We start from the raw sequence: 56,826 nt of genomic DNA, 5'->3' as shown, positions 1-56,826 counted from the left end.
GCTGCTCATGCAGATCTACGCCGACGTGACCAACCGACCGCTGAACCTCATCGTCTCCGGGCAGGGGCCGGCGCTCGGGTCGGCAATCCACGCCGCCGTCGCCGCCGGCGAGTACGCGTCGATCCACGAAGCCTCGCAGGCGATGGGCCGGGTGCACGAGGCCGTCTACCGACCGGACCCGGAGCGGGCACGCGCGTACGACGCCCTCTACGCCGAGTACCGGACGCTGCACGACCACTTCGGTCGCGGCGGCAACGACGTCATGCTGCGCCTGCGGGCGATCCGCAACGCGGCGGTCCGGTCCGCCGCGCCCACGCAGGGCACCGCGCTGGAGGTGGTCGCATGAACGCCGAGCTGACCCGACAGGTGAGCGAGCTGCGCGAGACGGTCGCCCGCCTGCACTCCGAGCTGACCCGGTACGGCCTGGTGGCCTGGACGGCCGGCAACATCTCCGCCCGGGTTCCCGGGCAGAAGCTCATGGTGATCAAGCCGAGCGGCGTCGGCTACGACGAGCTCTCGGCGGCCACCATGGTGGTCTGCGACCTCGACGGCGTCCTCGTCGAGGGAGACCTCGCCCCGTCCAGCGACACCGCCGCCCACGCCTACGTCTACCGGGCCATGCCGGAGGTCGGCGGGGTGGTGCACACGCACAGCGCGTACGCCACCGCGTGGGCCGCCCGTGGCGAGGCGATCCCCTGCCACCTCACCGCCCAGGCCGACGAGTTCGGCGGCGAGGTCCCGGTGGGCCCGTTCGCGCTGATCGGCGGCGACGACATCGGCAAGGGCATCGTCACCACCCTCGCCGGGCACCGTTCGCCGGCGGTGCTCATGCGCAACCACGGCGTCTTCACCATCGGCCGCGACGCCCGTGCGGCGGTCAAGGCGGCGGTCATGTGCGAGGACGTCGCCCGCACCGCGCACCTGGCACGCGCACTCGGGCAGCCGCTGCCGATCGCACAGGCCGACATCGACGCGCTCTACCACCGTTACCAGACCGTCTACGGCCAGAAACCGGTCCCGCCCACGGGCTCGTGACAGTCCAATCCGGATCGAGCCGGCACGGGTCATCGATTTTCTGCTATGTATTCACCCGCGTACACCGCTTCTCGCACGACGGCGGTCGGCGCGGTCACCACCACACCGAGCCCAAGGAGATCCGATGAGAAAGATGCGAACGCACTCCGCTCCGTGGCGCGCCGCCGCGGTCCTCGCCAGCGTGCTGCTCGTCGGCAGTGTGGCGGCCTGCGGCAACAGCGACACCGGCGGCGGGTCGAAGGACGACGGCAAGATCACCCTGGGTTTCTCTCAGGTCGGCGCTGAGAGCGGTTGGCGTACCGCGAACACCACCTCGATCAAGGATGCCGCCACCGCCGCGGGTATCGAGCTGAAGTTCGACGACGCGCAGCAGAAGCAGGAAAACCAGATCAAGGCGATCCGCAACTACATCCAGCAGAAGGTCGACGTGATCGCCTTCTCGCCGGTCGTGGAGTCCGGGTGGGACACCGTGCTCAAGGAGGCCAAGGACGCCGACATCCCGGTCATCCTGACCGACCGCTCGGTCGACTCGGCCGACAAGTCGCTGTACAAGACTTTCCTCGGCTCGGACTTCATCAAGGAGGGCCGGCTCGCCGGTGAGTGGCTGGTCGAGCAGAAGAAGACCGCCTCGGGCCCGGTGAACATCGTGGAGTTGCAGGGCACCACCGGCGCGGCGCCGGCGAACGACCGCAAGAAGGGCTTCGCCGAGGCGATCGCCGCCAACCCGAACCTGAAGGTCATCGCCTCCCAGACGGGCGACTTCACCAGGGCCGGCGGCAAGCAGGTCATGGAGCAGTTCCTCAAGGCCAACCCGAAGATCGACGTGTTGTTCGCGCACAACGACGACATGGGCCTGGGCGCGCTCGAGGCGATCACCGCCGCCGGCAAGGTGCCCGGCAAGGACATCACCATCATCACGGTCGACGCCGTCAAGGACGGCATGCAGGCTCTCGCCGACGGGAAGTTCAACTTCATCGCGGAGTGCAGCCCGCTGCTCGGCCCACAGCTGATGGACCTGGCCAAGAAGGTCCACGCGGGCGAGGAGGTGCCTGCTCGCATCGAGACCGAGGAGACCACCTTCACGCAGGAGCAGGCCAAGGAGGCTCTGCCCAACCGCAAGTACTGACCGACACCGGGGGGCCGCCGCGCAAGTACGGCGGCCCCCCGTGTCCACAACCTCCAGAAGAGGCCTGATCGGATGACGGATAACCGTCCGGTCCTGACGATGACCGGGATCAGCAAGTCCTTCCCCGGAGTGCGCGCACTCCACGACGTCAACTTCCGGCTCCTCCCCGGCGAGGTGCACGCCCTGATGGGCGAGAACGGCGCCGGCAAGTCGACCCTCATCAAGGTGCTGACGGGCGTCTACGACACCGACGCGGGCGCGATCACGCTCCACGGCGAGCCGGTGTCCTTCGCCGGCCCGATGCAGGCGACGGCCGCCGGGGTGAGCACCGTCTACCAGGAGGTCAACCTCTGCACCAACCTCTCGGTCGCGGAGAACATCTTCATCGGGCGTGAGCCCCGGCTTCTCGGCGCCGTCCGCTGGGGTGAGGTCCGCCGCCGCGCCCGTACGCTGCTGGCCCGCCTCGAACTCGACCTCGACGTCAGCGCCCCACTCGGGTCGTACTCCCTGGCGATCCAGCAGATGGTCGCCATCGCCCGCGCGATCGACATCCAGGCCCGGGTGCTGATCCTGGACGAGCCGACGTCCAGCCTCGACGCCGGCGAGGTCGCGCAGCTGTTCCGGATCATGCGGCAACTGCGCGACGAGGGCATCGCGATCCTGTTCGTGACCCACTTCCTCGACCAGGTCTACGAGATCGCGGACCGCATCACCGTGCTGCGCAACGGCGGACTCGTCGGCGAGTACACGACCACCGAGCTGCCCCAGCTCGGCCTCGTCGAGAAGATGATCGGCAAGGAACTCGACGTCCTCGAGGGGATCGAGGAGCACTCCCGACGGGACCTGGCCGCGGTGGAGGAGGGCACCCCTCTGGTGGCGGTGTCGAACTTCGGCCGGGCGGGGGCGGTCGAGCCGTTCAGCCTCACCATCCACGCCGGTGAGGTGGTGGGCCTGGCCGGCCTGCTGGGCTCCGGGCGTACCGAAGTGGCGCGGTTGTTGTTCGGGGCCGACCGGCCGGACGGCGGTCAGGTCACGGTCGACGGCAGGCCGAGCAGCTTGCGTACCCCCGCGCAGGCCATCGACCACGGCGTCGGCTTCTGTTCCGAGAACCGCCGCGCGGAGGGCATCGTCGCCGACCTGTCGGTCCGCGAGAACCTGATCCTCGCCATGCAGGCCGCCCGTGGCTGGCTGCGGCCCATTCCGCGTCGCCGGCAGGACGAGTTGGTCGACAAGTACATCAAGGCACTCACCATCCGGCCGTCCGACCCGGAGGTGCCGGTGCGCAACCTCTCCGGCGGCAACCAGCAGAAGGTGCTCCTCGCCCGGTGGCTGATCACCGAGCCACGGCTGCTGATCCTCGACGAGCCCACCCGGGGCATCGACATCGGCGCGAAGACCGAGATCCAGAAGCTGGTGACGCAGCTGTCCGACGGTGGCATGGCCGTGCTCTTCATCTCCGCCGAGCTGGAGGAGGTGCTGCGCCTCAGCCACAAGGTGGCCGTGATGCGGGACCGGCAGATGGTCGCGCAGCTCGCCAACGACGACACCCTCGACGCCGACCGCGTCATGCAGACCATCGCCAGTGGATCCCACGGGGAGGAGGCCGACCGATGAACGACACCATGGGCCGTTACCGGGCGATGACCGGTCACCGGCTGTTCTGGCCCGCCGCCGTGCTCGTCGTCATGTTGGCCGCGAACACGATCTACCGGCCCGGGTTCCTGTCGATCGAGCTCAAGGACGGGCACCTGTACGGCTCACCGATCGACATCCTGCGGCTGAGCGCCCCGCTGATCCTCGTCGCGCTGGGCATGACCCTGGTCATCTCGACCGGCGGCATCGACCTGTCGGTGGGCTCGGTCTGCGCGATCAGCGGTGCGATCGCCTGCATGTACATCAGCAGGCAGCCCGACCAGGACAGCCTGCCCGTGGTGCTGACCGCCCTCGCGATGGCGATGGGGGTCTCGCTCGTGCTCGGCACCTGGAACGGGGTGCTGGTGGCGGTGATCGGGATCCAACCGATCATCGCCACGCTGATCCTGATGGTGGCCGGCCGGGGCCTCGCCCAGCTGATCACCCAGGGTCAGATCATCACCATCAACTCCGACCCGTTCCGGGCGATCGGGCTGGGCCACCTGCTGACCCTGCCGCTGGCCATCTTCATCGCCCTCGCCGCGGCCCTGCTCGTCGCCGCGTTCACCCGCCGCACCGCGCTCGGCATGATCATCGAGTCGGTGGGCGGTAACGCCGAGGCGAGCCGACTCGCCGGCATCCGCTCCGGCCGGGTCATCTTCCTCGCGTACGTACTCAGCGCCACCTGTGCCGCGGTCGCCGGTTTCATGATGACGGCCAACGTCTCCAGCGCCGACGGCAACGCCGTCGGCCTCTGGGTGGAGCTCGACGCCATTCTCGCGGTCGTCATCGGCGGTACGTCCCTCGCCGGCGGCCGGTTCTTCCTCAGCGGCACGATCCTCGGCGCGCTGATCATCCAGACCCTGACCACCACGGTGTACGCCATGAACATCTCACCGCAGACCTCGCTGCTGTTCAAGGCGGTTGTGGTGATCGCCGTCTGCCTCATCCAGGCGCCGGCGTTCCGGGCCCGGTTCACCCGCCGCCGGAGCAGCGCACCGCCGCCCAGCCCGATCGCCGACAAGCCGAAGGAGCAGGTGCCGGCATGACCACTGGAACGCTCACCGCCGGCCGTGCCCGGTTCCGGCTGCCGAGGCGGCAAATACCGGTCCTGGCGACGCTCGCCCTGCTCCTGGTGATGTACGGCATCGGGGTCTCCCAATACCAGGCGTTCTCCAACGTGCAGGTCATCTTCAACATCTTCATCGACAACGGCTTCCTGCTCGTCGTCGCGGTGGGCATGACCTTCGTGATCCTCACCGGAGGCATCGACCTGTCGGTCGGGTCCGTCGTCGCCATGACGGCGATGGTGTCGGCCTCGCTGCTTCAGAAGGGCCTGCCGGCGGCACTCGTGCTCGTCATCGCCCTGCTCATCGGCCCGACGCTGGGCCTGCTGATGGGCTGCGCCATCCACTTCTTCGAGATCCAGCCGTTCATCGTCACGCTCGCCGGGATGTTCTTCGCCCGGGGCATGTGCACGTTCATCTCCGGCTCGTCCATCCCGATCAGTGACGGGTTCTGGACCAGGATGTCCCAGGAGCGGATCGGCGACCCCCGGGGCAACTTCGTGTCGATCAGCGTGCTCATCGCCTTCGCCGTGGTCGCCGTCGCCGCGTACACGCTGGCCTACACCCGTCTCGGGCGCAACGTGTACGCCATCGGCGGCAACCCGCAGTCGGCGCTGCTGATGGGCCTGCCGGTGGGGCGTACCCGGATCGCCGTCTACACGATCAGCGGCCTGTGCTCCGCGATCGGCGGGATCCTGCTGTCCTTCTACACCCTCTCCGGCGCGCCACTGATCGCCGTGGGCATGGAGTTGGACGTCATCGCCGCCGTCGTCATCGGTGGCACCGTCCTCACCGGTGGCTCCGGATACGTCTTCGGCACGGTGCTCGGCGTCCTGGTCCTGGGCGTGATCCAGACCCTCATCACCTTCGACGGAAGCCTGAACTCCTGGTGGACCAGGATCGTGATCGGCGGCCTGCTCTTCGCGTTCATCCTCTTCCAGCGCCTCGTCGGAATCCGTTACAAGTGAACGCTCCTCTCGCGGAAGGCAACTCCATGGCACCACGCAGCGCACCCGAGATCTGGTTCCTCACCGGCAGCCAGGGCATGTACGGCGAGGAGACGCTCCGGCAGGTGGCCGAGCAGTCCCGTGTGATCGCGGCCGCGCTCGACGACTCGCCGCAGATTCCCGCCCGGGTGGTCTGGAAGCCCGTCCTGACCAACAGCGGTGAGATTCTGCGGGTGTGCCGCGACGCCGCCGCGCAGGGGGCGATCGGGGTCGTCGCGTGGATGCACACCTTCTCTCCGGCGAAGATGTGGATCGCCGGGCTGGACGCCCTGCAGACGCCGCTGCTGCACCTGCACACCCAGGCCAACGTCCTGCTGCCGTGGGACGAGATCGACATGGACTTCATGAACCTGAACCAGGCCGCACACGGCGACCGTGAGTTCGGGTACGTCCAGACCCGGCTCGGCGTGGCACGCAAGACCGTGGCCGGGCACGTCAGCGACCCGCGGGTGACCGCCCGGGTCGGGGCGTGGGCCCGCGCGGCGCTCGGCTGGTCGGCGATGCGGTCGCTGCGACTGGCCCGCTTCGGCGACAACATGCGCGACGTCGCCGTGACCGAGGGTGACAAGGTCGAGGCGGAGCTGCGCTTCGGGGTGTCGGTCAACACCTACGGCGTCAACGACCTGGTCAAGGTGGTCGACGACGTCGCGGACGCGCAGATCGACGACCTGGTCAAGGAGTACGACGACAGCTACCGGATCGTCCCGGAGCTGCGTTCCGGGGGTGACCGGCACGACTCGTTGCGGTACGCCGCCCGCCTGGAGCTGGGCATGCGCGCCTTCCTCGACGCCGGCGGGTTCCGGGCGTTCACCACGAACTTCGAGGACCTCGGCGGGCTGCGTCAGCTTCCCGGGATCGCCGTGCAGCGGCTGATGGCCGACGGCTACGGCTTCGGCGGCGAGGGCGACTGGAAGACCTCCGTGCTGGTGCGCACCCTCAAGGCGATGTCCGTGGGCGTCGACGGTGGCACGTCGTTCATGGAGGACTACACCTACGACCTCACGCCGGGCGAGGAGCTGGTGCTGGGCGCGCACATGCTCGAGGTCTGCCCGACCATCGCGGCCGGTGTGCCCGACGTGGAGATCCACCCGCTGAGCATCGGCGGACGGGAGGACCCGGTCCGGCTCGTGTTCGACGCGGCACCCGGTCCGGCGGTGGTGCTCGGGCTGGCCGACATGGGCGAGCGCTTCCGGCTCGTGGCCAACGAGATCGACGTCGTGTCCCCGCCGCAGCCGCTGCGGCGGCTGCCGGTGGCCCGGGCCGTCTGGCGTCCGCGACCGGACCTGCCCGGCTCGGCCGAGGCGTGGATCACCGCCGGCGCCCCGCACCACACCGTGCTGTCGCAGGCGGTCGGTGTGGAGGAGTTGCACGACCTGGCGGAGATGAGCCGCACCGAACTCGTCGTGATCGACGCCGACACCGAGCCCCGCCGCTTCGCCGACGAGATTCGCTGGAACCAGGCGTACTACCGGCTCGCCCGCGGCTTCTAGCATGATCACGAGTGGGTGAGGCGGTGAGCGCGACGGGCGGCGTGGGCGGCACGACGCGCCACCGCGCGTCGCGTCGCCCCCGGCCGGCCGCACGTCGGTTCCGGGTGGCGGCTGACGTAGACTGGCGGCCATCCAGCGCTGGTCAGCGGGGGTCCTGCACCGGCGTGACGGCTGAGCGACGGCATCGGTCGACCGCTCCGGTCGACGTCGGCGGGCCGCGGCTTCGGGTACGCAGACGGGGGGAGTGACATGGCCGTGCACGGTCCGGCGATGACCGACGTCGCCCGTCTGGCCGGCGTCTCCCACCAGACCGTGTCGCGGGTGCTCAACGGGCACCCCAACGTCCGCGAGCAGACCCGGTTGCGGGTGCGCGCGGCCATCGCCGAGCTCGGCTACCGACCGAACGGCGCGGCGCGCGCGCTGGTGACCGGCCGTTCGCAGGTCATTGGCGTGGTCGCGCAGAACACGACGTTGTACGGGCCGGCGTCCTTGCTGGCCGCGTTGGAGCAGACCGCCGCGGAGGAGGGTTTCGCGGTCAGTGTGGGCAGCGTGCGGGACCTCGACCACCGGTCCATCTCGGCCGCCGTCGAGCGGCACCTGTCGCACCGGGTCGCCGGCATCGTCGTCATCGCGCCGGTCGAGTCGGCCGGCGAGGCGCTGGAACGCCTACCCAAGGACGTCCCGCTGGTCACGGTCGACGGTGACCCGCGCCGCCCGGTGCCGTTGGTGACGGTCGACCAGGTGGCGGGCGCCCGGGCGGCGACCCAGCACCTGCTCGACGCCGGGCACCGTACCGTCTGGCACGTGTCGGGGCCGTCCGACTGGTTCGACGGCGCCGGCCGGATCGAGGGCTGGCGTGACGCGCTGCTGGCCGCGGGTGTGGAACCGCCGCCGTTGCTGCAGGGAGACTGGTCCGCGGCCTCGGGATACCGGTGCGGGCAGATGCTGGCACGGATGCCCGAGGTCACCGCCGTCTTCACCGCCAACGACCATCTCGCGCTGGGCGTGCTGCGGGCGTTGCACGAGTTCGGCCGACGCGTGCCGGACGAGATCAGCCTGGTCGGCTTCGACGACGTGCCGGAGGCGGCCTACTTCATTCCGCCGCTGACCACGGTCCGTCCGGACTTCGACGCGGTGGCGCGGGCGAGCATCCACATGTTGCTGAGCCAGATCGAATCGGGCACCGGAGAGGCGCTGCGGCAGACGATCGCCCCGACCCTGGTCGCCCGCGACAGCGTCGCCGCACCACCCCGCCGCTGACGACGCCCAGCTCGGCCGCCCCGGGGCGCGCCGACCGCGCGCATCGGGTCGGTGCCGCCGCTATGCCGTCGTGCATCCGGTGTGGAGGCCGGATTCGGGATGGCCTTGCCAGACGCGCCGCCGTTACGAGACCGTGACACCGGTATTTCCGACCAAGTGTTGACGTGCGATATGTGAGCGCTAACACTACCCGGAAGGTGACAGGTGGCCCCGGCGGTCGGCGGGGGAGTCCAGAGAGGAGAAGCCCGTGGGCAGGAAGTTCCTGGTAGCTCTCGGCGGCGCGGTGCTGGCGCTGAGCCTGGCGGCGTGCAGTGGCGAGGGTGCTGGCAGCGGCGGTGACACCAGCGGAGACAAGCCCGGCGACCTGACCATCGGTGTCTCGATGCCGACGCAGACCTCCGAGCGGTGGATCGCCGACGGCAACGCGGTGAAGCAGAAGCTGGAGGCGAAGGGCTACAAGGTCGACCTCCAGTACGCGGGTGACGACATCCCCACCCAGTCCCAGCAGGTCGACCAGATGATCACCCAGGGCGCGGACGTCCTGGTCATCGCGGCGATCGACGGCACGGCGCTCAGCGGCCAGTTGCAGGCCGCCGCCGACGCGAAGATCCCGGTGATCGCGTACGACCGGTTGATCCGCGGCAGCAAGAACGTCGACTTCTACGTCAGCTTCGACAACTACAAGGTGGGCGTCGCCCAGGCCACCGGCCTGCTCGTCGGTCTCGGCCTGCAGAACAAGGACGGCTCGAAGGGCACGGCGAAGGGCCCGTTCAACGTCGAACTCTTCGCCGGCTCGCTCGACGACAACAACACCCAGTACTTCTTCGGCGGGGCGATGGACACGCTGAAGCCGTTCATCGACGCCGGCACCCTGAAGGTGAAGTCGCGCCAGACCACCATCGAGCAGGTGGCCATCCTGCGGTGGCAGCAGGAGACCGCGCAGAAGCGGATGGAGGACCTGCTCACCTCCAGCTACAACGACGGCGCGCGGGTCGACGGGGTGCTGTCGCCGTACGACGGGATCTCCCGGGGCATCATCACCGCCCTGCAGAACGCGGGCTACGGCGCCGCGGCCAAGAAGTTCCCGGTGGTGACCGGCCAGGACGCGGAGATCGCCTCGATCAAACTGATCAACGACGGCGTGCAGAGCTCCACCGTCTTCAAGGACACCCGGCTGCTCGCCGAGCAGGCCGTGAACGCCGCCGAGGCGTTCCTGCAGGACAAGCAGCCGCAGGCCAACGACACGCAGACGTACAACAACGGCGTCAAGGTCGTGCCGGCGTACCTGCTGCCGATCGCGACCGTCTACAAGGACGACATCAAGGCCACGCTGATCGACTCCGGTTACTGGACGGCGGAAGAGGTCGCCGCCGGTCAGGCCAAGAAGTAGGCCATCCGTCGGGTCCGGCGGTCTCCGCCGGGCCCGACGTCGTGGCGCGTACCACGTCGGACCTGACGAAGGACAGTGACCATGGACGACACCATCCTCGAGATGCGTCGCATCACGAAGACCTTCCCCGGGGTGACCGCCCTGGAGGACGTCACCCTCGCGGTACGCCGAGGCGAGATCCACGCCATCTGCGGCGAGAACGGCGCCGGCAAGTCCACGCTGATGAAGGTGCTGTCCGGCGTCCACCCGTCCGGCTCGTACGACGGCGAGATCCTCTTCGACGGCAGGCCGATGCAGTTTCGCGGCATCCGCGACAGCGAGGCCAACGGCATCGTCATCATCCACCAAGAGCTGGCCCTGGTGCCGCACCTGTCGATCGCCGAGAACCTCTTCCTCGGCAACGAGCGCCGGGGCCGCAGCGGGCTCATCGACTGGAACCGGGCCAACGCCGACGCGGCGGAGCTCCTGGCGTCCGTCGGTCTGCACGAGAACCCGGTCACCCCGGTCATCCAGCTCGGCGTGGGCAAGCAGCAGCTCGTGGAGATCGCCAAGGCGCTGTCGAAGAAGGTGCGCCTCCTCATCCTGGACGAGCCGACCGCCGCCCTCAACGACGTCGACTCGGCGCATCTGCTCGGCCTGTTGCGCCAGCTCAAGGCCCAGGGGATCACCTGCATCATGATCTCCCACAAGCTCAACGAGATCACCGCGATCGCCGACTCGACCACGGTCATCCGGGACGGGCGCGCCGTGGAGACCCTCGACATGAGGGCCGACGACGTGACCCAGCAGCGGATCATCCGGGGAATGGTCGGGCGTGACCTGGACGCGTTCTACCCCGACCGGGTGTCGTCCCCCGGCGAGGAGGTGCTCCGCATCGAGGACTGGACGGTGCGGCACCCGACCCAGGACCGGATGGTCGTCGAGGGCGTCGGCCTGTCCGTGCGGGCCGGTGAGGTGGTCGGCATCGCGGGGCTGATGGGGGCGGGGCGCACCGAGCTGGCGATGAGCGTGTTCGGCCGGTCGTACGGCCGCGACATCAGCGGCCGGCTGTTCGTGCACGGGCGGGAGGTGAAGGCCCGCAGCGTCGCGGAGGCGATCGACAACGGCATCGCGTACGTCACGGAGGACCGCAAGCGGTTCGGCCTGAACCTCATCGACGACGTCCGCCGCAACGTCTCGGCCGCCGCGTTGGCCCGGCTGGCCCGGCTGGGCTGGGTGAACGGCAACGAGGAGATCAAGGTCGCCGAGGCGAGCCGGCGGGAGATGAACATCAAGGCGCCCAGTGTGATGGCGGTCGTCGGCAAGCTCTCCGGCGGCAACCAGCAGAAGGTCGTCCTGTCGAAGTGGCTCTTCACCGACCCGGACGTGCTGATCCTGGACGAACCGACGCGCGGCATCGACGTCGGCGCCAAGTACGAGATCTACACGATCATCAATCGGCTGGTGGCCGAGGGCAAGGCGGTGATCATCATCTCCTCCGAGCTGCCGGAGCTGCTCGGGATGTGTGACCGCATCTACACCCTCGCCGCCGGCCGGATCACCGGTGAGAAGCCGGTCGGCGAGGCGACGCAGGAGAGCCTCATGGAGCTGATGACCAAGGACAAGGAGCTCGTCGGATGACCAGCATCAAGACCCCCTCGACGGAGCGTCCCACGCCGCCGGACAGCACACCGGCCGCCGCCCTGCACACCGGGACGAGCGACCTGCGGGCCCTGGTGCTGAACAACCTGCGGCAGAGCGGGATCTACGTCGCCCTGGTCGTCATCGTCGCGCTCTTCGCGATCCTGACCGACGGGGTGTCGCTGAGCCCCGGAAACATCACCAACATCGTGCTGCAGTACTCGTACATCCTGGTGCTGGCGATCGGGATGGTCATCCTGATCATCGGCGGGCACATCGACCTGTCGGTGGGGTCGGTGGTGGCGCTGACCGGAGCGGTCTCCGCCGTCCTGGTGATCCAGCAGGGCTATCCGTGGTGGGTCGGCATCGTGGCCGCGCTGGTCGTCGGCGTCGCGGTCGGCGCCTGGCACGGGTTCTGGGTGGCGTACGCCGGCATCCCGGCCTTCATCGTGACCCTCGCCGGGATGCTGCTGTTCCGTGGTCTCACCCTGCGGGTGCTCGACAACATCTCGCTGTCGCCGTTCCCGGGCGAGTACCAGCGCGTGGCGGCGGGATTCCTCAACGGACTGCTCGGCGGGCAGGGCTTCGACGCCTTCACGCTGCTGATCGGCGCGGTCGCGGTGGCCGGGTACGCGGTGAGCGGTTTCCGCACCCGCGTCGCGCGCGTCCGCTACCAGCAGCCCGTCGAGTCGTTCCCGCTGTTCGTCGCCAGGGTCGTCGCGGTCGGCGCGGTCATCATGTACTTCGCCTGGCAGTTGGCGCACGCGCGGGGGCTCCCGATCGTGCTGATCGTCCTGGCGGTCCTCGTTCTGGTCTACGGCCTGCTCACCCGGCGTACGGTCTTCGGTCGTCAGGTCTACGCGATCGGGGGCAACCTCTCGGCCGCGGCGCTGTCCGGCGTGAAGGTCCGCACCGTCAACTTCTGGATGTTCGTCAACATGGGCTTCCTGGCGGCGGTGGCCGGCGTCATCTACTCCTCGCGGTCCAACGGCGCCCAGCCCGCCGCCGGCAACATGTTCGAGCTGGACGCCATCGCCGCGGCGTTCATCGGGGGCGCGGCGGTCACCGGCGGGGTGGGCACCGTGGTGGGCGCGATGGTCGGTGGTCTGATCATGGCGGTGATGAGCAACGGCATGCAGCTGATGGGCGTCGACCAGTCGACGCAGTCGGTGGTGAAGGGGCTCGTCCTGCTCGTCGCCGTGGCCTTCGACGTCTACAACAAGCGTCGCGCCGGCAACGCCCGCTGACCCTGGCGGGAAGGCGATCCCGCTGCGCCGCGAACAGCGCAGCGGGATCGACCGCGTCAGTGGCAGTTGGCGCTGCCGCTGTCGTTGTAGGTCTGTCCGGCGACCGGCACGAACTGCCAGTCGTAGCTGCCGGCGTGCAGGGTGAACTTCAGGACCCCGTACGCCGAGCTGTTGCGGGCCTCGCTGTTGGGCTGGATGGTGCCGAAGCCGTAGTGGCTGGCACCGCCCATCCCGGCGACGAAGCTGCGCATGCCCCGGCTGGCGTCGGCGCCACCGGCCGGGTTCATCGGGGCGAACCGCTCGTACACGTGGTTGTGCCCCCAGACGACCACGTCGGCGTTGTAGTCGTAGAGCGCCTGGTACAGCGGACGCGTCGACGTCGACGGCGCGTGGTTGGAGCTCGACGTGAACAGCGGGTGGTGCCAGTAGGCCAGCGTGCACGGCTTGCTGTTGGCCGCCAGGTCGGCGCGCAGCCACTGCTCCTGGGTGGAGCCCGCCGACATGCTGATGTTCGAGTTCAGCGACACGACGTGCCAGTTGCCGAGGTCGTAGGAGTAGTAGCCGCGCCCGCTCGGGCCGGCCTGCGTGCCGAAGTAGGTGTAGTAGGGGGTGGCGCCCGACGTGTTGTAGTCGTGGTTGCCCGGCGTCGGGCGGGTGCGCGCCTTGTGTCGGCCCCAGGTGGGCTCGTAGTAGCTGGTGAACTCGGCCGCGGTGCCGTTGTCGTAGACGTTGTCGCCGGTGGTGAAGACCGTTCCGGGGATGCTGTCGAGCAGCGCCGCGGTGGCGCTGTCGCCGGAGCCGGAGTTGGCGATGTCGCCGGACCCGACCAGGACCGGGTCGCCGGACGGCGGCGGCGTGGTGCCGGTCGTGACGACCAGCTGCGGGGCGTCGGCGCCGCTCTCCCGCGAGTCGTAGTAGACGCCGTCGCCGCTGGCGGAGGTCACCCCGAAGCTGTACGTGCCGTTGCCGGTGACCGCGGCCCGGACGTCGAGCTCGTACCAGGTGTTGCCGCTGACCGCCCCGATCGAGCCGAGCGTGGCTCCGTCGACGGCCGGCTGGTTGCTCCAGGTGGTGCCGGTCTCCGACCAGGTCGTGTTGGACATCCGGCGGAACGTGCCGCCGGCGTCGCTGCCGCTGTTGCCGCTGATCGTGCGCAGCCGCAGCTTGGCGGTGGTCACGGTGCCGCTGACGCCGCTCACGGTGAAGCGCAGGAACGACCGCCGGACGGGCGAGTTGTCGGCCACGATCTGCGTGGACGTGCCGTAGTTGGTGGACGCCGTGTCGCTCTGGACGTAGGTGTCGGCGACTGGCGTGAACGTCACGCTCGCCGCCGACGCCGGTCCCGCGCCGGTGACCACGACGGCGGCGGTGGCGGCGACCAGCACCGCGACCGCGCCGAGCGTCACCGACGGGCGGGGGAATCGAATGTCCATCCAGGACCCCTTCTCTGCGTGTGTGGAGCGCAAGGAACGTAGGAAGGTTGCCGAACACGCGGACTACGGCCACATGAACAGTACGCTCAAGTAACGAAACATTTCGATGTTCGACAGGTGTTCACCCACCGCATGTCTGCTCGCCCCCGACGGCCCCTTGTAACCCCTCCGACCAATCGCCACGATGGCTGACCGGCAGCCACCGATTCGAGGAGATGCTCGTGTACCTGTCGACCGTCTCCCGACCGGACGCTGACCCGCCCTCGTCCGACCCGCCCTCGTCCGACCCGCCCTCGTCCGGACGCTCCCGCCGTCGGTGGGCCCTGGTCAGCGGCAACGTCGTCGCCCTCGGCACGGTCAGCCTGATCACCGACGTCTCCGCCGAGATGGTGACCGCCGTCCTGCCGCTCTACCTGGTGCTGGGGCTGCAACTCAGCCCCCTGGCCTTCGGCGTCCTCGACGGGGTCCACACCGGCGCGAGCGCGCTGCTGCGGGTGGTCGGTGGCTTCGTGGCGGACCGGTTCCGCCGGCGCAAGCTGGTCGCCGGCGTCGGCTACGCGCTCTCGGCGGTCGCCAAGCTCGGTCTGCTGCTCGCCGGCCGGTCGGTGCCGGCGATCGGCGCGGTCATCGCCGTCGACCGGCTCGGCAAGGGCCTCCGCAGTGCCCCGCGCGACGCGCTGATCACGCTCTCGACGCCACCCGAGGCGCTGGGCAGGGCGTTCGGGGTGCACCGGGCGATGGACAGCGTCGGCGCGTTCCTCGGGCCGCTCGTCGCCTTCGCGGTCCTGCTCGCGGTCGGGCAGTCGTACGACGCGGTCTTCGTCACCAGCTTCTGCGTCGCCGCCCTGGCCGTCGTCGTGCTCGTGCTCTTCGTCCGGGAGCGCCCGACCGGCGCGGCGACGGAGGGCCCGGACGACCCGAAGGTCTCCCTGCGTGAGGCGTTCGGCCTGCTGCGCGGCCGGCGCGCCCGTCGCCTGCTGCTGGCGGCGGCGCTGCTGGGGCTGGCCACGATCGGCGACGGTTTCGTCTACCTGCTGCTGCAACGCCGCGAGGACCTCGGCCTGCGGTGGTTCCCGCTGCTCGCGGTGGGGACGAGCCTGGCCTACCTGGTGCTCGCCGCCCCGCTCGGCGTGCTCGCCGACCGGGTCGGCCGGCTACCGGTCGTGGTGGGCGGGTACGCGGCCCTCGGGGCGACGTACCTGCTGCTGGCCGGTCCGGTGCACGGCTGGCCGGTGGTGGCGCTGACGCTGGCGCTGTACGGCGCGTTCTACGCGGCCAGCGACGGCGTGCTCATCGCCCTCGCCGGGCCGGTGCTGCCACCACGGCTGCGCACCACCGGGATCGCCCTCGTGCAGACCGCGCAGGCGTTGGCGTACCTCGTGTCCTCGATCCTGTTCGGTCTCGCCTGGCAGGCGTGGGGACCGGAGAACGCCATCCGCGTGGCGGCCCTGGCCGTCGCCGTCGTCCTCGTCGCCACCGTCGTCCTGCTGGCCTCCCCGTCCCGCCTGTTCACCCGGAAGGTGCCCCGATGACCGCGTTGTCGACCCGAGCGAAGATCGGCGTGGCGGCCGCCTCGGCGGTGCTGCTGGGCGCCGTGGCGGCCGGCTACGCCGCCACCGCGGCGCAACCGGACCGGACCCCACCGCCCGCCGCCGGCGACCAGGCGGTCACGCTGACCCCCGGGCCGCGCCTGCTGACGATCACCGACCGGCACGTCTCGTCCGTCGCCACGGCCGACCCGACCGGGCCGCGCACCGTGTCCGGCGTGGAGTGCCTCCGGGTGTACGCCGCCGCGGGCACCGGCGTCTGCCTGAAGCAGGAGACCCCCTGGAGCTACCAGGTCGTGGTGCTCGACGCCGCGCTGCGCCCGACGCGTTCGCTTCCGGTGCCCGGCCTGCCCAACCGCGCGCGGGTCTCGTCCTCCGGCCGGATGGTCTCCTGGACGACGTTCGTCGGCGGCGACTCCTACACCACCAGCGGCTTCTCCACCCGCACCGGGATCCTCGACACCGGCACCGGCGCCACGGTGACCTCACTGGAAGAGTTCGCGGTCACCCGGGACGGCCGGAGCTACCGCAACCCGGATGTCAACTTCTGGGGCGTCACCTTCACCGCCGACGACAACCGCTTCTACGCGACCATGTCCACCGCCGGGAAGCGGTACCTGGTGCGCGGTGACGTCGCCGCCCGCAGGGTCGAGACGCTGAAGGAGAACGTCGAGTGCCCGTCGCTCTCACCCGACGGCACCCGCGTCGCCTTCAAGGAGGCGGTCGACGCCGACCCGGCGAAGGGCTGGCGGCTGTCCGTCCTCGACCTCGCGACCATGCGGGTGACCGCGACGGCGGAGACGGCCAGCGTCGACGACCAGGCGGCGTGGCTGGACGCCGGGACACTGGCCTACACGCTGCGCCAGGATGACGGCCGGCCCGACGTGTGGGGCGTCCCGGCGGACGGCTCCGGCTCGCCGAAGCTGCTCGTGCCCGGCGCGGAGTCCCCGTCGCCCCTGAACTGACCCCACCGGCGTCCGTCGAGGGCGGCCGGCGCGCGTCGGCGGCCGGCCAGGACACCTGACCGCCTTCGCGCGGACAGCATCCTGTCACGTCGGATTCCGCGCCGCACCCATCGCCGTTCATCGAAGATCACGAGGGTATGGCTCATGACAAAGCTGAGCCGTCGCATTTTCGTCCTCAGTGGACTGGCTGCCGCCGGTGCCGCCGTGACGCCCTGGCAGAGCGCCCGTGCCGCGGTGCCGTATCCCTTCAAACTCGGTGTGGCGTCCGGTGACCCGGCGCCCGACAGCGTGGTCCTCTGGACCCGGCTGGCACCCTCGCCGCTCAACGCCGACGGGCAGGGCGGCATGGCCAACGCCGACGTGACCGTCGAGTGGCAGGTGTCGACCACCGACCGCTTCACCTCCCTGGTCGCCTCGGGGTCGGTGGTCGCCCGCTACGCCGACGCGCACTCCGTGCACGTCATCGCCGGCGGGCTCGCCGCCGACTCCGACTACTACTACCGGTTCCGTGCCCAGGGCCACATCTCCGCGGTCGGGCGGACCCGGACCGCGCCGGCGCCCGGATCCTTCGGCCGCGACCTGGTGATGGCCTTCGCCTCCTGCGCCCACTACGAGGCCGGCTACTACACGGCCTACCGCCGGATGGCCGAGGAGAACCCGGACCTGATCCTGCACCTCGGTGACTACATCTACGAGGGCGGCGTCAACGCCTCGGCCGTGCGGCAGCACGTCGGCGCCGAGATCGTGTCGCTGGCCGACTACCGCCGCCGGTACGCGCTCTACAAGTCCGACCCGGACCTTCAGGCGGCGCACGCCGCGGCGCCCTGGCTGGTCGTGCCCGACGACCACGAGGTGGAAAACAACTACGCGAACATGGTCCGCGCGGACAGCAGCCCCGCCCTGACCGCCGCCCAGTGGACCGCCCGACGGACGGCGGCGTACCGGGCCTACTACGAGAACATGCCGCTGCGGCCGGCCTCCGCGGCGATCGGCAACAGCATCCCGCTGTACCGCCGGATCCGGTGGGGGCAGCTCGCCACCTTCCACATGCTCGACACCCGCCAGTTCCGCGACGACCAGGCGTGCGGCGACGGCTGGAAGGTCTGCGCGGACGCGGATCTGGCCTCCCGGTCGCTGACCGGCGCCACCCAGGAGGCGTGGCTGCTCGACGGGCTCGGGCAGCGCTACGGCACCTGGGACATCCTCGGCCAGCAGGTCTTCTTCGCCCGCCAGTTCGACGCGAGTGGGGCGGCGAGCATGGACGCCTGGGACGGTTACCGCGCCTCCCGCAGCCGCATCCAGACCGGCTGGCAGCAGCGGGGGGTACGCAACCCGCTGGTGCTCACCGGCGACGTGCACAAGTCGTGGGCCAACGAGCTCAAGGCCGACTACGCCAACCCGTCCTCCGCCACCATCGGCACCGAACTGGTCTGCACCTCCATCGCCACCGGCGGCAACGGCAGCGGCACCACCACCATCCCGAACGCGGCCACCAACCCGCACCTGAAGTTCCACTCGGACCGGCGTGGCTACGTCCGTACCACGATCAGCCGCAGCCAGGTGCGCGCGGACTTCCGCGCGGTCAACACGGTGACCGAGCACGGAGCCGCGGCGTCCACGGTGCGCTCGTTCGTCATTCTCGACGGCCAGCCCGGCCTGCAGGCCGGGTAGAGGGAGAACCATCATGACCGCATTCATGTCACTGCTCGCCGCGTCCGTCCTGGTCCCGGGCGTGGTCGGGGTCGCCGCCGCCGCGCCGACCGCCGTCACCGCCGAGGCGGTCACCTGGACGACGGCGAACAGCGCGTCCGCCGGCGACCAGGACCTGCCCGGAATCGCCATGAACCGCAACGGCCAGGTCGCGGTCGTGTGGGAGGACGACCGCGACAGCACCGCCCCCGAGGACGACACCCACAGCGAGATCTTCCTGCGCCTGTTCCGCGACGGCACCCCCGGCTACGAGCTGAAACTCTCCAGCGGCGGCACCAGTGGGGCCTCCTGGCGGCACATCAGCCCGGACGTAGGGCTCGACGACCGGGGCAACGCCGTCGTGGTCTGGGCCGCCGACGGCGACGGCAACGGCGTCTACAACATCCAGTACCGGGTGGTGTCGCCCACCGGCGCGGTACTCGGATCCGGGCAGGCCAACGCCGACGACGCCGGGCAGCAGACCTGGCCAAAGGTCTCGGTCGACCCGGACGGCGCACCCAGCAACGCCACGGCGGTCGGCTTCTCGGTGGTGTGGGAGGACGTGCAGGGCACCGCACCGGCCACCGTCCGGGCCGCCGGCTTCACCGCCGCCACCACCAAGGCGTACGAGGTGACGGCCTCGCAGACGACGGGGTCGCACCACCGCCCCGACGTGGCGGTGTCGGCGTCCGGCGAGGCGTTGGTGGTCTGGGACGAGGACGCCGACGCGAACGGCTCGTACAACATCGGGTTGACCCGTCTGGCCCGGTCCAACGGGGCGGTGGTCCTGCCCCGGCAGACGGCCAACGCGCAGAGCGGAGGGCAGCAGCGGCGCGCCTCGGTCGCCGCGAACGTCGCCGGTGACTTCGCCGTCGGCTGGGAATCCGACCACACCGGCACGCCCGGCGTGTGGGAGCGCTCGTTCACCGCCACCGGCACACCACGGCACGGCGAGGTGCAGGTCTCCACCGGCGCGGGAGCCGTCGCGCCCGGCGTCGGCATCGACGACCAGGACAACGTGGTGGTGGGGTGGACGGTGTCCGGCGCCAACCCGGACGTCTGGGCCCGGGGCCTCAACCCGGACGGTACGGCCACCGGCCGGCTGGCGGCGCAGGCGCTCAGCCAGACCACGACGGGCCGTCAGGACCAGATGGCCGTCGCGGCGTCCCCCTGGGGCGAGGTGAGTGTCTGCTACACCGACGACAACGACGGGAACGCCTTCGACCAGGTGCTCCTCGGCCTCGGGGCGACGAACTCGACCTGGCTGATGTCCGCCGACGAGCTGCGTCGTCTCAAGGCCCGGGCCGCGTCGGCGGCCGGCTGAGCGCACGCCGCTCGACCGGATCGGAGGCCGTCTCCCGACGTCGGGAGGCGGCCCCCACCGGGCGGCGGGTCCTCGCGCTAGTCGACCCGCGCGGTCAGGGTCAGCCTCTCGTACAGGGCCAGGGTGGCGAGAAAGGCGGTGAGCAGCCCCATGGCGGCCAGCGCGGGCACGATCCCGGCGACGGGCACCAGCAGCAGTGTCACGCCGATCGCGGCGAGCTGACCCGGCGAGGTGCGGACGGTCAGCCGCAGGAACAGGAACCGGCCGGCGAGGTAGAGGGCCGCCCCGCCGTACAGCACGATCGTCGCCATCCAGCCCAGCGGTTCGCCGCTGGCGTGCCCCGACTCCGCCTGCTCGGTCACTCTCGCGAGCACCAGATGGATGCCCAGGGCGAGGTAGAGGGCCCCGGCGACCAGCGGCAGGTGCGCCAGCGTGTAGGCGTCCGAGGCCAACCGCTGGCGCTGTCGGGTGTGGCGGGACGCCGCGGTCAGCGCCCTGGCGGCGGCCGGTGCGACGCCCACGAAGTAGAGCCACCACAGGCACACCGTCGCGGCGAAACCGAGCGCCGCCGCGACCAGTACCGGCAGGTTGATCACCGTCATCCCGATGCCGGCCCCGGCCGACAGCAGGGACTCGCCGAGCACGATGATCAGCACCAGACCGTGGCGTTCGGCGAAGTGCGCCCCGCTGCGCACCTCTCCGAAGCTGGCGGCGGTGGCGATCCGACCGCCGCCGTAGTCGACGACGAAGGCCACGGTCCACAGCAGGGTCTGCCCGGTCCCGCCGAGCACGGCGCCCACGAGCAGGGGGGCCCAGGCGAGTGCCGTCGACATGGCGAACCGCAGGGTCTGGCGGCGGTACTGCCTGTTGCCGGCCGAGGCATAGAACATGAGGGCGAGGTGCAGCCCTCGGACGACGGTGTAGGCGACGGCCAGGGTCAGCGGCGGGCTCAGCGCAGCGCCCTCGTGCTGCCATGCCTCGGGAATCACCAGCGCCGCCACGAAGATGGCGCCCATCGCCGCGATCATCCCGGTCCGCACCACGCCGACGTCCGCGCGGACCCCATTGCCCAGCCACGTGTAGCAGCTCCAGGCGTACCAGAACCAGAGCAGCAGCAGGAGCCCCTGGTACAGGGTGAGCGGTCGCAGCGACTCCGCCATGAAGCCGATGAGCCGGGTCAGGGCGAAGACGAGGACCAGGTCGAAGAAGATCTCGAAGGTGGTTGCCCGGTGCGCCTCCTCCACCAGCACCGGCCGGGACCGAAGGACGCGGCTCATGGGCCCATCCTCGCCTGTTCGCCAGGGTGCCGACGCCGGACGCGGCAAACCGTACGTAGAAAACCTTCGATCTCTCCGTTGACTTCGACAGTTTGTGCCACAACAATCATCATCAATATTTACGTCCGTCTCTATTAACCCTCATCCCGGAAAGGAGGCACCCATGGCAGCTCTGCGAGGCGAGGTGTCCTGGTTCTGCTGCGGCAGCGCCTGGGGTCCCTGCGGCACGGCCGGCGGCGGCGCCTGCGGCACCTGCAGCTCCGGCAACTACCAGCACGCCTGGCCGAACACCTCGGACGCGTGCCTGGCCATCACCCGACCGGACCGGTGCGGGGTGACCGGGGTGACCCGGCGCGGCTGCGGCTTCCGGCACTACACCACCAACCTGTGCACCGGCGCCCGGGTCGGCACCACGATCGCCGACTGCGGCCCACAGACCGACCTGTTCTGCGGCGAGCGCACCTGCTGCGGCTCCGCCTGCGGCAGCAACCGGATCATCGATCTCACCCCGGCCGCGTACAGCGCGATCGCCAGTCTCTCCGCCGGGCTGCGGCCCTGCTCGGTCGACACCGTCTGAACGGAGGGCGCCACCATGAACCAGACCATGGACCGCCGGCGGCTGCTCGCCACCGCGGCACTCGGCGGCGTGGTCGGGGCCACCGGCCTCGGCTCGCTCGCTCCCGAGGCCGCCTTCGCCGCCGAGCCCGCGACGATCGAACCGGGCGCGCCGGACCCGAACTTCGCCGAGGGTCGGATCAGCAGGATCTCCGGCAGCATGCTGCTGGTCACCGGCTCCGACACCGTGCTGCACTCGATCCGCATCACCGACGGCACGAGCATCTGGAAGCTGCACCCCACCACGTTCGACAGGGTGGTCGTCGGCGACGGGCTCTACGCCCGCGGCGTCCGCCTGCCCGACGGCACGCTCGCCGCCGACTCCGTCTGGGTCAACATCGTCAACCTGCACGGGCACATCGCCGCGGTCGGCCGCAACGTGCTGCACCTCGACCACCAGGGCCGGCGGATCGTCGCGCACGTCGTACCGGACCGGTCCGCCGCCGTCTACAACGGCACCCCGGCGGTCAGCGACCTGTCGCTGCTGCGCGTCGGCCGGCACGTCCAGGTGCTCGGCGCCTGGCACCCCGACACCAACGAGATCGACATCGCCACCGTCTACGCCGCCGCCTAGCGCGGCTCCCCGGGCGGCGCGCACCCGCGCGGTCGGCAGGCCGCCCGGAGCGTCGCCCGCCGGGAACACCCGAGGGGAGAACCCATGATCGACCTGATCGCGGCGTTGCAGCCGCTGGTCGTGGGCGCGGTGCTGATCTGGTCCGCCCGCGTCAAACTCGTCAGCCGGCACGCGGCCGCCGCCGCCAACCGTTCCGCGCTCGTCCGGCTGGTCGGGCAGCGGCGGGCGCTGCCCGCGTACCGGTTGCTGGGCGGCGTCGAGGTGACCGTCGGGGCACTGCTCCTGCTGCCGCCCGCCCGGCCCGCGGAGGCGCTGGCCGCGACCGGGCTGGCCGTCACCTTCCTCGCCTACCTCGCGTACGCCCGCCGGGCCGCCCCGACGTCCTCCTGTGGCTGCCTGAGCGCCCGCGCGACCCCGGTCTCCGGCCGCAGCCTGGCCCGGGCCGGGCTGCTGGTGGCGGCGGGCGCGCTGGCCCTGCCGGCCGCCGACGGCTGGCCGACCACGTTGGCCGAGCGGCCGGTCGCCGGCGGCGCCGTGCTGCTCGCCGAGCTGGCCGCGGTGGTGGCGCTCTCCCCGGAGCTGGACCACGTCTGGCTGCTGCCGCTGCGCCGGCTGCGGGCCCGGCTGACCCATCCGCTGCGCGGCGGCTCCGGTGTGCCGCTGCTCGCCACCGTGCAACAACTCCAGCTCAGTGAGGCGTACCGGCAGGTGGCGCCGCTGCTCCGCTCCGACGTACGGGAGCACTGGGACGAGGGCGACTGGCGTTTCGTCGGGCACGCCGCGCGCTACCACGGCCGCCCGGTGACCGCGGTGTTCGCCGTACCCCTCGCCGGCTCCGAGCCCGAGACGGTGCGGGTCGCCGTGGTCGACGACGCCACCGGACACACCCTGCTCAGCCTCGCCGGGACGCCACCCGCCAGCGGCCCCCGGCTCTCCGTCGTCCCGGCCTGAGAACCCGATCCCGAAAGCGAGGTCACGATGAGACCCGTTCGACGATGGGCCGGCGCAGCCGCCGCCCTGCTGACGGTCACGACCCTGATCGGGGCGGCGCCCAGCGCCGCCGCCGCGGCCAGCCTGCCCACGCTCACCGCCGCCGTGAACGCCAGACTGCTCGACTCGGCCGAGCTGCCCACCGCCCGCGACGGCGGGCGACGGGACACCCGGGTCACCGTCAGCCGCACCAGCGGCCGGTGGGCGTTCGGCACGGCTGTCGCCCTGGCGCCGGCACAGGAGGACGCCCACCCGACCGGGTCGATCTTCATCGCCCGCGCCGATCCCGCCGGATGGCGGGTCGCCTTCGACGGCGAGGCCGCCTTCGGTGAACTGGCCGCCGAGTCACCCCTGGTGACCGGCCGGGAGAGGAGCGTGCTCACCACGACCCCGACCCCGATGTACGCGGGCGGGGACTACCGGACCGGAATGGCGCTGCCGTTCGCGGTGGGCCAGACGTGGACGCTCACCAGCGGCCCGCACGGCTGGGGCGGGAGCGAGTCACCGTACAGCTCGGTCGACCTGGCCGGCGGCGACCAGGTGGTCCGCGCGGCCCGGGCCGGCGCGGCGTACACGATGTGCCAGGGATGGATCCGGGTCATCCACGACCGGGGCTACAGCACCGACTACTACCACCTGTGGAACAGCATCTCCGTCAACGGCGCCAGCGTCGGTCAGGGCGCCGTCCTGGGCAACACCGGCACCGACGTCACCTGCGGCGGCGCCGCCTACGGCCGGCACGTCCACTTCGGGCTGCGGCAGAACAGCGCCTACGTGCCGATCGCCGGCCACGACATCGGCAAGTGGGTGCTGGCCAACGGCGCCGCCGCCTACCAGGGCGGGGCGCGGCACGGGTCGGCCTGGGCCGGTGCGGGGGCCGGTCTGTACAACCACGGCGCGCTCGGCTTCACCCAGGCGGTGGTTGACGCGAACGGCGCTGGAGCACTGACCCGCCGCGCCGGGCCCGGGACCGGCTACGGGGCGCTCGGCTCGCTGTCCGACGGCGCCACCGTCTCCGTCGCCTGCTCCGCCAACGGGACCTCGCACACCGGTCGGTACGGCACCACGGCGCTCTGGGACCGCCTGAGCGACGGCAGTTGGGTGTCCGACGCGTACCTGTGGACCGGCGTGAACGGTCCGGTCAACGGCTGGTGCTGACGAGTCCGACCGCCGAGGCCGGCGGCTCACCGGCCGCCGACCCCCCGACATCACAAGGAGTGCTGATGCGCGTCCGAACCTTCCACCGGGGCCGGCTCCTGCTCGCCCTGACCACCGCCCTGGCCACCGTCACGGTCGCGTCACCGGCCGGCGCCGCCCCGGCCGGGACGCCGGCGCCGTCCGACCCGCTGGCCGCCGCGTTCGACACCGCCGCCGCGCGGTACGACGTCCCGCGCGACCTGCTCCTGGCGCTGGGGTACGCCGAGTCGCGGCTGGACATGCACGTTGGTACGCCGAGCGCGGCCGGCGGGTACGGGCTCATGCACCTCGCCAGCAATCCCCGCGTCCGCACCCTGGACGAGGCGGCCACACTCACCCGGCTCAGCCCGGTCGCGTTGCGGACCGAACCCGCCGCGAACGTCCTCGGGGCGGCCGCCGTGCTGCGCTCGTACGCCGATCAGGGCGGCGTCACCGCGGCCGCCCGGGACGACGTGAACGCCTGGCACGCGCCGGTCGCCCGGTACGGCGGCGCCAGCGACCCGTCGGTCGCGCGGCTCTACGCGGACACCGTCTACGACCTGCTGCGGACCGGGTTCACCTCGGTGCGTGGCGAGGCGGTGCCCGGCCGAGCGGTCGCGCCGCGCCGGGGCGACCTGGAGCCGGCCCCCGTGCTCGGCGGCATCGGCACCCTCAGCACCGACTACGGGCCGGCCGCGTGGGCGCCGGCCAGCACGAGCAACTACACGGTGGCCAGCCGACCGGGCAGCCACCCGATCAACCGCGTCGTCATCCACATGACGCAGGGCTCCTACGCCGGCTCGATCAGCTGGTTCCAGAACCCGGCGGCCAAGGTCAGCGCGCACTACACCTTCCGGTCCTCCGACGGGGCCGTCACCCAGTCGGTCCGGGAGAAGGACATCGCCCACCACGCCGGCAACTGGACCTACAACACCCAGTCGATCGGCATCGAGCACGAGGGGTACGTCGACAACCCGGCCTGGTTCACCGACGCGATGTACCGCGCCTCCGCGGCCCTCACCCGCACCCTCACCACCAGGTACGGCATCCCCCGGGACCGGGCGCACATCATCGGGCACGTCGAGGTGCCCGGCGCCACCCACACCGATCCGGGCCCGAACTGGAACTGGACCTACTACCTGCAACTGGTCAATGGCATCACCGGCATCGGCTCCGGCACGGTGAACACCGAGTCGGCCAACCTCAACGTGCGGTCCGGTCCGGGTTCCAGCTACCCGGTGGTCGGCTCGGTCGCCGACGGCGCCACAGTCTCCGTCTACTGCCAGGCCGTCGGGAGCACGGTCACCGGCCCGTACGGCACGACCTCCATCTGGAACCGGATCGGCACCAACCGCTACGTCTCCGACGCGTACGTGTCGACCGGCCACGACGGGTACATCCCGAACGTGCCGCGCTGCTGACGGCGCGGCACCCGTCAACCGAAGAGCAGGTCGAGGTGGGCGTCCAGCGCTGCCAAGGCCTGCTCCGCGGTGTACTGCCCGCCGAGCAGGTAGACGCCCAGCCCCTCCATCAGCGCCAGCAGGCCGGCCGCGGCGGCGTCGGCGTTCGGCGGGGGGAGAACGCTGGCGATGAACCCGGTCAGCCGCACGGTGTCCTCGCGCAGGCTGGGCGCGGCCGCCGGTCGCACCGCCGTGTAGGCGAGGAATGCCAGCGCCACCCGCCCGTCGTCCCGGGTCCGCTCGTCGAGCGGCAACAGGGCGGCGATCATCGTGCGCAGGAGCAGCCGGGGCGACGGGTCGGCGCCCAGTCCCGCCATCGCCTCGGTGACCCGGATCTGGCTGCGCTCGCGGACCACGGCCAGCGCGAACGCCATCATCTCGTCCTTGGTGCGGAAGTAGTGCTGGACCATTCCGGCGGACACGCCGGCCTCGGCGGCCACGTGACGGAGGCTCACAGCCTCCAGGCCCTGGTCCGCGGCGACCCGCATCAACGCGTCCGCGATGAGGGTGCGTCGCTCCTGGTGATCGACCTTCTTGGGCATGACCTCGATCATCTCAGAGTGGGTGGCCCGGACACCCCGCCGACAGGCGGCGGCTACCGGCTGACGGTTCCGGTCGCGGGGGTGCCGCGAGCGCTGCGCAGGAGGCCGTCGGGATCGTCGGCGTACAGCCGCAGCTCGTCCATCGGCTCGGACCGGCCCCTGGGCAGGTCGAAGGTCGTCGGCCGGCGCAGCAGGACGTCGATGCTGGTCTGACTGCCGACCGAGATGTACAGGACCCGGCGTTCGCCCTCCTGCTCCACCTGCACGGATTTGCTGGAGGGCAGCGAGCGGTAACGCTTGCGCAGGGCCTCGACGTCCGTCCACGGGATCCAGATGTCGATGCCCGAGCTCAGCCGCACCCGCAGGCCCCGGTCACCAACGATGTGGGGGTGGACCTGCATGCTCGCGTAGAGGCCGGCCATCCAGAGCAGACCCCAGATGCCGAGGGCCAGCACGATCCAGCGGGCCGGCCGCCACGGCACCACGTTGGTGACGATGAGGTCGAAGATCGGAATCTCCACGACGGACAGGGCGATGAAGATGCCGAGGATCGGTTTGACCACGCCGAGGTAGCCGAACGGGTCGTCGCCCGGGCCCAGCGGCAGCGGCCTGCGCCGCGCCCAGACGTACAGGCTGCGCCACATCGCCGCCTCCATCGCGGCGGCCCGGCGGAGCAGTGGACCCACCTTCGCCCGGGTCGGGGCCTTCACGTCGGTCATGTCGTCCTCGCGGTCGTGGTCGGGCGGTCAGTGGACGGTGACGGTTCCGGCGGCGCCGTCCACGGTGACGAGCTGGCCGGTGGAGATGGCGCGGGTGGCGTCCGGCACGCAGATGACGGCGGGAATGCCGTACTCCCGGGCCACGGTGGGGCCGTGGGCCATGATCGCGCCGGTCTCGGTGACCAGGGCCGAGGCGGTGAGGAAGAGCGGCGTCCAACCGGGGTCGGTGGTCGCGGCGACCAGGACCTCGCCGGGCTCGATGTGCGCGGTGGACGGGTCGTCGACGACCCGGGCGGGGCCGGTCACCCGGCCCGCCGACGCGCCCACGCCGGCGAGGGCGCCGTCGGGGGCGGGCGTCGGCGGCAGGACGGTCTCGACGTCGGTGCCGTCGGAGAGCAGCGCCACCGGGACGGACCTGCGGCGCAGCTCCCTGCGGTGCACCGTCCTGCGGGACGCGACGGTGGCCCGGTGGTCGGCGCTCTGGTGCACCGCCGTGTCCGCCTCGTCCAGGGTGAGGAACATGATGTCGTCGGGCTGTTCCAGCAGGCCCGCGGCGGCCAGGTCGGCGCCGATGAGCAGCAGTTGCCGGCGCGTCTCCCGCAGCGGGTACAGGCCGGCGAACTTGCCGGCCTCGCGCAGGCCGGCCAACGACCGGGCCCGGCGCAGCAGGAAAACGGCGAGCCTGCCGCGTACCGGCCGGCGACGGCGGGCCCGCGCGGCCAGTTCCTCGAGTGCGGTCTCGGCCGCCGCGGCGGCCCGTCGGAAGCGCTGGTCGGGCCCCTGGCCCGGATCCGTGACCCGCAGGTAGTTGGCGATCGCCGCGAACACCGGCGTCGGATCCTCCGCCCAACGCGGTACGCCGAGGTCGACCTCGGCGACGCCGCGATGACCGTACGCGTCCAGGAAGGCGGCCAGGCCGATGTCGGGCAGCGTCCCGCTCAGATAGCGCGTCGCCAGCTCCTCGGCAGGCGTGTCGAGCAGGAGCTGGCGGTGCTCGGCCGCGCCCTGGGCGAGTCGCCAGAGCGCCAGGTCCATCTCGATGGTGACGTTGTGCGGCATCCCGCCCAGCACGGTGTGGATCTCGTCCGGGCTGGCGACGCCCCTGAGCAACGAGGCCGGCAACGCGGCGGCGAGCATCCCCGCCACGATGGGCCACATGATGGCGTCGGCGCTGTCCTCGGTGTCCGTGGCCCGCAGGAAGCGCAGGCGGTCGGCGGCGGTCCGCAGGTCGTCGGGTGCGGCCGACCGTACTCTCATCTGCTCGATCGCCTCGAACATCCGGATGCGCGCGGCGTCGGGACGGGCCAGCGCCCGCAGGATCCCCGCCACCGCGCGGCCGGCCGTCCGCAGGGACGAGGCTTTTGCCGCCCCGCGACGCTCGCCGCTGCCGCTGGCCGGGGCGAAGCGCGGGTCGGCGAGGACGTGCTCCATCACCGCCTGCGCCCGCGGGCCGAAGTCGACCGCCATGAGCTTGACCAGCCGCTTGCGGGACGACCTGCTCCGCGCCAGCTCGGTCAGGTCGCCGTAGAGGCGGCCGCCGATGTCGACGATCTCGACCCGGACGCCGAGCGAGGCGAGCATCGCCTCGATCTGCGACCGCAGTGTCGACATGCCCATCGGGGTGACCGGTTGCAGCATGCCCTGAACGTGACCGAACTCCAGGTAGACCCGGGGGAGGGGCTTCCCGGTCGCCGGGGGGAGGGGGAACAGGCTGGTGATGGGCCGCGACTGCAGCAACCACAGCACGCCCTCGCCGTCGAACGCCCACTCCACGTCCTGCGGGCGGCCAAAGTGACCCTGGACCCGCTCACCCGTGGCCCGCAGCTCCGCCAGCTGCGCGGACGTCAGGCTTCCCGAGTCGTCCCGGGTGGCACCGTCGAGGACGTAGTGGTCGACGGCCGCCGCGCCGTCCACCACGGTGGTGCCGAGGCCGGGCGCGGCGTCGACCGCCATCTCGTCGCGTCGGCCGGTCACCGGGTTCGCGGTGAACAGCACCCCCGCCACCGCAGGCGTGATCATGCGTTGCACGACGACGCCCATCCGTACGGCCTGATGGTCGATCGCACGGGCGTTGCGGTACGCGGTCGCCCGGGGGGTGTGCAGCGAGTCCCAGCAGGTGCGGATCGCGGCGCTCAGCTCGGCGGCGCCCGTGACGTTGAGGACGGTGTCCTGCTGCCCGGCGAAACTGGCGTCCGGCAGGTCCTCCGCCGTGGCGCTGGAGCGCACCGCCACCGGGCCCCCGCCGAGCCGCTCGTACGCGGCGACGATCTCCGCCTGGGGGATGACGCCGAGCTTGTGCGCCTCCGTGGTGACGCAGAACCCCGGGGGAACGCGTTCGCCCCGCCGGATCAGCTCGCCGAGCCCGGCCGCCTTGCCGCCCACCAGCTCGACCATGGCGGCGGTTGTCTCGGACAACGCGATCACGTGCATCTGGGGCCTCTCTCTACGCAATGCAACTGCATTGGATCCACCGTACCCCGTTTGGCGATGCAACTGCAATGTGACGTCGCCGGGGCGGGATGGGGCGGTTCCGACCGGGCGCCCAGGGTGTTGTCGGGGTCTGCCATGCTCGGTCCGGTGACGACCGGCCACCCCACCAGAGTCCGCACCCACCGCCGCGTCCGAAGCCGCACCGTCCGCGTCCTCGTCGCGCTCGTCGCGGTCGCGGCCCTCCTCGGCATCGCCTTCGTCGTCGTGCCGCTGCTGCGACCGCCGGGCCCCCGCCCGCTCTTCCAGCTGCCGGTCGCCTGCGGCGAGACCTGGCAGCTGAGCACCTATCCCGGCCACGACGACTACGACGTCGACCTGTTCCCGACCGAGGGCGAGGCGTGGGGGCGGCCGGTGCTGGCGTCCTACGGCGGCACGGTCACCACGGCGGGCATCAACGGGTCACTGGGCGGGCGCAACCCGGAGAACCCGGACGGGCCGCGCGGTCGCGGCGGCGGTTAACTGGGTGAAGATCGATCACGGCGGCACGTGGGAGACGCAGTACCTGCACCTGCTCGAACCGCCGCTCGTCCGGGTCGGGCAGCGGGTGGCCCAGGGCGACCAGATCGGCCTGCTCGGCAGCACCGGCAACTCCGGGGCGCCGCACCTGCACTACGAGCAGCGCCGGGGCTGGGACAAGGTCGAGACCCACTTCGACGGCGAGGCGTCGGGCATCACCACCGACGATCGCGAACACATCATCAGGCGGACGAGCAACAACTGCCCCGGGTGACGGCTGGCGGCACCGTCTGGTGGGGACGGTGCCGCCCACGTTTGCCCGGTTATGGCTCCGGGCAACTGATCTGGTGAGACAGATTCGGACGCGGGAAGGAGCCGGTGATGGTCAAGGGTGACGTCGACACGTACCACGAGGACGGGCAGTGGAAGAACAAGCCCGAGGGCAACGAGCGAGCCAGCAGCACGCATGACGTGAAGTCCGACGCCCAGGCCGAGGGTCGCGAGATGGCGGCCGACCGTGGCGTCGAGCACGTGATCAAGAAGCAGGACGGCACGATCGGTGAGAAGAACACGTACCCGCGCAGCCGCGACCCGCGAGACATCGAAGGCTGACAGCCGCCAGACACCACCGGACTGACCTCGTCGGCGTGGCCGGCGAGGTCAGTCCGCTGTCCCGCGGGGGGCTACCGGAGCCTGGTCCGCCGCGTCGGGTGGGCGGTCAGGCCGGCACCACGTACGGGAACGCGCTGCCGCGGGCCGCCTTGGTCACGTCGGGGGTGAGGCCGGAGGTCATGCCGGTGTTCAGCACCAGGGAGAACATCACCTCGGGCGCGTTGTCGGCCATCGTGCGGCCGTTGCGGACCGCGAAGCCGTAGGTGGCCGGCGTCCCCACCTGGTACGACAGCAGGTCGGGATAGACCTGCCGCGCCACGCTCCAGCCGTACGCCTGCGGGTCCGGCGCGGTCCCGTTCGCCGCGACCACGCCCGCGACCGCCGACGCGATCTCCTCGCCGTCCTCCTTGAGGTCGTTGCTCGGGTGCCGGACGTTGGCCGGGTTGGAGAAGTCGGTGTCGGTCGGCCAGAAGATCGGCCACATCATGGGGTGACCGGCGCGGTTGATCTGCCGCCATCCGCCCGCGTCGGTGGCCAGCATCGTGCGACACCACACGCCGATCTGGGTGCCGTCGCGCAGCATCGGCTCGTCATGGGAGACCTCGAGGACGATCGACTCGACGGTCGTGCCGGCGAAGCTGTTCTTGGCGTTGTCGGCCCGCCACGCCGAGCGGTCCAGCTTCGCGCCGTCCTTGATCGCGCCGTTGACGGTCGCGAGCTCGTCCAGGTCGATGTAGAACGGGTCGGTGATCCGGCCGGCCCAGAGCCGGACGTTCCCGCCGCCCGACACCTCGCCGGTCCGGCCCTCGACGATGGGGGTGCCCATCGCGCTGTCGTCACGGGCGTCCGCGCCGACGAGTTCGTACAGCATCAGCGTCTGCTTGCCGGCGCCGTCCGGCTCGCCGAAGGCCAGCCGGTAGGTCAGCTCCTCGAACTCCGCGCCGTTGAAGTGAATCTTGAACTCGTAGCGTGCCTCGGCGTGGAAGCCGCGCTTGATGTCGGCCTTCGTCACGGAGCTGTTGACGTCCATCACGAACACGGTGGCGCGGTCGCCGTTGAAGACGTACAGGTCGTCGATGTAGAGCTGACCGCTCTGGGCGGCGAGGGGGGTGTCGAGGTGGTGCGACATGAGGCCACTCCATGTTGCGGGACGTATCGGACTAACACGAACATAGCGGTCCGATTGTTGCCCCTCGCGTCATCCGTCGAATCCGTTCGCCCGCTCCACCGGATGGCGGTTCGGCCGGAAGGGCGATGATCGCAACGGTGGGCCGCCCGGGTGTTCCCGGGCGGCCCACTCGCAGGTGTCACACGGCAGGTGGTGCAGTCAGACGCGGGACCACTTCTGATTGGCCGCGCCGATGCAGTCCCACAGGTGCAGCTTGCCGCCGTTGTTGGGATTGGCGTCCCGCACGTCCACACACCGGTTGGCACTGAGGTTGACCAGGTCGCCGGCGGCGTTGAGGGTGAAGCGTTGGGCGGCATTGCCGTTGCAGGAGACCAGGTTGACCTCCGTGCCGTTCGCCGTGCCGGCCCAGGCCGGGTCCATGCACTTGCCCATCGCGCGGACGGTCCCGTCCGAGGCGAACGTCCAGGCCTGCGCCACGCTGGTGTTGCAGTCCCAGATCTGCAGCTTGGCGCCCTCGACCGGGTTGGCGCCGGGGATGTCGATGCAGCGCCCGCTCTGCGCGCCCCTGATCCGGCTGGTGCCGGGGGTCGGCTCGCCACCACCGCCGGACGTGTAGCCGGACACCCGGACGTAGTCGACGAGCATCTGCTGGGGGAACTGCGTGGAGGCGTCCGGGTAGCCGGGCCAGTTACCGCCGACCGCCACGTTGAGGATCATGAAGAAGGGGTGGTCGAACACCCACCGGTTGCCGCCGAGCCGGGCGGGGTCGACCCGGTGGTACTGCACCCCGTCCAGATACCAGGTGATCACGTTCGGCTCCCAGTCCACCCGGTAGGTGTGGAAGCCGTCGGCGAGCGGTCCGCCGAGGGTGCGGCTGCCGGTGATGCCTCCGCCGCCGGAGTAGCCGGGCCCGTGCACGGTGCCGTAGACGGTGTTCGGCTCCCGACCGATGTTCTCCATGATGTCGATCTCGCCAGCGTCGGGCCACCCGCCGCCGGTGCCGAGCATCCAGAACGCCGGCCAGATGCCCTGACCGCGCGGGATCTTGATGCGGGCCTCGAACCGGCCGTACGTCTGGGTGAAGGTGGCCGCGGTCAGCAGCCGCGCGGAGGTGTACTCGCAACGCCCGTAGTGGCACTGGTAGTTGGCGGGATTGTCCCGGCGGGCGGTGATGACCAGGTTGCCCTGGCCGTCGTGGGCGGCGTTGCTGGTGCTGTTGGTGTAGTACTGCCGCTCGTTGTTGCCCCAGCCGCTGCCGCCGATGTCGAAACGCCACTTGCTCTGGTCGACGGGCGCGCCGGCCGGGGCGTTGAACTCGTCCTGCCAGGTGATGGGGCCGATGGCGGCCTCGGCCCGGTCGGGTTGCGGGGGGAGGACGAGTGCCCCGGCGGTGGCGATGAGAGCGGCTGCTGCGAGGACGAGTGGTCGGAAACGCGAGGTGGGACGGGCTCTGAACACGGGGGGCTCCTCAGCGAGGGGGTGGCGGAGGCTGTGCGCAGGAGAGCCGGGAGAGCGCTCTCTAGAGTGAAGCATGTCGATGCCGAGGACTTTTTGTCAAGAGTGTTTCCAATGTAACGACAGTCCGTTACCACCTGATGCTGGGCGGTGAACGGCCGTGCGCCTCTTCTCCGGCCGTGCCGCCACGGGCAGGCGAGCCCGGATGCCCCCGATACGGGTCGAATCGACTCTTCCTATTGCCGTGGGGCGTCCACGGGGGACAGGATGACGAGGCTCGCCGGAAACATCCCCGTAACCTGCGCGCTGCTGGTCTCTGTCACGAGGAAGTGGGAGTCAGTCATGAGCGACGTGTCGACGGCGCTGGGTGTGCGCCTCTACCCGGACCTGGTCGAGCGAGGTGGTCTGGCCCCCGCGCTCATCGAGATCGCTGCCCGGCACCAGCTTGACGTCGGCCGGGTGACCGCCCCCGAACAGGGCCGGAGCCGGTTCACCTGCGCCGAGCTGCACTCCGACCAGGGCGTGGTCTGCGTCGGGCTCGGCTCCCAGGCCCGATACTTCATGGTGGACCTTCGGGTCTCCGGCGAGGTCCAGGCCCGGGGCGACGCCATGGATCTCGTCCAGGTGGCACAGCTGGCCTCGGCCTGGCGGGCCGGGCTGACACTCGTCGAGCTCACCGCCCGGTTCGCCTTCATGGAGGAGATGAAGCGCCGCCCGGCGCCGATGGCCCAGGCCCGCTGACACGCTCAGCAGCGCAGCCGGGCGGCAACGGTGACCCGGTGGTGGCGTCGCGGTCCAGGTAGGTTGACTCGACGAAGGCGAGGAAGCGCTCCGCGTCCGCCGCGTTGGAGGCCAGCCTGGTCACCGCCCCACTCAGTCGGTCGTGGTCCGCGCATCCGCCGGCACCTGGAGGAGGTCCAGGCAGTTGCGCCACAGCGTCTCCAACTGGGCCGGATCGTTGAGCAGCTTCGCGAGCAGGACCCGTCCCTCGATCTGGGCGACGATGGACCGGGCGGCCTCCCGGGTGTCGACCGACGGGCCGGCGAGGCCGCGCTCCTTCGCCTCGACGACCACCTGCTCGATGAGGTCGATCTGTGCCTCGAAGATCTCCTGGAGCCGGCCGCGGATCTCCTCGGCCTGGTTGCTGAGCTCGAGTGCGAGGTTGCCGAAGAGGCAGCCGGCGACCACGCCGGCCCTCTGCTGCCCGGCGCGCTGGATCTCCTCGGTGGCCTCGAACAGGTCCCGTAGCCGCCGCAACGGGTCGCGCCCGCTGCCGAGCAACTGCTCCCACTGCCGGCGCTGGGTGGCCCAGTGCTCGTCGATGACGGTGCGGGCGAGCGCCTGCTTGGACTCGAAGAAGTAGTAGAAGCTGCCCTTCGGCACACCCGCGGTCGCGCAGATCTCCGCCACGCCCAGGGCCGAGTAGCCGCGCTGCTCGATCAGCGTGGCGGCCGCGTCGAGGATCTTGTTCCGCGCGTCACTGGTCCGTCCCATGCTTTGACGATACACGACCGGTCGGCTAGCTTTTAGTCGACCAGTCGTCTAGTGGTCACCCTCGGCCGGGCCGACCAGGCCCGACCCCACGGCTCCGGCCAGTCAGGAAGTGGTTCTCATGAGCACCAGTCAGGGACAGAGGGTCGTCGTGATCACCGGTGCCTCCCAGGGCATCGGCGCGGATCTCGTGACCGCGTACCGCAAGCTCGGATACGGCGTCGTGGCGACCTCGCGCTCGATCGACAACTCCGACGACCCGGAGATCGTCACCGTTCGCGGCGACATCTCCGAGGCGGACACGGCCGAGCGGGTGGTCCGTGCCGCCCTGGACCGGTTCGGGCGTATCGACACCCTCGTCAACAACGCGGGCGTCTTCGTCGCCAAGCCGTTCACCGACTACACCGACGAGGACTTCGAGCTGGTCACCGGCATCAACCTCGCCGGGTTCTTCCACCTCACCCGGCGCGTCCTGCCGCACCTGCTGGCCACCGGCGCCGGGCACATCGTCAGCATCACGACCAGCTTCGTCGACCAGCCCAGCTCGCACGTCCCGTCCGTGCTCGCGTCGCTGACGAAGGGCGGCCTCAGCTCCGCCACCAAGTCCCTGGCCATCGAGTACGCGGCTCGCGGAGTGCGGGTCAACGCCGTCGCGCCCGGCATCATCAAGACCCCGATGCACCCGGTCGAGACGCACCAGACGCTCGCGGGCCTGCACCCGGTCGGCCGGATGGGCGAGACCAGCGACGTGGTCGACGCCGTCGTCTACCTCGAGTCCGCGCCGTTCGTCACCGGCGAGATCCTGCACGTCGACGGCGGCCAGAACGCCGGTCACTGACCCCACCCCAACCCGAGACAGGAGAAGACCATGCCGATCGTCACCATCCAGATCACCCGCGAGGGCAGCACGCCCGGCGCGTCCGCGGCGACCGCCGAGGAGAAGGCCGCACTGATCAAGGGCGTGAGCGAACTGCTGCGCGACGTGTTGAACAAGCCACTGACGTCCACCTTCGTGGTGATCGACGAGGTCGAGACCGAGAACTGGGGTCGCGGTGGCCTGCCGGTCGAAAAGTTCCGGCAGCAGCAGAGCGGTCAGGCGCCCGAGTAACGGCCACGCCGGGGCGTCGGTCGGGCCGACGCCCCGGCGCGGGTCGAGCTGCCTGCCCGGCGGCATGAACGACCCGGCCGTGGGAAGAACCGGTCCTCCGCCGCCGGACCAGGGAGTCGCGATGAGAGCCGTCGTCTACGCCGACGTCCGGACGGTCGCGGTGCGGGACGTGCCCGACGCGACCCTGGAGGCGGAGACCGACGCGCTCGTACGGATCACCTCCACCGCCCTGTGCGGCACCGACCTGCACATGTACGACGGGCGGACCGGCGCCGAGCCCGGGCTGGTGCTCGGCCACGAACCGCTGGGCGTGGTCGAGCAGGTGGGCAGCGCCGTGCAGACGGTCCGGCCGGGCGCCCGGGTGGTGATCCCCACGCACCTGTTCTGCGGAACCTGCGTGATGTGCGCCCGGGGGCTATCGGCGGCGTGCCTGCGCGCGCGGGCCGAGGCGCCCGGCGCCGCGTACGGCTACGCCGGGATGGGCCCCTACCGGGGTGCCCAGGCCGACCTGCTGCGCGTGCCGTGGGCCGACGCGAACTGCGTACCCCTGCCCGGTGAGCCGGGTGACGGGTACGAGGACGACTTCGTGCTGCTCGCGGACGCGTTCGTCACCGGCTGGCACGCCGCCGCAACCCTCGCCGGGGTGGAGCCCGGTGACACGGTCGCCGTGTTCGGGGCCGGCACCATCGGCCTGCTCAGCGCCTACGCGGCGTTGATCCGCGGAGCCCGGGTCGTGTACTGCGTGGACGGCGTGGACGCCCGGCTGGACAAGGCGGGGGAGATCGGCGCGGTGCCGGTCGACTTCCGCCGGGGCGACCCGGTCGAGATGATCCGCGCGGACCGTGCCCGGGCCGGGCTGCCGCTCGGCGAGGAGAAGCTGGGCGGCGTCGACAAGGTCATCGACGCGGTCGGGTTCCAGGCCCGCGACCGCGAACACCCCGACCAGGAGCGCCCCGACCAGGTCATCGCCGACGCGGCCCGGCTGGTCAACGCGACGGGCGCCATCGCGGTCGCCGGTGTGTACCCGGACAAGGACCCGCATCCCGGCCCCGGCGCGAGCGCCCACGAGGACCTGGTCGCACCATGGGGGACGCTGTTCAGCAAGGGTGTCTCGGTCCGCTTCGGCCGTACCCACGACCGCCGCTACACGGTGCTGCTGCGCGACCTGGTCGTCTCCGGGCGGGCCCGGCCGAGTGTGATCGTCACCCACCACGGCACCCTCGCCGACGCCCCCGAGCTGTACCGCAGCTTCGACCGCCGCGAAGACGGGGTGATCAAGGCGGTGCTGCACCCGTGAGCCCCGGGTGTCCCGTCCTCAGAGGTTGAGCGGCGCCGGGTCGGTGGCCAGTTCCCGGAACCGTCCGCGCGGGTCGGGCACCAACCGCCGGGCCGACAGGTCCAGCAGCCCGCCCACGCCGGTCAGCCGGGCGACCGGCGTGCCGTCCGCGCGGGTGTAGTCCTGCTCGATGTGGAAGGCCCGGCCCTCGCCCCAGCGGAACTGGCAGGTCACGTCCACCTCGTCACCGCCGCGCAGCTCCCGCAGGTACGTCACGGTCACCTCCATCGCGACCGGGCCGACGCCGGCGGCGAGGAGCCGGTCCTGTGCGATGCCGGCGGCACGCAGGCACTCCCACCGGGCGTGCTCGGCGTACTGGAGGTAGACGGCCTGGTTCAGGTGGCCCTGGGTGTCCAGTTCGTAGCCGCGGACGGTGATGCGTACCCGGAACGGATCAGCCATGCGCCCGAGGGTACTGAGCCGGGGTCAGGCGCGGGCGACCCGCCACGCGCTCGCCACGCACACGCCGGCGGGCAGCAACCCGACCAGCCACGCCCACTCCTGCCCGCGCAGGAGGTAGTAGGCGACCAGGGCGACGGCCAGCGCGACGCCGTACGCGTTGAGGGTGGCGGCGGCCGTCCGCGCCGGCTCGGCGCCGCCCCGGCGGCGCACGGCCGAACCCAGCCACACGAGGGCGCCGACGAAGAAGATGACGCTGAAACCGAGGACGGTCTGCACCGCCGTCGACAGGCGATTCGCGCCGGCGAAGATGATGATCGTCAACACGGCCAGGGCCAGGAGCCCGGCGGCGTACCGCGCCCGGGTCGAGTCGCGCGGGGCGCCGTGTGCGTCGGGCCGTACGGTCACGGTCCGGATTCTAGGGGACACGCAGGCGGAACGGGGGGCACGGAAGGCGCTCCCCGAGGGCCTGCTGGCCGTGATCGTGGCACCGACCGCTCGCCCGCCAGCGGCGTGGATCACACCGCTCCCCGCCGGCCCGCCGTGTCGTCCTTCGGTGGGACGCCGGCAGGCAGCCCTATCAAGATCGTTCGATGACGATGGGCGCCCGGCGAGCTGGCCTGCGGCGGGCCCGGGGGAGGTCGTGCCTGGTGACGGCCCTGTCGGCAGCGGCCGGGGTCGATCAAGGCGCGATCGCGGGCCGAAGGGGATGACGCAGAGTGCGCCACGGGTGCGGGTGGGACGGCAGGGGTGGCCGTGACCAGCGAACACTGCGCTACGTCGATATTGCCGGATTGTTACATTTTCAACACGCCCTCGCCTTGCGGATGACCCTCCCACCGCAATACGTTGCCGTCAACAACAAAACCGAGTGAAGGTCAAACCTTCCGGAGGCACCGATGACGTTGGCGAGGTGGTACGAGCGATGAGCGACGTGCCCATCCTCCTTGAGATGCGTTCGATCACCAAGGAGTTTCCCGGAGTCAAGGCCCTCTCCGACGTCAACCTGGTGGTTCGCGCCGGCGAGATCCATGCCATCTGCGGCGAGAACGGCGCGGGCAAGTCCACGCTGATGAAGGTTCTCAGCGGGGTCTACCCGTACGGCACGTACGACGGCCAGATCATCTACCAGGGCGCGGAGACGCGGTTCTCCGACATCCGCGCCAGCGAGAACGCCGGCATCGTGATCATCCACCAGGAGCTCGCGCTGATCCCCGGCATGTCGATCGCCGAGAACATCTTCCTCGGCAACGAGCCGCGCAAGCGGGGTGCGATCGACTGGACCGCCGCGAACCGGATGGCGCTGGACCTGATGGCCCGGGTCGGTCTCGAGGAAGACCCGGACACCCTGATCAAGGACATCGGTGTCGGCAAGCAGCAGCTCGTGGAGATCGCCAAGGCGTTCGCCAAGGACGTGAAGCTGCTCATCCTCGACGAGCCGACGGCCGCGCTGAACGAGGCCGACTCGCGGCACCTGCTGGACCTGCTGCGCGGCTTCCGCTCGCGCGGCATCACCTCGATCATGATCTCGCACAAGCTGAACGAGATCGAGGCGATCGCGGACCAGATCACCATCCTCCGGGACGGCCGGACCGTGGAGACGCTGGACGTCAGGGCGGACGGCGTCGACGAGGACCGGATCGTGCGGGGCATGGTCGGCCGCGAGCTGAGCAGCCGGTTCCCGGACCACACGCCGAAGATCGGCGAGGTCTTCTTCGAGGTTCGCGACTGGAACGTCCGGCACCCGATCTCCGCCGAGCGCCAGGTCTGCAAGAACGAGAGCTTCGTGGTGCGCCGCGGCGAGATCGTCGGCTTCGCCGGCCTCATGGGCGCGGGCCGCACCGAGCTGGCGATGAGCGTCTTCGGCCGCTCCTACGGGGTGTACGAGTCCGGCACGATCATCAAGGACGGCAAGGAGATCGTGCTGAAGTCGGTGGCCGACGCCATCGACCACGGGCTCGCGTACGTCAGTGAGGACCGCAAGGCGATCGGCCTCAACCTGCTCGACGACATCAAGTCGTCGACGGTGGCCGCCAAGCTGTCCAAGATTTCGCACCGCGGCGTCCTCGACGAGGTCGAGGAGTACAAGGCGGCCGAGGCGTACCGCAAGGAGTTGCGGACCAAGGCCCCGACGGTCGACGAGAGCGTCTCCAAGCTCTCCGGCGGCAACCAGCAGAAGGTGGTGCTGGCGAAGTGGATGTTCACGGACCCGGACCTGCTGATCCTCGACGAGCCGACACGCGGCATCGACGTGGGTGCCAAGTACGAGATCTACGGCATCATCCAGCGGCTCGCCGACCAGGGCAAGGGCGTCGTGGTCATCTCCTCGGAGCTGCCTGAGCTGATCGGGCTCTGCGACCGCATCTACACCGTGTTCGAAGGCGCCATCACGGGCGAGATCGCCCGGGCGGACGCCACCCCGGAAAACCTCATGAAGCAGATGACCTCGACGAAGAAGATGCTGACACGATGAGCCGATTGAAGGACCTTCAGAAGAACCTGTTCGGAGGCACCACCTCCAACGCTCGCCAGTTCGGGATGATCTTCACCCTGGTGGCGATCGTCGTCCTGTTCCAGTTCCTGACCGACGGCCTGACCCTGCGGTCGGACAACCTGATCGCGCTGTTCCAGCAGAATTCGTACATTCTGATTCTGGCCATCGGCATGCTCATGGTGATCGTCGCCGGGCACATCGACCTCTCGGTCGGCTCCGTCGCCGCCTTCGCGGGCATCCTGGTGGCCAAGTCGATGTCCGACTGGTCGCTGCCCTGGCCCGTCGCCATCCTCTTCGGCCTCGCGATCGGCGCCATCATCGGCGCCTGGCAGGGCTTCTGGGTGGCCTACATCGGGGTTCCGGCGTTCATCGTCACCCTGGCCGGCATGCTGCTGTTCCGCGGTGGCAACCAGTACATCGGTAACGCCAACACGATCCCGGTGCCGGAGGGCTTCCGGGAGATCGGCTCCGGGTTCCTGCCCGAGTTCGGTCCGAACACCGGCTACAACAACGCCACGCTGCTGCTGGGTCTGGCCGCGGCGGTGGCGGTGGTGTGGCGCGAGATCCAGGCCCGCAAGACCCGTCGGGCGATGGACGCCGACCCGGCACCGATGTGGATCTCGATCCTGCGGATGGCCATCATGGTCGGGGTGATCGCCTTCGCGTCGCTGCGCTTCGCCAGCGGTCGCGTCGGCACCAGCTTCCCGATCTCCGGCATCATCCTGCTGGTCCTGGTGATCGCGTACTCCTTCTACACCCGCAACACGGCCGGTGGCCGGCACATCTACGCGGTGGGCGGCAACTCCCGGGCGGCCGAGCTGTCCGGCGTGAAGCTCAAGCGGGTCAACTTCTTCGTCATGATGAACATGTCCGTCCTGGCCGCACTGGCCGGCATGATCTTCGTGGCCCGTTCGGCGGCCTCCGGACCGCAGGACGGCAACGGCTGGGAGCTGGACGCCATCGCCGCGGTCTTCATCGGTGGCGCGGCCGTCTCCGGCGGTATCGGCACCATCAGCGGCTCGATCGTTGGCGGTCTCGTCATGGCCGTGCTCAACAACGGCCTGCAACTGATGGGCGTCGGCACCGACCGCGTCCAGATCATCAAGGGCCTGGTCCTGCTGCTGGCCGTCGCGATCGACGTCTACAACAAGAAGCAGGGGCGGTTCTCCATCATCGGGAGCCTGATGCGACCGTTCCGTCGCGACGACTCCGCGCCACCCGCCTCACCGCCGAACGCGGAGCGTGAGCCCGCCAAGGCAGCGGTGTCCGGCTGACGGCCACCGACCTCTCCACCCCGTTCCAACTTTCAGAAAGGCACGTCCTCACATGCGTAAATTCTTCGGCACGTCGGTGGTGGCCATCAGCGCCGCTGCCATGCTGGCCCTCGCCGGCTGCGGCTCCGGCCGTGACGGCGACAGCGACTCCGGCGGCGAGGCAGCCAAGGGCTTCCCGGCGAACTCGCTGATCGGTGTCGCCCTGCCGGCCAAGACCTCGGAGAACTGGGTCCTCGCCGGTGACCTGTTCACCAACGGTCTCAAGGAGGCCGGTTTCCAGGCTGACGTGCAGTACGCGGGCGCGTCGACCACGGTGGCCGACCAGCAGGCCCAGATCACCGCCATGACCACCAAGGGCGCCAAGGTCATCGTCATCGGCGCGACCGACGCCGCGCAGCTGTCGACCCAGGTCGCGGCGGCCCACGCGGCCGGCGTGAAGGTCATCGCGTACGACCGGCTCATCACCAACACGCCGGACCTCGACTACTACGTCGCGTTCGACAACTTCAAGGTCGGCCAGCTCCAGGGCCAGGCCCTGCTGGACGGCATGAAGGCCAAGAAGCCGAACGGCCCGTACAACATCGAGCTGTTCTCCGGCTCGCCGGACGACAACAACGCCGGTGTCTTCTTCAACGGCGCGATGAGCGTGCTCAAGCCGGAGATCGACAAGGGCACCGTGGTCGTCGCCTCCAAGCAGACCGACGTCAAGCAGACCGCCATCCAGGGCTGGAAGGCCGAGGGTGCGCAGGCCCGCATGGACCAGCTGCTGACCTCGACCTACGGCAGCAAGGAGCTGGACGGCGTCCTCTCCCCGAACGACACGCTGGCCCGCGCGATCCTGACCTCGGTCAAGGGTGCTGGCAAGCCGACCCCGGTCGTCACCGGTCAGGACTCCGAGGTTGAGTCGGTCAAGTCGATCGTGGCTGGCGAGCAGTACATGACGATCAACAAGGACACCCGCAACCTGGTGAAGGAGACCATCAACATGGTCAAGGCTCTCCAGGCCGGTAACACCCCGCAGGTGAACGACACCAAGTCCTACAACAACGGCAGCAAGGTCGTCGACACGTACCTGCTCCCGCCGGTCGCCGTCACCAAGGCGAACGCGGCTGAGGCGTACGCCAACGACCCGAAGCTCGCGCCGCTCACCAAGTAAGCACCACACGGTAGGCAGCAACGTCGATGGGTCCCGGATCTCCTCTTCCGGGACCCATCGTCGTCCTGGCACCCCCGCACCACCCGTTGCCGATCCGGAAGGAGGTCTGACCGTGGCGACACCCGTCCGGAGCGGGCCAGCCGGAATCGGCCGCAATCCCGAATCCCCACTGCCCTCGCTCCCCGGCGCCAGCCAGGAGGAGATCCGGCGGCAGAACCTCGGCGCCGTGCTGCGCTACGTCCACCTGCACGGGCCGACGTCCCGCGCCGAGCTGACCAGCCGGCTCGGCCTCAACCGGAGCACCATCGGCGCCCTCGCGGCCGACCTGGTCGCCAGCGGCCTGGTCACCGAGGAGGCCCCGACCACCGCCCGCCGCGCCGGCCGCCCCTCGCTGGTGGTCAGCCCGCGCTCCGTCCGGGTGTACGCCCACGCGCTGAGCATCGACGCGGACCGGCTGCGCGCCGCTCGGGTCGGCCTCGGCGGGCGCATCCTCGACCTGCGCGAGGTCGCCCGCCCCAGCGGCATGGCGGCGGTCGACGCCGTCGGGCCGCTCGCCGACCTCGTCCGCGACATGGAACGCTCCGTGGACGCCGACGCGCTGCTGGTCGGCGGCGCCGTCGCGGTCACCGACACGACCCGTGACCCGGACGGCAGGATCCTGATCGCCGGCGTCAACGAGGCCCTCGGCATCGCGCTCGAGGCGGAATTCACCGCCTGCCCGGGGTTCGTCGCCGGCGACCTGGCCGACATCGCCGGTCTGGCCGAGCACATCCGGGGCGTCGCGGCGGGCGTCGACGACCTCATCTACCTGCACGGTGACGTCGGCATCAGCGCCGGCCTCATCGTCTCCGGCCGGCTGATAATCGGGCACCGGGGCCACAGCGGCAAGGTCGGCCACATGGTGGTCAACCCGAACGGCCGGCTCTGCGGATGCGGCTCACGCGGCTGCTGGGAGACCGAGATCGGGGAGGGCGCGCTGCTGCGGCACGCCGGTCGGGACCCCAACGACCGTGGAGCGGTGGCCGAGGTGCTGCGGGCGGCGGCGGACGGCGACCGGACCGCGCGGGAGGCGGTCGAGCACGTCGCCGACTGGCTCGGCTTCGGCGTGGCCAACCTCGTGAACGTCGTCAACCCCGACGCCGTGGTGTTCGGCGGCTCGCTGCGCGACATCTTCACCGCGGGAGCGGACACGGTTCGCAGCAGGTTGGACGCCATGCCGCTGCCCATCTCCCGCCAGCACCTGCGCCTGGAGGCCGCCGCGCTGGGCCGGGACGCCGTCCTGATCGGCGCCGCCGAACTGGCCTTCGACAAGCTGCTGGCCGACCCGCTGAACGTCGGCGTCGCCGGCCAGACGGGCGCCGACGACCGGGCGTAGCCGCCCGTTGTCCCGCCTCGGCCTCCGGGGCGGATCCAGTCTGGCTGGTACCCGTGCCGCCGCCACGCCGGTGCCTGGCGGCCGGCGGGCCCACCGGCCAGCGAGCCGGCGGAGACCTGTTCGACCTGCCCCCGGAACATCGCCCACGGTGACCCGGCCCGGCGGGCCCCGGTCGGTCGGCGACCGGGGCGCGCCACGGCTCAGCCGGCGGGACGAAGCACCCGACCGGGGCCGGCGGCGTTGTCCGCCGCGGCCTGGGTGCGCTGGGCGCCGGTGACGCAGACGTCGTCGCCGAGGAACGCCTCGCGCCACACGTAGCCGGCGACGCAGGTGTGCGGGCCGTACGGGCCGCTGACCCAGCGGCTCGCGGCGACCGCGTTGTCCGCGAGGACCTGGGAACGGGTGGCGCCGGTCACGCACACGTAGTCGGACTGGTCGGCGTCACGCCAGACGTACCCGCTGACGCAGCTGTTTGGGCCGAACACCAGCCGGGCCGGGTTGCGCCGGGACGCGGCGGCGGCGTTGTCCGCGGCGGCCTGGGTGCGCTGGGCGCCGGTGACGCAGACGTCGTCCCCGGCGTACGCCTCGCGCCACACGTAGCCCGCGACGCAGGTGTGCGGGCCGTACGGGCCGTTCACCCAGCGGCTCGGCGCGGCGGCGTTGTCCGCCCACACCTGGCTGCGGGTGGCGCCGGTGACGCAGACCAGGTCACCGGGGCGGGCCTCCCGCCAGACGTACCCCTGGATGCAGCGGTTGACCACGTCGGTGGTCACGGTCACCGACGCGGCGTTGCCGGAGACCCAGTTCACGTTGATCTGCACGCCGTTGGCGTTCAGCGACTGGGCCGGGCCACCGCCGGGGCCGGTGCGCAGCAGGGTGGGGGTGCCGTTGCGGACCTCGTGCAGCAGCACGGTGTCGGCGGGGATGCCCGCGCTCCAGCCGGTCTTCCGGCGGAACTCGACGGTGTAGTAGTGGAACAGGTCGGCCGGGTCGAACGGGATCCGGACCAGTTGCGGGCCACCGGCCGCGGGCACCTCCAGCGGCGCCAGGGTGAGGGTGCGTGAGCCCACCCCGTCGGCGGCCATGGTGAACACCCGGTTCTTCGGCAGCCAGCCCAGCTCGTCGCGGTGCGGCCCGTTGAGCCCGACCGCGCTGGTGCCGTAGTTCGCGGTGCCGAAGGCGTAGATGTGCATCGCGCTCATCTCGTCCCACGGGTCGTCGTACTCGCCGGGTTGGGACCACGGCGCGTTCTGGTAGGTGGTGTCGTTGGAGAACGAGTGGCCCAGGTTGTAGCCGTGCAGCATCTCGTGGGCGGCGAAGCCGACGTTCCAGGCGCCCGGGTCGAGCAGCACCCGGCCGCCGGCCGCCCCGGAGTCCACCCAGTCGTTGAGCATGACCGCGATCCGGTTGCCGGCGGGCACCGCGTAACCGGCCGCCGCGGCGGTGTCCACGCAGCGCTGGATGCGGGTCCACCGGTCGATCGGCTGGAACTGCGCCAACGTGTACGGCATCGTGTACCAGCCCCGGACCACCGAGCCGGCCAACGACACCCGCCCGCCGGACTGGTCGGCCAGGTAGTCGGCGACCCCGCCCGTGCCGACACCGGCGGCGGTGAGGAAGTTGGCGAAGTGCGTGGGCGTCTTCGGCTCGGCCGGTTTGTCGCTGAACTTGCACAGCAGCACCGACCATGCGGTCGCGTTGCGGATCGGGCTGGCGGTCGCTGGCGCGGCCGGCAGCGCCACCGCGCCCACCACGGCGCAGGCGAGCGCCACGGTCGACGCGGCGACCCGGCGGAGGATTCTGAAGTTCACTCGTACGCTCCCATCCGTGCGGCCCGACCGACGCGGGCCCTGCGGTCCACATCGGATCACTCGTGGTGAGCGGATGGGCACGTCCAGTCGCGTTGGCGACGGGCCGGAATCCGACTCCCTCCTGGCTCAGACTCACCGCCTACGGCCTGCGCTGACGCGTGATCGCCGGGGCCGTCGGGTGCCCCGGCGATCACGCGTCGTCCGGCCTACGCGATCCGGCGGACGCGGCGGACGGCGAGGTAGAGCAGGATCAGGGCCAGGGCGACGAAGACGCCCGTCTCGATGCCCTGGAACAGCCAGAACCGGTCCGCCGGCTGGTAGAGCTGCCAGTTGTACGCGCCCGGCTCGATGCCCAGCTCGGCGCCGCAGACCCGCCCCTCCGGTCCCTTGCCACCCGGCGGGCACTGGATCCGGGTGTCCTCCGCCACCATCGTCCCGTCGGGGTTGCGGACGCCCTGGGCGAGGATCCAGCCGCCGCGCTCGGTCTGCGGCTCACCGGCGCCCTCGATGGGGAAGGTGAGGGTGCGGGCCGGCTGGTAGTGCGGTCGGGCCAGGATCTCCACCGCCGCCCGTACGCCGATGAACCCGGCCAGGGTGATGCCCATGGCGGGGAGCATCCGCTTCCACACCGTGCCGGCGAAGATGCCGAGCGCCACCGCGAAGAGGGTGTACCCGATCGGGACGACGCCCTGCAGGTCGAAGACGATCAGGCCGAGCCGGCCCTCCTGGGCGGCCTGGGTCAGCGGGTCGACCCACCACGACATGCCCAGCCCGTAGCCGACCGCGAGGACCACCACGGCGGCGCCGACCAGCCCGAACTTCACCAGCGCCCAGCGGGTCCGGCCGACGCCCTGCGTCCACACGAAGCGGTGGGTGCCGTGCTCCACCTCGCGGGCGACCAGCGGTGCGCCCCAGAACAGGCCGACCAGCATCGGCAGGGTGAGGAGCAGCACGGCCACCAGGTTGAGGCTGCCGTAGCGGTTGGTGAAGCGGTGGAAGGCCGCGTCGCAGCCGTCCCGGGTCGCGGCGGCCGCATTCGTGTCGTTGAGTTTTCGTACGCACTCCGCCAGCCCGAGGTCGGCGAAGCTGTGCCGCATCGACAGGCCGATCGGCACCATCAGGGCGGCGAGCACCGCGAACCCCAGCAGGGTGAAGAACGCCTGCTTGCGGTGTTGCCGCCAGGTCAGCCAGATCATGCCGGGACTCCCCACTCGCTGTGACTGGTCTGCGTGGCGCCGTCGGCCAGGTGGGCCAGGACCACGTCCTCCAGGCTGACCTCCCGCACCGTCCAGGCGGGATCGGTGATCGGACCGTCGGTCTGGACCAGCAGCGTGGACTGCCGGTCGGTGTGGCTGGCCCGCACCACGGCGGCGACGCCCCCGATCGCGCCGCCGTCGTGCCGCGGGCCGATGAGCTGCCGGTGCCCGGCCACCAGGTCGTCGACCGCGCCAGCGAGCTGCACCTGGGCGGCGTTGAGCACGATCAGGTAGTCGCAGACCCGTTCCAGGTCGGCCAGCAGGTGCGAGGAGAGCAGGACCGTGGTGCCGGAGTCCGCGACGCTGCCCATCAGCGACTGGAGGAACTCCGGCCGGGCCAGCGGATCGAGGCTGGCGACCGGCTCGTCGAGCAGCAGCAGCCGGGGCTGTTTGGCCAGCGCCAGGGCGAGCGCCACCTGGGCCCGCTGCCCGCCGGAGAGTTTGCCGACCGGCCGGTCCGGCGGTATGCCGAGCTGAGCCAGCCGGGTACGGGCCAGCGCCGCGTCCCACCGCCGGTTCAACCTGCCGCCGGCGATCACCAGCTCGGCGGCGGTGAAGTCCCGGTACAGCGGGGTGTCCTGGGCGACGAACCCGATGTCCGCCAGGCCCTCCGTGTCACCGTACGGCGATCTGCCGAACACCCGTACCGCGCCCGCGTCGGGCTTGAGTAACCCGACGGCCAGGTGCAGCAGTGTGCTCTTTCCCGCGCCGTTCGGCCCGACCAGCGCGGCGATCCGCCCGGCCGGCACGTGCAGGGAGCAGTCCCGCAGCGCCCAGGTGCTGCCGTACCGCTTGCCCAGCCGGTCGGCCTCCAAGACCATGTCCATCCTCTGTCCTCTCGTTTCGCTCGCTGCGGTGCCTGGTGGTGTGCTCGCCGCGCTCGCTCACGCGGGCTCCTTCTGCGGGGCGTCGTCGGCGAGGGTGGCCCGCAGCGTGGTCTCCACCAGGGCGACGACGTCCTCGGCCGTGAGGCCGGCGGCCTGCGCCCGGTGCAGCCACGCGACAAGGTCTTCGCGCAGCTCGGCCTGGTTGGGCAGGGACGCGCCGGCCAGGGTGCGCTGGACGAACGTGCCCACCCCCGGTCGGCCGCCGACCAGACCCTCGATCTCCAGCTGCCGGTACGCCTTCAGCACCGTGTTCGGGTTGATCGCCAGTGACTGCGCGACGTCCCGGACCTTCGGCAACTGGTCGCCCGGCACCAGCAGGCCGACCCGCAGCGCCTGTTTCACCTGCTGCACGAGCTGCATGTAGGTGTTCACCTTCGACCGGCTGTCCAGCACAAACTCGATCACTCGAGACGATCCTCCCCTGTTGTCCTACGACAGTAGGACTAATAGACAGCTTTCCGGGGAGGTTCGCCGCTGTCAAGGACGGTGCGGCGAGTCGCCGGGTCGACTGTCTGAGGACGAGTCGACGTGGGAGGCGGGCGCGGTACCGCGTGGCGTGGTGGGCGCGGTGGACGGCCAGGGAGGCAGAGACCTGTCCCCTCCCCAGGCTGACCGAGGAGGTGGGGGAGGCGGTGGCCGTCCGGAGCGGAGCGTGTGGGCGAACCCGAAGTTCCCGTCTCGCCGTGCCGATCGGGTCGGGGGATGCCCTATCCCTGGCGATACCTCTGAGGCATCAATATGCCACTGAGGTATCACGCTGATTGGCGACCTCGGCCGGGGAGGCGTCCTCGCGGGTGATCGACTCGGTCCCAGCGACGTGGCGGAATCCCGGGCGGGGGGATGCCCCGATGTCAGGGACACCGAGTCGATCAGGGCCCAGCCGGGACGGAGGCCACCGCGAATCTGGCCCCGTTCCCCGGCCTCATTCGTGTGGCACGGGCGGGCCACACGTTGGCACGGACGGGTCAGCCGGCCGGGAAGGGAACGGGCACGCGATCCGTGTGGACGGGGAGGTGTTCGATGGTCACCAACGAGCTCGCGGTGTCGACGGCGACGCCGTTGCAGGCAGCCCGCGCCCGGGGCCGGGTACGCGGGCGACTGATCCTGCTCGGCCCGGCGTTCGTCGCCGCCGTCGCCTACGTCGACCCCGGCAACTTCGCCACCAACTCCGCGGCCGGCGCCCGCTACGGATACCTGCTGGTCTGGGTCGTCGTGGTGGCCAACCTGATGGCCATGCTGGTCCAGACGTTGACCGCCAAGCTGGGCCTGGCCACCGGGCGCAGCCTGCCGGAGCTGTGCCGGGAACGCATGCCCCGCCCGGTCAACCGGGTGATGTGGGTACAGGCGGAACTGGTCGCGATGGCCACCGACCTGGCCGAGGTGATCGGGGGCGCCGTCGCCCTGTACCTGCTCTTCGGCATACCCATGCTGCCCGGCGGAATCATCATCGGCACCGCCTCGTTCGTCGTGCTCGCCCTGCGCTCGCGCGGCTTCCGGGCCTTCGAGATCGCCATCGCCGTGCTGCTCGGCGTCATCGTCCTGGCCTTCGCCGCCAACCTGCTCGCCGCCGGCTCCGACCCGGGCTCCGCCATGGCCGGCCTGGTACCCCGGCTCCAGGGCACCGACAGCGTGCTGCTCGCCGCCGGCATCCTCGGCGCCACGGTCATGCCGCACGTCATCTACGTGCACTCGGCGCTGACCCGCGACCGCATCCCCGCCGCCGACGACGTCGAGCGCCGCACGCTCTTCTGCGGCCAGCGCACCGACGTGCTGCTCGCCCTGACGGCGGCTGGCGCCGTCAACCTCGCCATGCTGCTGATCGCGGCGGCCAGCTTCCGCGGCGGCGGCCCGGCCGGCGCGGACAGCCTGGAGGGCGTGCACGCCGGCCTCGGCCAGACCATCGGCACCGCCGCCGCGTTCGGTTTCGCCATCGCCCTGCTGGTCTCCGGGCTCGCCTCCACCAGCGTCGGCACCTACGCCGGAGAAGTGATCATGCAGGGTTTCCTGCGCCGCCGGGTGCCGCTGCTGCTGCGCCGGCTGATCACCCTGCTGCCCGCGCTGGCGGTGCTCGCCATCGGTCTCGACCCCACCCGGGCGCTGGTGCTGTCCCAGGTCATCCTCAGCTTCGGCATCCCGTTCGCGCTGATCCCGGTGGTCGCCTTCACCCGTCGCCGCGACCTCATGGGCAACCTGGTCAACCACCCGCTCACCACCGCCGCCGCGTCCCTGGTGGCCGTCCTCGTCGTCGCGCTCAACGCCTTCCTGCTCTGGCAGGTCGTCACCGGCTGAGCCGGCTGGGCGACTCCGCCGGCTGGGCCTGTCGATCGGCCTGGCCGGCGGAGCGTGTAGGCCGGGTTGGAGCGGGTACCGCGATCGGGCTGGTCGGGAGCGTGGGACCGGCGACGAGCCGAGGTCCGTACTGCGGAAGGGTCCTGCCGTGGGGTCGTACCGGATCGGATGGACGGCCGGAAGCCGGGTGCGACCGGCGGCTGGCCGGCCGCTGACGAGGATCGCCACGGCGGGCCTCGCGGCGCATGTCTTCTTCGAGTTGGGCGCCGGCGTCGGCATGCCGGCGGCTTCGGTCCTGGGTCCGGCGCCCGCCGCGGGGCTGTGGGCCCTGACCACCGGGACGCTGTTGCGGACGGCCGGCACCCGCCCGGCGTCCAGCGACGGGGTCTTCGCCGTCTCCAACGGGGTCGGGCTGGCCGCGGTGATCGCCCACCTGCGCGGCTGGCCGCGTCGACGCACCCGGCTGGGCCTGCCGTGGCTGCGGGAGTGCGAGGGGCTGGGGCCGGAGCTGATGCGGTACTACAACCCGATCCTGTACGTGTCGGGCGCGGCGGCGCTGGGCGCGCTGCTGCGGGAGAACCGCTCGGCGCCGCGCTACGTGCCGCTGCTGACGCTCGGTCTGGTGCCACTGCTCATCGTCACGCAGCACGCCGAGCACTGGCGGCTGCGCGAGATGAGCCACCGGCGACCGGGCTGGTGGAACCGCCGGCTGCGGCGACTGGACTGAGGGGCCGGCCGCGGGCTCGGCCCGGCCACGGCCGGCGTGGTCAGGTCCGCCGGCCCTCGTCGCGGGTGGGAATCTCCTGGCGCTGTTCTAGGACGTCCGCCGCCTCGGCCTCGGCCGGAAGCGACGTCGCGTCCTCGAGTGTGCCCGCCGGCAGGGCGCCCTGCTCGGCGAGGTCCGCCTCGGTCGCCTCCGGGTCCACGTCACCCGACATCTTGTCCGGCGGCCCCGTGTCGACCGCGTCCTGCCGTTGCTCCAGGGCGTCCGCCTCCGGCGCGGGCCCCAGGTCCCCCTGCTCGTCCCGGTACGTGCTCATCGCGGCCTCCTGCCCGGCGGGTGTCGACGTGCCGCCGGGCCGCTGCCTACCCGTCACCGGCGTACTCACGCCTGACTGCCGCCATCGGTGAGGGGGCGCCCGCCGGTCCGGAGCACCGGAAGGCGGCCCGGAACGGCCGCTGCCCGCCGCAGGCGTCGGCGGCGGACAGCGCGTCGTGCGGCGTCAGGCGGCCGGCGTCGACCCGCACCGTCCCGAGGTGGCCCCGCGTACGGTGGTGGCCGCACCGAGGTCGACCGGGGCCGGGCCGCGCCCCGAACAGACCAGCGAGCCCACCTGGCTGCCGGCGAGGATCGGCGCCGTCACGCCGCCGGCGCCGGCCAGCACCAGCGGACCCGTCACCCGTGCCCCCACCACCGTGAGGTGGTCGGTGGTGCCGGTCAGCGTCACCGCGCCCTGCACGCCGGAGTTCACCAGCTCGACGGCGGTGGCGCCGGTCGACACCAGGCTCCCGGCGATCGAGGACCGCTCGGCGACCAGGCTGGCGCCGGGCCGGACGATCACCCCGCCGGAGACCGTCGCCTCGCGCAGGCAGGTGACGCCGGCGCCGGCCAGCAGCGGACCGGCGTGCCGGCCGGTGACGACCCGCGTGCACGCCGGCGGCGGCGGGATCAGCGTGGCCACGAAGGCGTGTGCCGCACCGATGTTGCCGACCGCGTCGATGCCCCGGTACTCGATGGTGTGCCGCCCGTAGCCGGGGGAGCGTTCGGCGAACGGAGACACCGACAGGCCGCCCGAGCCGAGGTTGCCGTAGACCAGACCGTCCACGTCGGTGCCGGTGGCGGTGAACAGGAAGGGCGACCGGGCGTCGGTGGGCCAGCCGTAGTAGTTGTGCCAGCCGTCGCCGTCGAGCCGGAACTCCGAGGTGACCTGCCCGGCGCTGTCGTCGGTGCCGGTGAGGCCCATGGTGAACGGGCCGTTGTACACGTACTCGGTGGGCCGGCCGGGCCGGGTCAGCGTGAGCAGCGGCTCGGAGAGGGCGGACTCGACGTCGGGCCGGGTCGCGTCGATCGTCCAGGTGCGGGTCGCCGTCTCCCCGGTCGCCCGGTCGCTGACCCGCGCGGTCAACCGGTGGGTGCCGCGCGACAGGCGCAGCGCGCCCAGGTCCAGGTCCCGGTCGCTGCCGGCGTCGGCCACCGGCCGGCTGTCGAGCGACCAGCGCACGGCCGGCACCCGGTCGGTGGGCTGGCTGGTCTGCACGTACACCACGTCCCGCGCGCCGACCGGCCGGTCGGTGGCGGTGGACCCGGTGATCGTCAGCGGTGCCGTGACCGGCGGGGTGCGGACACCGGTGTCCACGGTCCAGGCCCGGGTCTGGGTGAGCGCGGGCGAGTCGCGGACCGCGGGATCGCGGACGAACGGGGTCGGGTCGGTCACCGTGGCGGTGACCGTGTGCCGACCGGGCGCCAGTCGCAGCGCCCGCAGGTCGAGATGGCGGGCATTGCCGGTACGCGGCACCGCCCTGCCGTCGACCGCCCAGGTGGCCGCGAGCGCGTGGCTCACCGGGTGCAGGGTGTCCACCCAGAGCACCCGGTCCACGCCGACCGGCTGGTCGGTGGCCGTCCCGCCCTGCACGATGCCCACCCGGGCGGCGATCCGCTCGGTCATCTGCTCCCGAGCGACCTGGTCGAAGTAGAAGCCCAGGGACTTCATCATCGAGTGCCGGCTGGGCCGCCACACCCCGCGCTGGAGGTACAGCCCACCCTCGTAACGGCCGATCGTGCCGCCGGACTCGCTCGGCTCGCCCAGCCAGCGCCACCACTTGGCCCGGGTGTCGCGCATCTGCTGCTCGGTCAGCACCGTGTGGTGCACCGAGTCGGGCTCCGGCCCGGTGTACGTGTCGCCGGGCACCCCACGGCCGTAGTAGTCGTACTCGTCCTGCAGTTCGCCGAGCGAGTGCCCGAGTTCGTGTGGGCTGATCAGCGCGGAGAGGGCGTTGCCGCCGGAGGCGGTGGCGTTGCGGCCGCCCGCGCCGCCGTAGGTGTCGCTGTTGGCCAGGGCGATCAGCTGCCGGTTGCCCGGGTTGGTCCCGGTGGCCAGGTCGGCGTACGCGCTCGCCGCCGCCCCGTCGACCGTCAACAGCCGCTGCACGCTCGCCGGGTTGCAGCCGCCCCAGAAGCCCATGCCCAGCGCGGTGTCGCGCCGCGGCGCGGACAGGCCCGGGTCGCAGTCCACCCCGGACTCGGCGGAGACGATCTCGACGGCGTAGACGTTGAAGTAGCTGCGGTAGGACTTGAACGGCTCGATCGTCCACAGCGTGTTGAGGTGCCGCTCCACGTGCGACCGGAAGGTCGGCAGGTCGGCCTCGGTGTAGCCGTCGCCGAGCAGCACCAGGTTGAACCGCTTCGCCGGGTCACCCGTGACCTGGATCGGCACCACGGTGGCGCCGTCGGTCGGCGCGGCGGCCGCCGGTGTCGCTGCCACCAACCCCGTCGCGAGCATCGCCGCGACGCAAAGCCCCGCTCTGATCCGCACCCTGGCTCCCCTCGTGTGCCGGGTGGTCCGGCCGCTGCGGGACGCCGGCCCGCCGCCATCCGCGCCTGCCGTGACCGTGGTCATCTCGGACCGTACCGGGGCGACGGCCGACACATAACCCTCCGCCGGTGCGCCGCTGTCCTGAATGGAGGACGCGGGCGCGCCGGACCGTCCGCAGCGGCGGGCCGACCGTTGGGCGCAGCCAGCGCCGCGTTCGGCTCCCGCCCGCGCCCGGTCGGCCCGGACCATCCGAGCCATCGCAAAGCATCAATGGGTACGTCCAGTTGTGGGGCCGTTTTCGGCGGGCGGCACCACCACCACCGAGGTCCCTGGACGACTGGTGAGGAGAGGGAACAACCATGCGATGGAACGCACGACGGGCCGCCGCCGGCGGCTTCGGGCTCGTCCTCAGCGCCGTGCTGGCGCTGGCCCAGGTCGCACCCGCCCAGGCCGAGTCGAACGGTGGGGTACGGGTGATGCCGCTCGGTGACTCGATCACCGACGGGTTCAACGTGCCCGGCGGGTACCGGATCAACCTGTGGCAGCGGCTGGTCGCGGCCAACCACACCGTCGACTTCGTCGGCTCGCAGTTCAACGGGCCGGCCAGCCTCGGCGACCACGACCACGAGGGGCACTCGGGCTGGCGCATCGACCAGCTCGACGCCAACATTGTGGCCTGGTTGCAGGCCACCACCCCCCGTACTGTGCTGCTGCACATCGGCACCAACGACGTGAACCAGAACCACGACCTGGCCAACGCCCCGGCCCGGCTCTCCGCCCTGATCGACAAGATCAGGGCCACGGCGCCGGAGGTCGAACTCTTCGTCGCCACCATCACCCCGGAGACCGACCCGACCCTGGAGGCGCGGGTGCGGGCGTACAACGCGACGATCCCCGGCATCGTGGCGCAGAAGGGGAGCCGGGTGCACCTGGTCGACATGCACTCCGCGCTCGGCACGGCCGATCTCGCCGACGGCGTCCACCCCAACGCCGGCGGGTACGACAAGATGGCGGCCCGCTGGTTCGACGCGCTGTCGTCGGTGCCCGGCAGCCTGGTGCCGTCGGGCGTACCGCCGGTCGGCAGCCCGGTGGGCCTGGTCAACCCGAACTCGGGGCGCTGCCTGGACGTCTCGGGCGCCAGCACCAGCGAAGGTGCCCAGACCATCATCTGGGACTGTCACGGCGGCGCCAACCAGCGCTGGACCCGTACCGCCGCCGGGGAGCTGCGGGTCTACGGCGACCGGTGCCTGGACGTGGCCGGCGGGGCGAGCGCCGACGGCACCAGGGTGCAGATCTGGACCTGCAACGGCACCGGCGCGCAGCGCTTCACCTTCCGCGCGGACGGGGCGATCGTGCTCACCGCCGCCGGCAAGTGCGTCGACGTGGCGTCCTCCGGTACCGCCAACGGCACCAGGGTCCAGCTCTGGACCTGCAACGGCACCGGCGCGCAGCGCTGGTCGGTGCGGTAGCGGTTCCGGCGCGGTCCCCGGTTGGCGCGGGTCAGTCGACCAGCGCCACCGGGGACCGGTCCCGGCGGGGCTCGGCGGCCAGCCCCAACGCCAGCAGCGCACACACCGCGCCGACCAGGAACAGCAGGGACGCCGTCGGTTGGCCCAGCCATCCCACAGCGGGTGCCACGCCGGGTGCGGCTCGCCGAGGTGGTGCTCCAGCGGGGTCAGGCGGGGCGGGAGCGCAGGCGACGCAGCCGTGCCTCGGCGGCGGTGGTGAGCTGGCGGAGCCGGGCCGTCTCCGCGTCGAGCGCGGCGACGCCGTCCCCGGTGAGCCGGTAGTAGCGGCGCAGCCGACCGTCGACGGTCTCGTCGCGGTCGTGCGTGATCAGCCCTTCCGCGGCCAGCCGGTCCAGCGCGGTGTAGAGGGTGCCGGCGAGGAGGGTGACCCGTCCGGCCGACAGGTCGGTGACCTCGCGCACGATCCCGTAGCCGTGCCGGGGACCGTCGGCGAGCGCGGTGAGGATGAGGAACGTCGGCTCGCGCATTCCTGCCATGCCGGCACTATAGATAGATCATCTATACATGGGCAAGGATGTGGGCGGCATCCCCGCGATGGCCACCACCGGTGGGCGGGATCGGCCAGGATGGGCGAGGTGGCCGTTCCACGGCCGCGGCGAGGAGGACGGGCGATGCGGGTACGGGCGCGGGTGACCCGTGGGCGGCGCGCCCGCGCGGGAGCGGCACTGGCCGCCCTGCTCGTCGGCGCGATGCCGCTGGTCCAGACGACGAGCGCGGCCGCCGCTGGCGCGCCCGGCGCCGGGACGCCGGTGTGCCAGGTGCGCGACGACCGGCTCCGGGAGATCTCCGGGATGGTCGCCACGGACGACGGGTACGTGGTGGTCAACGACGGCGCCGACGACGAGTCCCGCCGCCGCGTCTTCTTCCTCAACCGGAGTTGCGCCGTGGTGCGGGCGGTCGCCTACCCGTCCCGGCCGCGCGACACCGAGGACCTGGCCGTCGGCTCGGACGGCACCATCTGGGTCGCCGACATCGGCGACAACGACCGCACCCGGCAGACGATCGCGCTGTGGCGGCTCGCGCCGGGCGCGGACCGGCCGGTGCTGCACCGGATGGCGTACCCGGACCGGCCGCACGACGCCGAGGGGCTCCTGCTCGACGCCGACGGCCGACCGCTGGTCGTGACCAAGGGAGGCAGCGGCACCGCCATCCTGTACGCGCCGACCACCGCGCTGCGGCCCGGCGCGACGACGACGCTCGCCTCGGTCGGCCAGGTGGTCCTGCCGACCACCACGACCAGCAACCCGTACTCCTTCCTCGGGCGGGGCGTGGTCACCGGGGCGGCGAGCGCGCCGGACGGGCGCCGGGTGGTGCTGCGCAGCTACGCCGACGCCTTCGAGTACGACGTGCCCGACGGCGACGTGGTCGCCGCGTTGACCACCGGCACCGCCCGGATCACCCCGCTGCCGGACGAACCCCAGGGTGAGGCGATCACCTACAGCCGGGACGGCCGGTCGCTGCTCACCGTCTCCGAGGCCGCCGGCCAGCCGGGCAGCTACCCGACGATTCTCCGGTACCCGACGGCGACGGCCGGCACCCCGCGCCCGACCGAGCCCGCCCC

At 71.5% G+C, this 56,826-nt stretch carries 53 protein-coding genes (1 of these 53 only partly in view); 35 read left to right on the top strand and 18 right to left on the bottom strand.

What is annotated here, in order from left to right; all coding sequences use genetic code 11:
* The 11 genes from araB to mmsB (DKT68_RS26370) all read left to right on the top strand — a co-directional run.
* Positions 1-346, top strand: the 3' portion of a protein-coding gene (araB, locus tag DKT68_RS26420; RefSeq protein ID WP_109820140.1) for a ribulokinase. It extends 1,337 nt beyond the left edge of the window; the window shows 346 of its 1,683 coding nt (coding positions 1,338-1,683); its start codon lies off the left edge, out of view; the stop codon is at positions 344-346.
* The gene (locus tag DKT68_RS26415; RefSeq protein WP_109820081.1) at positions 343-1,035 is read left to right on the top strand and encodes an L-ribulose-5-phosphate 4-epimerase; all 693 of its coding nucleotides are present in this window, start codon (positions 343-345) and stop codon (positions 1,033-1,035) included. Before araB ends, DKT68_RS26415 begins: the two co-directional genes overlap by 4 nt.
* A gap of 124 nt (positions 1,036-1,159) precedes the next feature.
* The gene (locus DKT68_RS26410; RefSeq protein WP_201749199.1) at positions 1,160-2,161 is read left to right on the top strand and encodes an ABC transporter substrate-binding protein; all 1,002 of its coding nucleotides are present in this window, start codon (positions 1,160-1,162) and stop codon (positions 2,159-2,161) included.
* Between the two features lie 72 nt (positions 2,162-2,233).
* Positions 2,234-3,775: a sugar ABC transporter ATP-binding protein gene (locus DKT68_RS26405; RefSeq protein ID WP_109820079.1), complete on the top strand. Its 1,542-nt coding sequence runs from the start codon at positions 2,234-2,236 to the stop codon at positions 3,773-3,775.
* Complete coding sequence (locus DKT68_RS26400; RefSeq protein WP_109820078.1) at positions 3,772-4,842, top strand: ABC transporter permease; 1,071 nt, start codon at positions 3,772-3,774, stop codon at positions 4,840-4,842. The genes DKT68_RS26405 and DKT68_RS26400 overlap by 4 nt, the downstream gene beginning before the upstream one ends.
* Positions 4,839-5,828 (top strand): galactofuranose ABC transporter, permease protein YjfF, encoded by a 990-nt coding sequence (yjfF, locus tag DKT68_RS26395; protein WP_109820077.1) that lies wholly within the window; start codon positions 4,839-4,841, stop codon positions 5,826-5,828. Before DKT68_RS26400 ends, yjfF begins: the two co-directional genes overlap by 4 nt.
* A gap of 26 nt (positions 5,829-5,854) precedes the next feature.
* Positions 5,855-7,357, top strand: a complete 1,503-nt coding sequence (araA, locus tag DKT68_RS26390; protein ID WP_109820076.1) for an L-arabinose isomerase — start codon at positions 5,855-5,857, stop codon at positions 7,355-7,357.
* A 270-nt stretch (positions 7,358-7,627) separates the two neighbouring features.
* Positions 7,628-8,617, top strand: coding sequence for a LacI family DNA-binding transcriptional regulator (locus DKT68_RS26385; protein WP_201749198.1), 990 nt, complete (start codon positions 7,628-7,630; stop codon positions 8,615-8,617).
* A 247-nt stretch (positions 8,618-8,864) separates the two neighbouring features.
* Positions 8,865-10,007 (top strand): multiple monosaccharide ABC transporter substrate-binding protein, encoded by a 1,143-nt coding sequence (gene chvE, locus DKT68_RS26380; protein WP_109820075.1) that lies wholly within the window; start codon positions 8,865-8,867, stop codon positions 10,005-10,007.
* Positions 10,008-10,088: 81 nt separating this feature from the next.
* A complete protein-coding gene (gene mmsA / locus DKT68_RS26375) occupies positions 10,089-11,627 on the top strand; it encodes a multiple monosaccharide ABC transporter ATP-binding protein (protein WP_109820074.1) in 1,539 nt (512 codons plus the stop codon).
* Entirely contained in the window at positions 11,624-12,874 is a 1,251-nt protein-coding gene (gene mmsB, locus DKT68_RS26370) for a multiple monosaccharide ABC transporter permease (RefSeq protein WP_109820073.1), read from the top strand. The genes mmsA (DKT68_RS26375) and mmsB (DKT68_RS26370) overlap by 4 nt, the downstream gene beginning before the upstream one ends.
* 56 nt (positions 12,875-12,930) lie before the next feature.
* On the opposite strand, the gene DKT68_RS26365 is transcribed toward mmsB (DKT68_RS26370), so the two are convergent.
* Entirely contained in the window at positions 12,931-14,307 is a 1,377-nt protein-coding gene (locus tag DKT68_RS26365; RefSeq protein WP_109820072.1) for a CBM96 family carbohydrate-binding protein, read from the bottom strand.
* Between the two features lie 221 nt (positions 14,308-14,528).
* On the opposite strand from DKT68_RS26365, the gene DKT68_RS26360 reads away from it, so the two are divergent.
* From DKT68_RS26360 to DKT68_RS26345, 4 genes are all read left to right on the top strand, one after another.
* Entirely contained in the window at positions 14,529-15,839 is a 1,311-nt protein-coding gene (locus DKT68_RS26360; protein WP_330848953.1) for an MFS transporter, read from the top strand.
* On the top strand, positions 15,836-16,819 hold the full coding sequence (locus DKT68_RS26355) for a TolB family protein (RefSeq protein ID WP_109820070.1): 984 nt from the start codon (positions 15,836-15,838) through the stop codon (positions 16,817-16,819). Before DKT68_RS26360 ends, DKT68_RS26355 begins: the two co-directional genes overlap by 4 nt.
* 144 nt (positions 16,820-16,963) lie before the next feature.
* Complete coding sequence (locus DKT68_RS26350; protein WP_109820069.1) at positions 16,964-18,490, top strand: alkaline phosphatase D family protein; 1,527 nt, start codon at positions 16,964-16,966, stop codon at positions 18,488-18,490.
* Between the two features lie 13 nt (positions 18,491-18,503).
* Positions 18,504-19,832, top strand: a complete 1,329-nt coding sequence (locus DKT68_RS26345; protein WP_109820068.1) for a hypothetical protein — start codon at positions 18,504-18,506, stop codon at positions 19,830-19,832.
* A 77-nt stretch (positions 19,833-19,909) separates the two neighbouring features.
* Here DKT68_RS26345 and DKT68_RS26340 read toward each other — a convergent pair whose 3' ends face one another.
* Complete coding sequence (locus DKT68_RS26340; RefSeq protein ID WP_109820067.1) at positions 19,910-21,109, bottom strand: low temperature requirement protein A; 1,200 nt, start codon at positions 21,107-21,109, stop codon at positions 19,910-19,912.
* A 163-nt stretch (positions 21,110-21,272) separates the two neighbouring features.
* On the opposite strand from DKT68_RS26340, the gene DKT68_RS26335 reads away from it, so the two are divergent.
* The 5 genes from DKT68_RS26335 to DKT68_RS26315 all read left to right on the top strand — a co-directional run bounded on the left by DKT68_RS26335 (position 21,273) and on the right by DKT68_RS26315 (position 25,885).
* Positions 21,273-21,686: an RlpA-like double-psi beta-barrel domain-containing protein gene (locus tag DKT68_RS26335; protein WP_109820066.1), complete on the top strand. Its 414-nt coding sequence runs from the start codon at positions 21,273-21,275 to the stop codon at positions 21,684-21,686.
* A 15-nt stretch (positions 21,687-21,701) separates the two neighbouring features.
* A complete protein-coding gene (locus DKT68_RS26330; RefSeq protein WP_109820065.1) occupies positions 21,702-22,298 on the top strand; it encodes a cell wall protein in 597 nt (198 codons plus the stop codon).
* An 84-nt stretch (positions 22,299-22,382) separates the two neighbouring features.
* Positions 22,383-23,249, top strand: coding sequence for a MauE/DoxX family redox-associated membrane protein (locus tag DKT68_RS26325; RefSeq protein WP_201749197.1), 867 nt, complete (start codon positions 22,383-22,385; stop codon positions 23,247-23,249).
* A gap of 27 nt (positions 23,250-23,276) precedes the next feature.
* A complete protein-coding gene (locus DKT68_RS26320) occupies positions 23,277-24,446 on the top strand; it encodes a peptidoglycan DD-metalloendopeptidase family protein (protein WP_109820064.1) in 1,170 nt (389 codons plus the stop codon).
* Positions 24,447-24,511: 65 nt separating this feature from the next.
* Positions 24,512-25,885 (top strand): N-acetylmuramoyl-L-alanine amidase, encoded by a 1,374-nt coding sequence (locus DKT68_RS26315; protein WP_109820138.1) that lies wholly within the window; start codon positions 24,512-24,514, stop codon positions 25,883-25,885.
* Positions 25,886-25,899: 14 nt separating this feature from the next.
* Here the strand turns inward: DKT68_RS26315 and DKT68_RS26310 are convergent, their stop codons facing one another.
* The 3 genes from DKT68_RS26310 to DKT68_RS32470 are packed head-to-tail and all read right to left on the bottom strand — an operon-like array spanning position 25,900 to position 29,615.
* Positions 25,900-26,466, bottom strand: a complete 567-nt coding sequence (locus DKT68_RS26310; protein ID WP_109820137.1) for a TetR/AcrR family transcriptional regulator — start codon at positions 26,464-26,466, stop codon at positions 25,900-25,902.
* Positions 26,467-26,519: 53 nt separating this feature from the next.
* The gene (locus DKT68_RS26305; RefSeq protein ID WP_109820063.1) at positions 26,520-27,185 is read right to left on the bottom strand and encodes a hypothetical protein; all 666 of its coding nucleotides are present in this window, start codon (positions 27,183-27,185) and stop codon (positions 26,520-26,522) included.
* 27 nt (positions 27,186-27,212) lie between these two features.
* Positions 27,213-29,615, bottom strand: coding sequence for a PEP/pyruvate-binding domain-containing protein (locus tag DKT68_RS32470; RefSeq protein WP_109820062.1), 2,403 nt, complete (start codon positions 29,613-29,615; stop codon positions 27,213-27,215).
* Between the two features lie 147 nt (positions 29,616-29,762).
* Between DKT68_RS32470 and DKT68_RS32185 the strand changes: the two genes are divergently transcribed.
* From DKT68_RS32185 to DKT68_RS26290, 3 genes are all read left to right on the top strand, one after another.
* The gene (locus DKT68_RS32185; protein WP_236647076.1) at positions 29,763-30,134 is read left to right on the top strand and encodes a hypothetical protein; all 372 of its coding nucleotides are present in this window, start codon (positions 29,763-29,765) and stop codon (positions 30,132-30,134) included.
* Positions 30,135-30,138: 4 nt separating this feature from the next.
* Positions 30,139-30,405 carry a M23 family metallopeptidase gene (locus DKT68_RS32180; protein WP_236647075.1) on the top strand — a complete coding sequence of 89 codons (267 nt, stop codon included), beginning with the start codon at positions 30,139-30,141 and terminating at the stop codon, positions 30,403-30,405.
* Positions 30,406-30,512: 107 nt separating this feature from the next.
* A complete protein-coding gene (locus tag DKT68_RS26290; RefSeq protein ID WP_109820061.1) occupies positions 30,513-30,743 on the top strand; it encodes a DUF2188 domain-containing protein in 231 nt (76 codons plus the stop codon).
* 106 nt (positions 30,744-30,849) lie between these two features.
* On the opposite strand, the gene DKT68_RS26285 is transcribed toward DKT68_RS26290, so the two are convergent.
* Together DKT68_RS26285 and DKT68_RS26280 are read right to left on the bottom strand one after the other, a co-directional pair.
* Positions 30,850-31,872, bottom strand: coding sequence for a DUF4331 family protein (locus DKT68_RS26285; protein ID WP_109820060.1), 1,023 nt, complete (start codon positions 31,870-31,872; stop codon positions 30,850-30,852).
* A 198-nt stretch (positions 31,873-32,070) separates the two neighbouring features.
* The gene (locus DKT68_RS26280; RefSeq protein ID WP_109820059.1) at positions 32,071-33,330 is read right to left on the bottom strand and encodes a glycoside hydrolase family 16 protein; all 1,260 of its coding nucleotides are present in this window, start codon (positions 33,328-33,330) and stop codon (positions 32,071-32,073) included.
* Positions 33,331-33,669: 339 nt separating this feature from the next.
* Here DKT68_RS26280 and DKT68_RS26275 point away from each other — a divergent pair, with 339 nt between their 5' ends.
* Positions 33,670-34,068, top strand: a complete 399-nt coding sequence (locus DKT68_RS26275; RefSeq protein WP_109820058.1) for a hypothetical protein — start codon at positions 33,670-33,672, stop codon at positions 34,066-34,068.
* 132 nt (positions 34,069-34,200) lie between these two features.
* On the opposite strand, the gene DKT68_RS26270 is transcribed toward DKT68_RS26275, so the two are convergent.
* Positions 34,201-34,821, bottom strand: coding sequence for a TetR/AcrR family transcriptional regulator (locus DKT68_RS26270; RefSeq protein WP_109820057.1), 621 nt, complete (start codon positions 34,819-34,821; stop codon positions 34,201-34,203).
* Positions 34,822-34,939: 118 nt separating this feature from the next.
* Between DKT68_RS26270 and DKT68_RS26265 the strand changes: the two genes are divergently transcribed.
* From DKT68_RS26265 to DKT68_RS26255, 3 genes are all read left to right on the top strand, one after another.
* Positions 34,940-35,656 (top strand): SDR family NAD(P)-dependent oxidoreductase, encoded by a 717-nt coding sequence (locus DKT68_RS26265; RefSeq protein WP_109820056.1) that lies wholly within the window; start codon positions 34,940-34,942, stop codon positions 35,654-35,656.
* Positions 35,657-35,686: 30 nt separating this feature from the next.
* Positions 35,687-35,926, top strand: coding sequence for a tautomerase family protein (locus tag DKT68_RS26260; protein ID WP_109820055.1), 240 nt, complete (start codon positions 35,687-35,689; stop codon positions 35,924-35,926).
* Between the two features lie 121 nt (positions 35,927-36,047).
* The gene (locus tag DKT68_RS26255; RefSeq protein WP_109820054.1) at positions 36,048-37,223 is read left to right on the top strand and encodes a glutathione-independent formaldehyde dehydrogenase; all 1,176 of its coding nucleotides are present in this window, start codon (positions 36,048-36,050) and stop codon (positions 37,221-37,223) included.
* A gap of 18 nt (positions 37,224-37,241) precedes the next feature.
* On the opposite strand, the gene DKT68_RS26250 is transcribed toward DKT68_RS26255, so the two are convergent.
* On the bottom strand, positions 37,242-37,664 hold the full coding sequence (locus tag DKT68_RS26250) for an acyl-CoA thioesterase (protein ID WP_109820053.1): 423 nt from the start codon (positions 37,662-37,664) through the stop codon (positions 37,242-37,244).
* Positions 37,665-37,688: 24 nt separating this feature from the next.
* A complete protein-coding gene (locus DKT68_RS26245) occupies positions 37,689-38,069 on the bottom strand; it encodes a hypothetical protein (RefSeq protein WP_109820052.1) in 381 nt (126 codons plus the stop codon).
* Positions 38,070-38,586: 517 nt separating this feature from the next.
* On the opposite strand from DKT68_RS26245, the gene mmsA (DKT68_RS26240) reads away from it, so the two are divergent.
* The 4 genes from mmsA (DKT68_RS26240) to DKT68_RS26225 all read left to right on the top strand — a co-directional run bounded on the left by mmsA (DKT68_RS26240) (position 38,587) and on the right by DKT68_RS26225 (position 43,960).
* Positions 38,587-40,134 (top strand): multiple monosaccharide ABC transporter ATP-binding protein, encoded by a 1,548-nt coding sequence (mmsA, locus tag DKT68_RS26240; protein WP_109820051.1) that lies wholly within the window; start codon positions 38,587-38,589, stop codon positions 40,132-40,134.
* Positions 40,131-41,429: a multiple monosaccharide ABC transporter permease gene (gene mmsB, locus DKT68_RS26235; protein ID WP_109820050.1), complete on the top strand. Its 1,299-nt coding sequence runs from the start codon at positions 40,131-40,133 to the stop codon at positions 41,427-41,429. The genes mmsA (DKT68_RS26240) and mmsB (DKT68_RS26235) overlap by 4 nt, the downstream gene beginning before the upstream one ends.
* Before the next feature lie 52 nt (positions 41,430-41,481).
* Positions 41,482-42,585, top strand: coding sequence for a substrate-binding domain-containing protein (locus DKT68_RS26230; RefSeq protein WP_109820049.1), 1,104 nt, complete (start codon positions 41,482-41,484; stop codon positions 42,583-42,585).
* A 112-nt stretch (positions 42,586-42,697) separates the two neighbouring features.
* Positions 42,698-43,960: an ROK family transcriptional regulator gene (locus DKT68_RS26225; protein WP_109820048.1), complete on the top strand. Its 1,263-nt coding sequence runs from the start codon at positions 42,698-42,700 to the stop codon at positions 43,958-43,960.
* A gap of 200 nt (positions 43,961-44,160) precedes the next feature.
* Here the strand turns inward: DKT68_RS26225 and DKT68_RS26220 are convergent, their stop codons facing one another.
* From DKT68_RS26220 to DKT68_RS26205, 4 genes are all read right to left on the bottom strand, one after another.
* Entirely contained in the window at positions 44,161-45,771 is a 1,611-nt protein-coding gene (locus DKT68_RS26220; protein WP_109820047.1) for a hypothetical protein, read from the bottom strand.
* A gap of 206 nt (positions 45,772-45,977) precedes the next feature.
* Positions 45,978-46,967, bottom strand: coding sequence for a transporter (locus DKT68_RS26215; RefSeq protein ID WP_109820136.1), 990 nt, complete (start codon positions 46,965-46,967; stop codon positions 45,978-45,980).
* The gene (locus tag DKT68_RS26210) at positions 46,964-47,854 is read right to left on the bottom strand and encodes an ABC transporter ATP-binding protein (protein ID WP_109820046.1); all 891 of its coding nucleotides are present in this window, start codon (positions 47,852-47,854) and stop codon (positions 46,964-46,966) included. Before DKT68_RS26210 ends, DKT68_RS26215 begins: the two co-directional genes overlap by 4 nt.
* A gap of 57 nt (positions 47,855-47,911) precedes the next feature.
* Positions 47,912-48,319, bottom strand: coding sequence for a GntR family transcriptional regulator (locus DKT68_RS26205; protein WP_109820045.1), 408 nt, complete (start codon positions 48,317-48,319; stop codon positions 47,912-47,914).
* 615 nt (positions 48,320-48,934) lie between these two features.
* On the opposite strand from DKT68_RS26205, the gene DKT68_RS26200 reads away from it, so the two are divergent.
* Together DKT68_RS26200 and DKT68_RS26195 are read left to right on the top strand one after the other, a co-directional pair.
* Positions 48,935-50,203 (top strand): Nramp family divalent metal transporter, encoded by a 1,269-nt coding sequence (locus DKT68_RS26200; protein ID WP_109820044.1) that lies wholly within the window; start codon positions 48,935-48,937, stop codon positions 50,201-50,203.
* Positions 50,204-50,390: 187 nt separating this feature from the next.
* Positions 50,391-50,930 carry a hypothetical protein gene (locus tag DKT68_RS26195; protein ID WP_146218433.1) on the top strand — a complete coding sequence of 180 codons (540 nt, stop codon included), beginning with the start codon at positions 50,391-50,393 and terminating at the stop codon, positions 50,928-50,930.
* Between the two features lie 40 nt (positions 50,931-50,970).
* On the opposite strand, the gene DKT68_RS26190 is transcribed toward DKT68_RS26195, so the two are convergent.
* Positions 50,971-51,243, bottom strand: coding sequence for a hypothetical protein (locus DKT68_RS26190; protein ID WP_109820135.1), 273 nt, complete (start codon positions 51,241-51,243; stop codon positions 50,971-50,973).
* A gap of 183 nt (positions 51,244-51,426) precedes the next feature.
* Positions 51,427-53,736, bottom strand: a complete 2,310-nt coding sequence (locus tag DKT68_RS26185) for a M64 family metallopeptidase (protein ID WP_201749196.1) — start codon at positions 53,734-53,736, stop codon at positions 51,427-51,429.
* A 359-nt stretch (positions 53,737-54,095) separates the two neighbouring features.
* Here DKT68_RS26185 and DKT68_RS26180 point away from each other — a divergent pair, with 359 nt between their 5' ends.
* Positions 54,096-55,205, top strand: coding sequence for a lectin (locus tag DKT68_RS26180; RefSeq protein ID WP_109820041.1), 1,110 nt, complete (start codon positions 54,096-54,098; stop codon positions 55,203-55,205).
* Positions 55,206-55,236: 31 nt separating this feature from the next.
* On the opposite strand, the gene DKT68_RS31600 is transcribed toward DKT68_RS26180, so the two are convergent.
* Positions 55,237-55,374 (bottom strand): hypothetical protein, encoded by a 138-nt coding sequence (locus DKT68_RS31600; RefSeq protein WP_201749195.1) that lies wholly within the window; start codon positions 55,372-55,374, stop codon positions 55,237-55,239.
* A gap of 37 nt (positions 55,375-55,411) precedes the next feature.
* On the bottom strand, positions 55,412-55,732 hold the full coding sequence (locus tag DKT68_RS26175) for a PadR family transcriptional regulator (RefSeq protein WP_109820040.1): 321 nt from the start codon (positions 55,730-55,732) through the stop codon (positions 55,412-55,414).
* 144 nt (positions 55,733-55,876) lie between these two features.
* On the opposite strand from DKT68_RS26175, the gene DKT68_RS26170 reads away from it, so the two are divergent.
* Positions 55,877-56,826: hypothetical protein (locus DKT68_RS26170; RefSeq protein ID WP_201749194.1), on the top strand; the 950-nt coding region annotated here is incomplete at its 3' end.

Source organism: Micromonospora acroterricola, from assembly GCF_003172955.1.
GTDB lineage: Bacteria > Actinomycetota > Actinomycetes > Mycobacteriales > Micromonosporaceae > Micromonospora > Micromonospora acroterricola.
The sequence above is the reverse complement of the archived record's forward strand: the minus strand, read 5'-3'. Positions and strand labels throughout refer to the sequence as shown.

Bases quoted from the DNA above. Each gene is read 5' to 3' on its own strand.
- DKT68_RS26415 (WP_109820081.1), top strand. From the start codon at position 343: ATGAACGCCGAGCTGACCCGACAGGTGAGCGAGCTGCGCGAGACGGTC.
- DKT68_RS26410 (WP_201749199.1), top strand. From the start codon at position 1,160: ATGAGAAAGATGCGAACGCACTCCGCTCCGTGGCGCGCCGCCGCGGTC.
- DKT68_RS26405 (WP_109820079.1), top strand. From the start codon at position 2,234: ATGACGGATAACCGTCCGGTCCTGACGATGACCGGGATCAGCAAGTCC.
- DKT68_RS26400 (WP_109820078.1), top strand. From the start codon at position 3,772: ATGAACGACACCATGGGCCGTTACCGGGCGATGACCGGTCACCGGCTG.
- yjfF (WP_109820077.1), top strand. From the start codon at position 4,839: ATGACCACTGGAACGCTCACCGCCGGCCGTGCCCGGTTCCGGCTGCCG.
- araA (WP_109820076.1), top strand. From the start codon at position 5,855: ATGGCACCACGCAGCGCACCCGAGATCTGGTTCCTCACCGGCAGCCAG.
- DKT68_RS26385 (WP_201749198.1), top strand. From the start codon at position 7,628: ATGACCGACGTCGCCCGTCTGGCCGGCGTCTCCCACCAGACCGTGTCG.
- mmsA (WP_109820074.1), top strand. From the start codon at position 10,089: ATGGACGACACCATCCTCGAGATGCGTCGCATCACGAAGACCTTCCCC.
- mmsB (WP_109820073.1), top strand. From the start codon at position 11,624: ATGACCAGCATCAAGACCCCCTCGACGGAGCGTCCCACGCCGCCGGAC.
- DKT68_RS26365 (WP_109820072.1), bottom strand. From the start codon at position 14,307: ATGGACATTCGATTCCCCCGCCCGTCGGTGACGCTCGGCGCGGTCGCG.
- DKT68_RS26355 (WP_109820070.1), top strand. From the start codon at position 15,836: ATGACCGCGTTGTCGACCCGAGCGAAGATCGGCGTGGCGGCCGCCTCG.
- DKT68_RS26350 (WP_109820069.1), top strand. From the start codon at position 16,964: ATGACAAAGCTGAGCCGTCGCATTTTCGTCCTCAGTGGACTGGCTGCC.
- DKT68_RS26345 (WP_109820068.1), top strand. From the start codon at position 18,504: ATGACCGCATTCATGTCACTGCTCGCCGCGTCCGTCCTGGTCCCGGGC.
- DKT68_RS26340 (WP_109820067.1), bottom strand. From the start codon at position 21,109: ATGAGCCGCGTCCTTCGGTCCCGGCCGGTGCTGGTGGAGGAGGCGCAC.
- DKT68_RS26335 (WP_109820066.1), top strand. From the start codon at position 21,273: ATGGCAGCTCTGCGAGGCGAGGTGTCCTGGTTCTGCTGCGGCAGCGCC.
- DKT68_RS26330 (WP_109820065.1), top strand. From the start codon at position 21,702: ATGAACCAGACCATGGACCGCCGGCGGCTGCTCGCCACCGCGGCACTC.
- DKT68_RS26325 (WP_201749197.1), top strand. From the start codon at position 22,383: ATGATCGACCTGATCGCGGCGTTGCAGCCGCTGGTCGTGGGCGCGGTG.
- DKT68_RS26320 (WP_109820064.1), top strand. From the start codon at position 23,277: ATGAGACCCGTTCGACGATGGGCCGGCGCAGCCGCCGCCCTGCTGACG.
- DKT68_RS26315 (WP_109820138.1), top strand. From the start codon at position 24,512: ATGCGCGTCCGAACCTTCCACCGGGGCCGGCTCCTGCTCGCCCTGACC.
- DKT68_RS26310 (WP_109820137.1), bottom strand. From the start codon at position 26,466: ATGCCCAAGAAGGTCGATCACCAGGAGCGACGCACCCTCATCGCGGAC.
- DKT68_RS26305 (WP_109820063.1), bottom strand. From the start codon at position 27,185: ATGACCGACGTGAAGGCCCCGACCCGGGCGAAGGTGGGTCCACTGCTC.
- DKT68_RS32470 (WP_109820062.1), bottom strand. From the start codon at position 29,615: ATGCACGTGATCGCGTTGTCCGAGACAACCGCCGCCATGGTCGAGCTG.
- DKT68_RS26290 (WP_109820061.1), top strand. From the start codon at position 30,513: ATGGTCAAGGGTGACGTCGACACGTACCACGAGGACGGGCAGTGGAAG.
- DKT68_RS26285 (WP_109820060.1), bottom strand. From the start codon at position 31,872: ATGTCGCACCACCTCGACACCCCCCTCGCCGCCCAGAGCGGTCAGCTC.
- DKT68_RS26275 (WP_109820058.1), top strand. From the start codon at position 33,670: ATGAGCGACGTGTCGACGGCGCTGGGTGTGCGCCTCTACCCGGACCTG.
- DKT68_RS26270 (WP_109820057.1), bottom strand. From the start codon at position 34,821: ATGGGACGGACCAGTGACGCGCGGAACAAGATCCTCGACGCGGCCGCC.
- DKT68_RS26265 (WP_109820056.1), top strand. From the start codon at position 34,940: ATGAGCACCAGTCAGGGACAGAGGGTCGTCGTGATCACCGGTGCCTCC.
- DKT68_RS26260 (WP_109820055.1), top strand. From the start codon at position 35,687: ATGCCGATCGTCACCATCCAGATCACCCGCGAGGGCAGCACGCCCGGC.
- DKT68_RS26255 (WP_109820054.1), top strand. From the start codon at position 36,048: ATGAGAGCCGTCGTCTACGCCGACGTCCGGACGGTCGCGGTGCGGGAC.
- DKT68_RS26250 (WP_109820053.1), bottom strand. From the start codon at position 37,664: ATGGCTGATCCGTTCCGGGTACGCATCACCGTCCGCGGCTACGAACTG.
- mmsA (WP_109820051.1), top strand. From the start codon at position 38,587: ATGAGCGACGTGCCCATCCTCCTTGAGATGCGTTCGATCACCAAGGAG.
- mmsB (WP_109820050.1), top strand. From the start codon at position 40,131: ATGAGCCGATTGAAGGACCTTCAGAAGAACCTGTTCGGAGGCACCACC.
- DKT68_RS26230 (WP_109820049.1), top strand. From the start codon at position 41,482: ATGCGTAAATTCTTCGGCACGTCGGTGGTGGCCATCAGCGCCGCTGCC.
- DKT68_RS26215 (WP_109820136.1), bottom strand. From the start codon at position 46,967: ATGATCTGGCTGACCTGGCGGCAACACCGCAAGCAGGCGTTCTTCACC.
- DKT68_RS26210 (WP_109820046.1), bottom strand. From the start codon at position 47,854: ATGGACATGGTCTTGGAGGCCGACCGGCTGGGCAAGCGGTACGGCAGC.
- DKT68_RS26200 (WP_109820044.1), top strand. From the start codon at position 48,935: ATGGTCACCAACGAGCTCGCGGTGTCGACGGCGACGCCGTTGCAGGCA.
- DKT68_RS26190 (WP_109820135.1), bottom strand. From the start codon at position 51,243: ATGAGCACGTACCGGGACGAGCAGGGGGACCTGGGGCCCGCGCCGGAG.
- DKT68_RS26180 (WP_109820041.1), top strand. From the start codon at position 54,096: ATGCGATGGAACGCACGACGGGCCGCCGCCGGCGGCTTCGGGCTCGTC.
- DKT68_RS26175 (WP_109820040.1), bottom strand. From the start codon at position 55,732: ATGCGCGAGCCGACGTTCCTCATCCTCACCGCGCTCGCCGACGGTCCC.